Here is a 55682-nt window from a genome sequence, read left to right as displayed (position 1 = left end):
TCCAGATAGACGATCAATATCACTATTATCAATTACGAAGAAGTGATTTTCAGGTACCAATTCTTCAATAGACACAAATTCATATTCAATTTGGGCGGACTCTTTAGGTTTAAACAATGCCATTCACCTCATTAATAATCTATTGTTAATGATATTATATCATATTAACGCGGTGAACTGTTAAAGTAATTAGATGTAATAAGAGGCTGCCGAAGGGTTTTTCGACAGCCTGAGGGCATACTTGATGTATGCCCTTTTTGTGTTGGGAAATTTATAACCAATTCATAATGCTTTTTTGGTTTGTTTCATATACAATTATGATTATGCTTACGTTAGTTTTAAAACTTAACAAGGATGGTTATCAATATGAAAACGGCAATTGTCACGGACAGTACCGCGTACATACCGAAGGAAATAAGGGAGAAATGGAATATTCATATGATCCCGTTACAAGTTATATTTGGAACAGAGGTTTACCGAGAAGAAATTGATATATCAGCAAGTGAATTCTACGAAGAGGTAAAAACGAAAGAGCTGCCAACAACCTCTCAGCCTCCAATCGGTCAGTTTGTTGAATTATTTGAGAGCTTGTCGGAGGAGTATGATGCTGTCATCTGCATTCATTTATCCAGCGGAATCAGCGGGACCTGCCAGGGAGCTATAACAGCAGGCAATATGGTAGACGAGATTGAAGTCTATGCTTTTGATTCGGAAATCAGCTGTATGGTTCAAGGATTTTACGCACTTGAAGCGGCTGAAATGGCTTCAAAGGGTAAAAGTCCTCAAGCGATTTTAGACAGGCTAAGCGAGCTAAAAAAGACTGCCAGTGCGTATTTTATGGTTGATGACCTTTCTCATTTACAGCGGGGTGGAAGGTTGTCAGGTGCACAAGCATTTATTGGCAGCCTGCTTCAAGTCAAGCCATTGCTTTATTTTGAAAATAAGGTAATTGTTCCATTCGAAAAAATCCGTACCCGGAAAAAGGCATTGAAACGAATCAGTGACCTGCTGGGAGAGGATGTGGCTGGCAGCGAAGTCTACCGTGCCGTTATCATTCATGCAAATCGTGAAGGGGAAGCGAACGAGTGGAAAGCTGAATTGGAAACTTTATACCCTAATGTTGAGTTTTCTATTGGCTATTTTGGTGCTGTCATTGGCACTCATTTAGGTGAAGGATCAATGGGAATGGGCTGGATGAAAAAATAACACATCAAAAAAGGACTAGAGATTTTCTCTCTAGTCCTTTTTAATAACTGAAAAACTTGTTTACTAAATAAATATTAATAAACTTTAAAGTACTCATCAATTCCATCAGCAATCGCTTTTGCCAATTTATTTTGATAGGAATCCGTCGCTAATTTTTGGCGCTCACTTGCATTGTTAATAAATCCTAGCTCTAGTAAAGTTGCAGGCATAGCTGCTTCACGTATAACTGCAAATGACTGTCCATCAGTTCCTCGATTATATGCACCTGTATACTCAACCATATTACTTTGGATGATATTTGCAAGTGACATACTTTTGGCAATTCGTTCTGGATTGTTATGCATATCTTGGTTAATTTTTGATTGATAATCCGGATCGTATTTATAAAAGTAAGATTCGATACCAGAAGCAGAGGTAGACACTGACCCTGTTGAGTTATGGTGGATACTTACAAAAATATCCGCAGCAAGATCATTGGCCATTTGAGAACGATCAAGCAATTCGACAAACGTATTATCACTTCTGGACATATAGACCGTGTAGCCGCGTGCCTCTAACAACGCTCGGACTTTCTTGGCAACAGCCAAATTCAAATCAGCTTCTCGGTATCCGCCACCGACTGCACCAGAATCCCATCCACCATGACCTGGATCCAGAAATACTGTTGATTGATTTTGCTTAAAGATGACAGTGGTTGCGGGGATTGTATTAACACGCCCTGTCTTTCCTGTTTCTCTAATGGTAATGGTATGTTTTCCATCGCTATATTTGGCGGTGTCGAGAGTATAGTGGAAACCAGCCTTGCCGTTGCCATACTCAGGAAAAGCCTTTTGGACATCCCGCCTTGCATCTCCGTATATGGCCTTGCCATCTAAGACGCCATCTACCAATACTTCTATCTTTTCTACTTCGAATTCATCAAGCAGCCAACCTGAAAGGCTATAAGTACCTTTAATTTTTGTGCTGGAAGCAGGATTGTCCAGATATCCTTTAAAGTTTGCAATGTTAATCGAAACAGCCAATGTATTTATGCTGCCATTCGTCCCAGTTTCCTTAATAGTTAAGGTATGGTTTCCATCCGTTATGCCTGACGTATCTAGTGTATAATGAAAACCAGCGTTTCCATTACTGTATTCCGGAAAGGCTTTTTTGACATCAAGCCGCTCATCACCATATGTAGCTTCACCTGATATATGCCCGTCCACCATAACCTCTATTTTGGAAACGGAGCTAGGATCTAAGAACCAACCAGAAACGGTCGTTTTACCTTTTACATTAGATCCATGAACAGGATTATCCAGGTATCCTATCGCTTCATTTCTGATGTTCACCTTCACTTCCGGTAATAACGTGGTTCGGCCGTTAGTCGAGGTTTCTTGAATGGCAATTGTATGGGGGCCATTATTGAATTTGGTTGAATCCAAGGAATAATGGAAACCGGCATTCCCATTATTGAACTCCGGAAAGGCCTTTTTGACGTCCTTTCTTTCGTCTCCATAAATGGCTTGACCAACAATTATACCATCCACCAATACATCAAGTTTGGATACCCCACTTGAGTCCAGAAACCAGCCTGAAACATTAGTCTTTCCTTTTAGGTAGTCGCTAGAAATCGGCTGGTCCAAGTATCCCCTTGTGTTTGAAAATGACACTGTAATTGGTGATAACGTCGTTACTTGTCCGTTTGCACCTGTCTCTCTAATAGTAATAGTATGATTACCATCACTGTATTTAGCAGTATCAAGATTGTAGTGATATCCTGAAAATCCATTTTTATATAGAGGATAAGCATTTAAGACATCTAATCTTGCGTCCCCATAAGTTGCGTCTCCAGCTGCGGCTCCATCCACCAATATTTCGATTTTGGTAACTCCACTTTTGTCTAAAAACCATCCAGAAATGTTAGCAGTTCCCGTTAGATTCGTACCTAATGCCGGATTATCCAGGTAACCTTTCACATTTGAAATAATGATAGAACTGTTGGATAATGTAGTGACCCGACCATTCAATCCTGTTTCTTTGATCGTAAAGGTATGGAGTCCGTCACTATATTTGGTAGTATCAAGAGGATAATGAAAACCAGCTTTTCCATTGTTGTACTGCGGATTGGCTTTTTGAACATCAGGTCTTTCATCGCCATAGGTTGCTTCTCCAGCCACAATACCATCTACTAATATTTCAATTTTAGCAACGCCGCTATCATCTAGAGCCCAGCCCGAAATGGTATGAGTCCCAATTAGTGTTGCTCCGGGAAATGGATTGTCCAGATACCCTTTCACATTGGCAATTGTAACAGTATTTCCGGGGATTGTGATATTCCGGCCGTTCAAACCTGTTCCGCGAATTGTAACAGTATGTACCCCATCAGTGAAATTAGTGGTGTCGAGGGTATAATGAAAACCTGAGTTCCCGTTATTGTATTGTGGATAAGCCTTTTGGACATCCGGTCTTTGGTCTCCGTATTCAGCTTGACCAACTACGGTCCCGTCCACTAACACTTCAACCTTTGAAACACCCGTATCATCTAGGTACCAGCCATTCACTGTGGTTTTTCCCTTAACAGTATTACCATTTGCTGGAGAGTCAATATTACCTAGTGCTCCCGTTGTTTGTGCGGAAGCTTGTGATGGAACTCTTGCGAACAATACCAAAACAATTCCTGCTAATAAAATTACTCCAAAATTTTTTAAAACTCTCATTTCTCATCCTTTCGGCTAGGTTATTAACAAATTCAATAATACTATTGTAATAGTTAAAAATATATAAAAACTTACATTTCCTATTTTAATATTTTGCCAAACAACATTTTTAGTTGAAATGAAAAAAAGAAGGAAATGATATACGAAAGGGAGAAATTAATGAAGTAACTTAATAGAAAAGAGGTGGAGATCATGTTATGCGATTTTTAGTAAATAGTAACCACTTACTCCCAGAACGATGTCTTTCAGGTAATTCTTCCCGAATATCGCAAATCCCCATTATACCTCAACCGCTGCTAAACTATAAATTTCCTTTTAATCCTAAACTTCAGTTGCTTCTCGCCGGTAAACAAATCCTCCTTGATGACATTCCTTTCCCATTCGATGAAATTCAATCCCACTATGAGAATGGGTATATCACTTACCGAAAAGGCATTGAGTACCAAGGAAAACTGCCAGTCTGTGTCCGGTGTGGAAACAAAGACCCGCAGCAGTTTGGTTCATTTATGTGCGCGAGGTGTGGGGAGCAGTGCCTTTACTGCCGTCACTGCATCATGATGGGGCGAATCAGTGAATGCACACCGCTCATTGGCTGGAATGGGTCAGAGCCAGTTACTGAGGTCCCAGACAAAATCATGGGCTGGTCAGGAACGCTTTCCAAAGGTCAGCAAGAAGCTTCGGACCTAGTGGTCGAAGCGATTCTCCAAAATAAAGAATGGCTTATATGGGCTGTTTGTGGTGCAGGAAAGACGGAAGTTCTTTTTGCTGGAATAGAGGCCGCACTTTCTGCCAAAAAGAGAATTTGCATTGCAACGCCGAGGACGGATGTTGTCCTTGAACTATTTCCTCGTCTGAAAGCAGCTTTTCCTGCCATAGACATTGCTGCCTTATACGGCGGAAGTGAGGATCGCCATGTATATGCTCCACTTACAATTGCCACTACCCACCAACTGCTCCGCTTTTATCATGCCTTTGATGCCATTATTCTCGATGAAGTCGATGCTTTTCCATATACGGTAGAGGAATCTCTTCAGTATGCTGCCATTCAGGCCCGTAAGCCTGTGTCTGCAATGATTTATTTAACTGCTACTCCAAATCAAAAGTGGCAAAGAGAATGCCGTTCGGGACAAAGGAATTTCACTACCATTCCAGCTCGCTTTCACCGACATTCGCTGCCCGTACCACAGTTCAAGTGGTGTGGGAATTGGCAAAAGCTGCTTTACAAAGATAAGCTTCCTCCTAATGTTATTCAATGGGTCAAAAGCAGGCTGGATTCCGGTAAACAGGCCCTGCTGTTTTTTCCCCATATTCCAATGATGGAAAAAGCCCTTGCGATCCTTCGCCCTCTTACTCCCAATATAGAAGCGGTTCATGCCGAAGACCCTGAGCGGAAAGAGAAGGTCCAAAAAATGCGATCAAAAGAACTTAAACTGTTGCTGACGACTACCATTTTGGAACGGGGGGTTACTTTTCCAAACATTGATGTTGCTGTAATTGGTGCAGAAGATATCATTTTTACCGAGAGCGCCCTTGTCCAAATTGCCGGAAGAGCAGGGCGAAGTAAGGACTATCCGGATGGAGTAGTAACGTTTTTTCATTATGGTAAAACAGAAGAAATGTTGAAAGCTAGAAGACAAATTCTCATGATGAATCGAGAGGGCTTTAAGGTAGGACTGCTTGACCGGGAATCATTTAAAAAGGAGGGGAGGATTTGAATAATTTCCAACAGGAGCGATGCTTGATTTGTGGACAATTCATTACCGCCGTTGTCGGCTGGGGGTGGATTTTTTCAATGGAAACTGAACATGTCATTTGCGAAGCTTGTGAGGGAAAGCTTGAAAGAATTGAAGGGGAAACATGCAAAATCTGCGGGCGCTCATTTGAAGCATTAGCCAATACATTTCGGATTGGAGAAATCTGTAATGACTGCTGTCGCTGGGAAGAAGACCTTCAATGGCAGGGACTGCTTGAAAAGAATTTTTCCCTGTTTCATTATAATGATTTTTTAAAAGAAGTAATCGCAAAGTTCAAATATCGTGGTGATTATATTTTGGCAAAAGTATTTTCTGATGAGATTAAAAGCAGGCTAGGGAACATGGAGGCCGATTTATTTATTCCGATTCCATTAAGTGAGGAACGACTTTATGAGCGAGGATTTAATCAGGCGGAAGCCCTGTTACTTGAAGCGGGATTTGCCCCTGTGAAAATGCTTACTAGAGTCCATTCGGAAAAACAATCAAAAAAGTCCCGGACAGAGCGTATCCACCTTCCACAGGTATTTCAACTCATACCAGCCCCTCAGCTGCAAGGAAGAAAGGTTATTCTCGTGGATGATATCTACACAACAGGATCAACCTTAAGGCACGCTGCTAAGCTATTAAAAGAAGCTGGCGCCTTTAGTGTGAATTCCTTAACTATTGCGAGGTAGACGATACATTAGGACCACTTGTAATAGAGGAAAGGACGGCAGTACTTTGCCGCCCACACGCTTTCCTCATTCCCTCATCTCAAGTGCTTTCTGTGCAAGTTGCATATCGTTTCCTAACAGCCTTCCCAGGTCATAGGCAGGATAGTAGCCATGCTCATGCATATAATTAAACACTCTTTCATGTCCCTGAATGGCACCCGTTAACTGTTTACTAAACGTTCTTCTCAGGGCAGGTGTCGCTGTTTCCGTGATCGCAATCGCTAAATTTCGCACCAGTGTTTTCGATAGGGCAAGTAAGTCAGCGGCGAAAAAGCCCAAATCTTCGCGGACTTCCTCATCTCGAGCCTGATAACCTGCGGCTTGTGGATAAAACTTCAGCAATTCACGAAGGTTGGCTTCAAGGTCGCGGATACATCTCCGATACAGTTCTTTTAATCCCGGGTCGTTCACCTTGTTGATAGACATTTTCAGCTTCATTAGCCCCGTTGATTGGAATGCGACCAATTCGTGCAATTCCAAGGTCTCATGCCAGGCCAAAGTTCTTCTCTCTTCTGTGGTCATCGAGCATCCTCCTTTGATTTCACATCAATTTACCTTATTCCATGGCCTTATTACTGGAAAATTGTCCCTAACAATATTAAAATAAAGATGAATAACCAATCATTTTACCTAAATCTTTTATGAAAGGCAAAGGTGATTACCAACGTTCTCACTATTTTCCCGTTGTTTTTGTCAATAAATCGACAAATTATTTATTTTGAACTAGCAGGATTCTCATAGGGTAAAATAGAAATGTAATAACATAGCCTTAAATAAAGGAGGACTCCACACATGAACTATAACGTACGTGGTGAAAACATTGAGGTAACTCCAGCAATCAGAGATTATTTGGAAAAGAAAATTTCTAAATTGGAGCGTTATTTTACAGAAGCACCAAATGCTAAGGTTAATGTCAATCTTAGATTTAATCCAGATAAAACTTCAAAAGTCGAAGTAACGATACCGCTGCCGAATTTAACTCTTCGTGCAGAAGAAATGAATGCTGATATGTACGCAGGAATTGACTTAATTACTGACAAACTAGAGCGGCAAATTCGTAAGCATAAAACGAAAATCAACCGGAAGTTCCGTGAAAAAGGAAATGTGCCGCCTGCTTTTGCTGCGACCAGCAATTCGGAAGTTCTTGATGAAGACGATGATTTGGAATTAGTCCGCACCAAGCGGTTTGATTTAAAACCAATGGACAGCGAGGAAGCCATCCTGCAAATGAACCTGTTAGGTCACAGCTTCTACGTGTTCACAAATGCCGATACCAACAGGACCAATGTCGTTTACCGCCGCAAAGACGGACGTTATGGTCTGATTGAAGCACAATAATATCTTAAAAACGAAACGCTGCTTGGCTAGTGCTGAGCAGCGTTTTTTGCGTGATTGTGAAACTAAAAATTTCTAATTGTAAAATTATTTAGATATACTAAATTTTGAGACTTCATTATAATAGAAAACAAGAATAAGAGAAAGAGGTGTTAGTCGTGCAGTTTGATTTTCAATATCAACCATATCCATCTCAGCGGACAACGGTATTAGCCAGCCGCGGAATGGTAGCCACCTCCCAGCCGCTCGCTGCACAGGCGGGTCTTGATATTTTAAAAAGAGGCGGTAATGCCATTGATGCGGCGATTGCAACAGCTGCGGCTTTAACGGTGGTCGAGCCGACTTCCAATGGAATCGGCGGCGATGCGTTTGCCCTTGTTTGGACCAAAGGACAGCTTCATGGACTTAACTCAAGTGGCCCGGCACCGCAAAAAATGACTATTGATGCGATAAAAGAAAGAGGCTATGACAAAATCCCATCACATGGACTAATCCCTGTCACAGTACCAGGTGCACCAGCAGCATGGGCTGAATTATCGAGAAAGTTTGGCCGGCTTCCGTTGACAGAAGTGCTAAAACCAGCGATTGAATATGCGGAAAACGGCTATCCATTGTCCCCGACACTGGCAAAATTTTGGGACCGGGCTTTTAAAAACTTTAAACAGAACCTAACTGGGGAAGAGTTCCATACTTGGTTTGAAACATTTGCCCCTAAGGGACGAGCGCCGAAGGCAGGAGAAATCTGGAGTTCGAGGAACCATGCGAAGACGTTACAGGAAATCGCCGATACGGGAGCGGAGAGCTTCTACCGTGGGAAAATTGCAGAACAAATAGCGGACTTTTCCGAGCGCTGCAATGGGTTCATTTCCAAAGAAGATTTAGCAGGCTACCAGGCAGAATGGGTGAAGCCGATTAAGGTTCACTACCGCGGCTATGATGTATGGGAGATTCCGCCAAATGGGCAGGGACTTGTAGCACTTTTGGGATTAAATATTGCAAAAGGCTTTGATTTTGCAGAAAAAGAGACGGTCGACACGTATCATAAGCAAATTGAAGCGATGAAGTTAGCTTATACAGATGGCAAGGCATTTATTACCGATCCTTCCGATATGAAAGTGACGGTTGAGACTTTGTTATCAGAAGAGTATGGCGCGTCCCGTCGAAGTGAAATTGGTGAGGAAGCGATCACGCCGAATCCTTATCAACCGCCTAAAGGTGGTACGGTGTATCTTGCTGCTGCGGACGGGGAAGGTAATATGGTTTCCTTTATTCAGAGCAATTATATGGGGTTTGGGTCTGGAATTGTTGTGCCGGGAACAGGTATTGCCCTGCAAAATCGCGGTTATGATTTTTCATTGGACCCAGTGCATCCAAATGCATTAAGGCCGGGCAAGAAGACGTATCATACGATTATTCCTGGATTCTTAACAAAGGGGGGTCAAGCGGTTGGACCTTTCGGGGTAATGGGTGGCTACATGCAGCCGCAAGGCCATATGCAAGTCATCATGAATACGATTGACTTCGGATTGAACCCACAAGCTGCACTTGACGCGCCAAGATGGCAATGGATTGAGGGGAAAAAAGTTCAAGTTGAGCCCCATTTCCCGAACCACATTGCTCAAGCGCTGGCAAGAAAAGGGCATCAGATTGAGGTGGCTGTTGATTCCGGCGGCTTTGGCCGCGGACAGATTATTTGGCGTGACCCGGAAACGGGTGTATTAATGGGTGGCACCGAACCTCGTACGGATGGGTCGATAGCTTCGTGGTAAAATAACATTAGCTTAGAAAGTTTACCTAGTTCGGCGCTGAAAGACATGAATGCAACAAGGGGCGAATAAGTTGAATGGATAAAGGTTTGTTTAGTTTATTTTGAGAAAGGGGGGACCAACTTTGAAGCAATGGCACATCTTTTTAGCTTTCTTCCGAGTTGGCATCCTTGGATATGGCGGCGGGCCGTCTTCGATACCGCTTGTACATAAGGAAGTAGTGGAACGATATAAGTGGATGGATTCGGATGAATTCGGCGATATATTGGCGCTCGGAAACGCGCTGCCCGGACCGATTAACACCAAGATGGCAGGATATATCGGTTACCGGGTTGGCGGATATTTGGGGATGATTTGTGCAGTGGCTGCAACCATTGTCCCAACGATTATTCTGATGGTTATACTATTGACGTCATTGAATGCGTTTAAGGACAAACCGTGGGTCCAAGGGGCGGTCAAAGGAGTGGTTCCGGTGGTGGCCGTTATGCTGGGAACCTTGACATGGGATTTTGTCAAAAAATCAAAAAAGTCCAACTTGGGCTGGAAATGGACGATTCTTTTAGTCATTGTGAGTCTGATCATCCTCCAGGGGTTCGGTCTCCATCCAGCCATCTTAATTTTTGCGTTATTATTGGGTGCCCTTTTAAAGGGCGGTTCTGGTAAGGCGGCAAAGAAAAAGGAGAAGGAATCAGCATGATTTACTTGCACATCTTTTTAGCGTTGTTTATCCCTGGAATTCTCGGGTATGGCGGCGGGCCGTCTTCGATTCCGTTGATTGAAGCAGAGGTGGTCGACCGCTATCATTGGATGACGGTACAGGAATTTTCCGAGGTGCTGGCCATGGGCAACGCGCTTCCTGGTCCAATTGCCACGAAAATGGCAGGATATATCGGTTACTCCCAAGGTGGAGTGCTGGGTGCAATTGTCGCGGAATTTGCAACGGTAGCCCCGTCGCTGATTTTAATGATTGCTCTTTTGAGTTTGCTAATGAAACATAAAGAATCACCAAGGGTTAAAAATATGACAACCGTTGTTAGACCTGTTATTGCGGTGTTGCTTGGAGTGATGACGTATGATTTCATTTTTCAAGCTTATCACGATTTTGGGATTTGGCAAATGCTGTTTATCGGGGTTGTGAGTTTTATATTAATGGAAAAAGTAAAAGTGCATCCTGCCTATGTGATTGCCGGGGCATTAGTATACGGGGGATTCTTTTTAGCTTAAGTTTGGAGGGGAAACGATGACTTTTTCAATTGTGGGTTATGACCCGGTCGAAAAAGAATGGGGAATTGCCGTTCAGTCGAAGTTTTTGGGAGTAGGAGCAGTTGTTCCTTGGGCCAAAGCGGGAGTGGGGGCTGTAGCAACGCAGTCGTACGCGAACACTGCATACGGTCCAAAAGCTTTAGAAATGATGGCGGAAGGAAAATCGGCTCAGGAAACGCTGGACTTGATTCTGGTGGGTGACCCAGACAAGGAAATGCGGCAGGTCGGATTGATTGATGCTGAAGGAAATGCTGCGATGTTCACAGGTTCTGCCTGCTATGATTGGGCCGGCGGTGTGACGGGTACTCATTTTACTGCGCAAGGGAATATTTTGGTTGACGAAAAAACGGTAGCTGCAATGGCTGAGACTTTCCAGCAAGCTAAAGGCTCGCTTGCTGGACGCTTGTTGGCGGCACTAGACGCGGGCCAGGAAGCGGGCGGCGACAGCCGCGGCAAACAATCAGCTGCTTTATTGGTGGTCAAAGAAAATGGTGGCTACGGCGGATTCAATGACCGTTATATCGATCTTCGAGTAGACGACCATCCGGAGCCTATTAAAGAGCTGATACGAGTTTATCAGCTCCAGCAGCTTTATTTTGCTCCATCGAATCCTGAAAAAGTGAAGGCCGTAGAAGGGGAGGTCAAGGAAGAGGTCATCCGACAGTTAGTGCGGCTTGATTATTTGCCCGGGGACTTTGGGGACGACGAGGCCTTGTACAGAGCGGTGACGACGTACCTTCATACCGAAAACTTTGAGATGCGGGAGCAGAAACCCGGTTGGATTGATTTAGAGGTATTGGAGTTTATGAAACAGCAAGTTTAATTGTTTAAGCCAGGCAGATGCCTGGCTTTTTATGTTTTGCTAAGTTGGGAGTGGGATTCTGCAAAATTCAGAGTGGATTCTACTAAGTTTAAAGTTATTCTGCAAAGACCGGGGATAATTCAACACAAATTGGATATATGTGGAAAATTTATGATGCATTTTGGGGTATTCTACAAAAATCAGAGGGAATTCTACAAAATTTAAAGTTATTCTACAAAAGCCGGGGACAATTCAACACAAATTGGATATACATGGATAACCTATGATGTGTTGTGGGGTATTCTACAAAAATCAGGAGGAATTCTACAAAGTTTAAAGTTATTCAACAAAGATCGAGGGGAATTCAACATAAGGTGGATATAAATGGAAACGAAAGTTTGCTATAACGAGCAAGTCACCGTACAATTACAAGCATCCACAACAAAAAAAGAGAGCCGACTGGCTCTCCCGAAAATGAACTTACATCGCTGCCCCGTGGCAGTTTTTATATTTTTTGCCGCTTCCACAAGGACATGGATCGTTACGGCCGATTTGCTCCTTGTTTACTTTCGGCTTACGTTTAACAGTTTCGCTGTCTTCCTTCGGATTGACCGCCTGTCCTTTCGCGACTTCCTGGCGCTCCAGGTTATTGCGGATCTCCGCTTTCATAATATACATCGCGGTTTCATCTTCAATCGATTGGATCATGGCTTCAAACATCGCAAATCCTTCTTGTTGGTATTCACGAAGCGGGTCAATTTGTCCATAAGCCCGGAGGTGGATACCTTGGCGAAGCTGATCCATTGCATCGATATGGTCGATCCATTTTGAGTCAACTGCACGAAGCGTAACAACTTTTTCAAACTCGCGCATTTGATCTTGAAGTAATTCTTCTTTTTCGTCGTAACGCTGTTTGACTTTTGCAAAAATCAGCTCAACCATTTCATCTGGGTCTTTACCTTTTAATTCTTCCAAGGTAATTTCGCCTTCTGGAAGCAGGTTGGCATGCACGTAGTCGACAAGGCCTTGCAGATTCCATTCTTCCTCATCCTCATGTCGCGGCGTATGGGCTATAACATTGCGCTCAATCGACCTTAGAATCATGCCTTGGACAATTTCTTTCAGATTTTCTGATTCAATGACTTCATCACGCTGTTTGTAAATAATTTCCCTCTGTTGGCGTAGAACATCGTCATATTGAAGGAGCTGTTTACGAGCATCAAAGTTATTACCTTCAACCCGTTTTTGAGCAGATTCCACGGCACGTGTCACCATTTTGCTTTGGATGGCCTGGGAATCGTCCATGCCAAGTCTTTGCATCATGCTCTTCATATTGTCGGAACCAAAACGGCGCATGAGTTCGTCTTCCATTGATAAGTAGAACTGGGTAATACCTGGGTCCCCTTGGCGTCCAGAACGTCCACGCAACTGGTTGTCAATCCGGCGGCTTTCGTGGCGCTCAGTACCGATAACGGCAAGACCGCCTAATTCTTTTACACCTTCACCAAGCTTGATGTCTGTACCACGGCCTGCCATGTTGGTGGCGATGGTAACAGCACCTTTCTGGCCGGCTTCCAGGATGATTTCTGCTTCGCGGGCATGGTTTTTGGCATTCAAGACATTGTGACGGACGCCTTTCTTCAGTAACATCTTCGAAATCAATTCAGAGGTTTCAATGGCTACTGTACCAACTAGTACGGGCTGCCCTGTCATATGTCGTTGGGCAATGTCCTCTACTACTGCTTTGAACTTGCCTTCCATGGTGGCGTATATTAAGTCAGCACGGTCATCACGGACCACCGGACGGTTGGTTGGAATCACGATAACATTCATATTATAGATGTTACGGAATTCTTCTTCTTCCGTTTTGGCAGTACCGGTCATACCCGCTAATTTTTCATACATCCGGAAATAGTTCTGGAACGTAATCGTTGCCATGGTCATGCTTTCATTTTGAATCTCGACGCCTTCTTTTGCTTCAATCGCTTGATGCAAGCCTTCGCTGTAGCGGCGTCCCTTCATCAAACGGCCGGTGAATTGGTCAACGATGACAACTTCCCCATCCTGTACCACATAATCAACATCAAGGTGCATAGTTACGTTAGCTTTTAGAGCTTGGTTGATGTGATGGTTTAGGGTTACATGTGAAATATCAAATAGATTTTCAATTCCAAAGGCTTTTTCCGCTTTGCTGATTCCTTCTTCTGTCAACATAACAGCTTTGATTTTTTCATCATAGGTGTAATCCACGTCTCTGGTTAAAGTTCGGACAAACGCGTTTGCCTGCATGTAAAGAGTAGTGGATTTTTGAGCCTGGCCTGAGATAATTAATGGAGTACGCGCTTCGTCGATTAGGATGGAGTCAACCTCGTCGATCACCGCATAAAAAAGCGGACGCTGAACTTTTTGTTCCTTATAAAGGACCATGTTATCTCTTAGGTAGTCAAAGCCGAACTCGTTGTTGGTTCCGTATGTGATATCAGCAGCATAGGCTGCTTGCTTTTCATCTTTATCCATGCTGTTTAAGTTCAGACCGACTGTTAATCCTAAAAATTGATACAGTTCACCCATTTCGGTGGCGTCACGGCTTGCCAAATATTCGTTGACGGTTACCACGTGTACACCTTTGCCCGATAGAGCATTCAGATATACCGGCATGGTAGCTGTTAAAGTTTTACCTTCACCGGTTTTCATTTCCGATATGTTACCTTCATGGAGAGAAATACCGCCCATGAGCTGTACATGGTACGGATAAAGGCCGAGTACGCGGCGGGCACCTTCCCGGACAACGGCAAACGCTTCAACTAGCAGGTCATCGAGTGATTCTCCTTTTTGATAGCGGGCCTTAAATTCTTCTGTTTTTTCGCGAAGCTGTTCGTCAGTAAGTCCCTCAGTTTCGGAAGCTAGTGCTTCTATTTGGTTAGCGAGCTTGTCTAATCGTTTTAGCTCACGTTTGTTCAAGTCAAAGACTTTATTTAAAATCCCCATATTATGATGAACGCTCCTTTTTGTCTTTACTCAAAAGCCTCTAAATACTATTGATACATAAAGATAATCCTTCCTTCATCTTACCATTTTCAGTGATAGAGTGACAACATGTTAGCGTCTATGCAGATTTTGTCATTCTTTGTTGAGTCTCCATATTCAATCATAAATCCAGAGAAAACGGAATTTAATTTATCTTTTTAAAAATCCCTCATCTAAAATGTTCGGATTTTCGACAAAAATGGCAGCTTTGTGACTTTCTGTAATCTGTCACTATCCTTACGAAAGATAGAAGATTGAAAGTCTAGTGAAGAATGAATAAATGGAAGTAAATATGTATATTTATGAGTTTTGTCTTTGTGTTTACACTGTAGTTACGTTGATAATAGAATCCTTATATATCAACATTTTCATGTTGTTTTTGGGTGGAATTACATGATTCTGCAACATGGTAAAATATTCACAAATTGTACATTGGAATCTACTTTGAGAATGATAGATACTACCTTTAGAGAGGTTAATCTGGAGAATAAATAGATATCCAATTAAATATGGGAAGGGTGAGGAAAGTGGCCTTTTGGGGGAAAAAGAAAAATAAAGAGACCGATCCCGAAACGAGAGAAGAGAAAAAGAAGGGACTCTTTCGCAGACTTTGGCACTGGGTCAAAAATATAGACTGGAAAGACCCGGTCACACGCTGGAAAGTGATGTTTGTTTCACTAATAGGACTCATTGTAATCGGTGGTGGAGGTTATGGCGTCATAGCGTTTACCAACTCTCCGACATTCTGTTCCAGCTGTCATGAAATGGCACCGGAATATTCCACGTATACCGCCAGTGCTCACAATAATATTACTTGTGTCCAGTGTCATATCAAACCAGGCGCAGTCAACATGATTACCCACAAGATGAAATCTTTAAAAGAGGTTTATTATCACGTAACAGGTGTTCCGGAACAAATTGTTCAAACCGAAGAGGAAGCTGTTACAAATCAAAACTGTTTACAATGCCACTCCAAAAACCGTTTGGTAACAGCATCAGGTGATTTAAAGGTAAACCATAAGGGACATATTGACGAAGGAATTCCATGTATCTCCTGCCATGCAGGGGTTGTTCATGCGAAGATAGCCGCACGGGGAATCAATACCGAAGAGGTACGCGGAAACTATGACGAGGCAACTGCACAAAAAATCATGGAAAAGAAATATATGGCGCCAAACATGGGTACCTGTATCGACTGTCATGACAAGGTCAATAGTGGAGAGAAACCGTGGAAGGATGTTGCCTACTTAGTGCCTCCGAATCCGGAGGAAATGGAGAAGAAGATTGAGGAAAATAATAAAGAAAGTGCAGCAGATTCTGGAAAAGAAGCCACATCCGAAGAATCAGCAGAAGGCGCAGCGCACGACGAAAAGACCCAAGATATTATTATTCAGGCAATCGGCAAGCAGACAAAAGATGCGAAGGTTTCAATGGAGTGTAAAACATGCCATAAGTCGACAGACATTCCTAAATCACATACTGCTGTAGATTGGAATCAGAGCCATGGTGGAACTGCAATTGCAGAGTTGGATAAATGTATGAACTGCCACCAGGATTCAAAATGGATCAGGGAGATTCCAAAAGAAGACTTAATGTCGATTCTTAAACTGAAACAGCAAGAAACACCTGGAAGTAAATATACTCCTAACTTGACTGTCGTAAAAGAACAGGCTCGGATTAATAATTTCTGCAGCGCCTGTCACGCAAATCGGCCAGCAAGCCATGATCAGAGCAACTATTGGCTGACCGGACATGCTTATACCGCCCAAACAGCTGAGAAAAAAGCTGAGTGCTTTGTTTGTCACGACCGTGAAAAACCGGTAGAAGGTTCAACTGAAACAAAAGCACCTACCGATGTTTATTGCCAATATTGCCATCGAACAGGGTTTAAATCCGATGTGCAATAACAAGTCATATTAAACTGGAGGGATGCTTTTATGGAAGAGGAAAATCAGAAACGATCAGCCCCTCCGAGGATTCGCTATAAGTTGTTTAAAATTGGAACTTTAACAGTTTTGTTTTTAGCCCTCTTCTTTGCTATTGGAGGATTAGGGCTAAAAGCTACCTCTAGCTCAACGTTTTGCTCATCCTGTCATGAGATGAAACCAGAGTATTATACTTGGAAGGCTTCAACTCATAGTGAGGTTGACTGTGTTAACTGCCATGTTGAAGCAGGGGCAAAGAACGTAGCGAAAAGTAAAGCGGATGGGGCAGTCGGCTTTTATAAGAAAACTACTAACACTTATACGGCACCGATACAAATGCCGAAGGAGATACCTAATTCAGCGTGCGAAGAATGTCACGATATGAAAACGAGGGAGGTAACCGCCTCCGGAGATCTTATCATTCCTCATGATAAGCATTTGGAAAAAGATATTCAGTGTACAAAATGTCATAGTGGTGTTGCCCACGGCAGTATTGCTGAACGTAATGTGACATTTAAATCAGACTACGAAAAATGGGATACATCGCTAGGAAAAACAATGATGAGTGATATCAAGTTTACTAGAACAAAAATGGAAACATGTATGGAATGCCATGAGGCACGTAACGTAACAACTGAATGTGAAGCCTGCCATAAAACAGCCATGTATCCAAAAAGCCATAAAAACGAAGACTTTAAGCTGAAGTCCCATGGCTTACAGGCAAAAGATAATGTAAAGGATTGTAATAACTGCCACCAGTATATGTCAAAAGAAGAGATTACATTATTTAATGGCAAGCCCGCATATACACAATTTTTAAACAGCGGAAAAGTAGAAACAAAACAAATTAACCAGCAGGAATATGCAAAGGAAAATACATTCTGTAAAGCATGTCACCTTCAACGGCCTTCAAGTCATAATAAAGAATTTATTAACAGCCATGGCGTCCTTGCGAAAAAGAACGAGGATTCTTGTTTAACTTGCCATGATTATGAAAAGACGGGGAACAACAAAACATCAAATGTGACTTGCAATAGCTGCCATCCCAGCAGTCATGAGGACAAGGAATGGAGAGAAACACATCCTATTAGACTGCCAAATGATGTTAAGGTATCGGAGACTTGTTACCAATGTCACAATGAGAAAAAATGTTCTTCCTGCCATAAAGAGGATTAGTTATTTCGAATAGTAGGAGGATTCGTATGCAAGCAGAAGAAGCATTTCAGCCAAAAGAGCCTGAAGAGAGAGTAAAAAAAGCCAAAAGGGAACGATTTACTTGGTGGCAATCAACTATATTGCTGGCGGGTACTTTAGTAATTTGTTTACTTGCCGGATATTTTATAAGTGATAAATACCTTTGGATGGATACCAACTCTAAACAAATTGCAGAGCAAATCAAATTTTATAAAGATGAAGTAAAGAAAAATCCAAACAATCCGAAAGACCGGGTGCAATTAGGCTATTCCTATTTTTTAGATGGAAATTACGATGGGGCCATTAAGGAATATAAAACAGCAAAATCTCTTGATAAAAATTACTTTGATGCCTATTTAAACTTAAGTATTGTTTACGATAAACAAAAGAAATATGATGATGCTTTGCAAAATGCTATTAAAGCAACAGAAATTTCTCCCAAAGATTACAAGGGACATCTTTTAAAGGGAAGATCCTATCGCAACTTAAAAATGTATAAGGAAGCCGAAGAAGCATTAACAGAGGCTGACAAATTAAATCAAGGAAATACGGATACGATTTACGAGATAGGATTAGTTGCAGAAAATCAAGGAAAGAAAAAAGAAGCCGAAGCCATTTATAAGGATGCTCTAGCCTATGATCCTCTTTATAAACCGGCATTAAAAGCCCTTGATAGATTGGCATCCAAGAATTAAATCTAGGTATAAAAGGAGTTGGACCCTTTGAAAAGAAAAACCGTGTATATATGGATGGGTTCTATTGTTGGATTATCCGTTATTTTGTTTTCGGCCATCTATTTCTTGAAATTAGGCAGTAATGTTGACAATTTTGCCAATAAAGTGAATGGCGGACAGCCGCAATTCAGTTATTTTATTCAAGGGGAATTCAAGGCACCGCTTGATAAACCAATGGATGTGTCCAAAATTGGGGAATATGTCTATGTAACAGATACAAACCATAAACAGGTCCAGGTTTTTGACACCTCTGGCAACCCAATCTTTAAGTTTGGAAAAGAGGGTACAGGAGAAGGTGAATTTAAATTTCCTTATGGAATTGCTGGAGACAGTAAGGGAAACGTCTATGTGGCTGATTTATACAATGGGAAAATTTCCATTTTCAGTGAAAAGGGGGAGTTTAAAAAATACTTTGAAGAAAAGGATACTTCTACCCCTGCTATTACAAGTCCAAGCGGCCTGAGAATTTTTGATAATAAGCTTTATGTCACGGACATCCAGGGTAAAAAAGTAATGGTCTTTAACCTCGATGGAAAAAAACTTTTGGAAATTACAACAGCAGCTGGACAGGATGATTTTTTAAATTCCCCAAACGCGGTTACTGTTGATCAGAATAAGAATATTTATGTTTCTGATTCAGGTAACCAAAGGGTAGTAGTTTATGATAAAAAAGGAGAATTCAAAAGGACCATTAATGGCAGTAAAGATGCAAAGGGTCAATCGAAATTTGTTAATCCAAGAGGAATAGCCGTAGACTCAAAAGGAACATTGTTTTTGATTGACAATATGACTCACTATGTATACGCATTTGACAATAAAGGTAAGCAAATTTATCAATTTGGCGGATTGGGTGCAGGAAATGACCAATTTTATCTCCCTAATGGCCTATATATCGATGAAAAGAGTGAGTTGTATATAACGGATACCTTTAACCAAAGAGTGGCTGTTTACTTTTAATGTTAAAAGAACTCTTTAAGGTGGTGATGCGTGGAATAGAGAAAATGATAAATTTTTATCCTTTTTTAATTTAGAGAGAAAAAGAGAGAAATAGGGAGGTTTTTGGAATGAGCAAGAAGAAACTCGGCTTCTCACTACTCTTAGCTTTATTATTAGTGGGAATGTTCAGTACTGCCGCATTTGCGAGAAGTCCATTAGGTTTCTCCGCAACACAAAATTCAGACAACACGTTTAAAGTGACATTTAAAGGTCTAGCTACAGATGCAGCGGGTACAGTATTTACCGTTACCGTCAGGGATGCGGCCAATGCGGTTGTAGACACCCGGGATGTAACAACTGATAGCAGTAAAGCCGGCACTTATACAACCCCAGTTTTAACTGTTAATGCAAGATACAACATTGAACTAACTTATAAAGACAAAACCGATATTGTTGCAAGTTCTTCTGTTGTTGTGGCAGATTATAGCAATATTGAAGGTGCGAAAGCCTATGTAGACCATACCACCAATTATCAAAACAGCAACGAAACTGGTTTTGAAGGCTTATCAAAAAATATCGGTAAAACTGATTTGCACGCAAGACAAAATATGCACGGGTCCTATCAAAACAATACAAACTCTTGCGCTAGCTGTCACCAAACCCACACAGGTGAAGATGACATGCTGCTATTCAGAGATGGAGCTTACAGCACTTGTGCTGCCTGCCATGACGGTACAATGGGAGCCAATAATGTATTTGATGCACCTAAAAAGGATTCAGTAGCAGGTACATTTGGCGGAACTCATGACGGTAATATGTCTATTCACTTAACAGATGGAACCGTAGATGTTAAAGCAGCACCAGGTGGAAACCATAGTGAAACTGGGGCCTGGGGAGAAGAATTCAGCTGTGCAAGCTGCCACAATCCACACGGTTCTGACAGCGCAGCTAATTTGAAAACTGACCCAGCCGGCTGGATTACTTTAGAAAATAAAATTACAGATGACAAAACTAATGGCGGTATGAAGTTTGTAGACAGAGCTGTTTATGAAAAAACTGCGTTACCTCCAAAAAATGTTGGTGATTATATCCTAGTTAGAGAAACAGTATTTACTCTTGCTGATGTTAATGCAAATGCATTCTTCAAGAGAAATGGAGTTCCTGCAGGTTCCACTGTTATTTCCACATACAGATGGGATTATAAGGGTGAGAAAGCTAAGTATATCCAAGACTCTTCCTTATGGATTCGCAGTGATGGCAACCATGCAGGCCCAACGAACACTGTTTTGAAGGCAGCAGGTGTTGAAAAGCCTGCAACTGATAACTTTGTTTATGTATGGAAAGACGGTTTTGCATACAGCAAACCAGGTGATACAACTGCAAAAGCTATCGATACGGCTACATTCCTAATTGGTGCATCTGTTGACGAGGTTTCAAATCTTTACGATTACTTTGATAGCAATTCAACTACTTATGTTGTAGACAGTGGCGTTCAAATGAGCAAGTTCTGTGCTTCCTGCCACACTGACTATTTATCGGCTACACGTACAAACGAAACAGGAGTATTCTCAGTAGCTCATCGTCACCAGACAAATACTGACAGATTGACTTGTGTACGCTGCCACTATGCACATGGTACTGATGCTACTATTATGAAAGACTCCTTGGATAAAGACTTGACTGCGTTAACTGCTGCTGGCGGAAAATTCGCTGGGGATAAAGATGCTGCTTTAGATTACTTGAAAGATCCTAACCCATCATCTGCCTTAAAACGTTACACTGGCATGGCTGTATGTTTTGGATGTCATGACGGTTCAATTGCTAATGATGAAACGACTTGGAGTAATTACAGTCCATTACAACCAGGGGTTAAGCAATAAAAAAAGCCAACAAATAGCACCACTACTTGTTAGCTAAAATGAAAAATATTTAATACTGATAGTAAGCAAGGTAGCAATAGTAATATTGTTACCTTGTTTTTATTATCCCACAGATTCACAATTTTGACAAAAAATAGCTTCATTTCTGCCCCAATTTTCCTTTAATGCCACTGTTATAATGTATATAGAAACCCTTTAATTAATTGCCCAAGAGGTTAGAGCTAAATAAATTTACCGAAAATGAGATGATGATCAATGAGAATATTCACCCACTATAAACGGCCTTATCTTATTCTTATAATAGTGTTTCTTTTGATAGGAGTTGCTTTATTTTCGTTTCCCTCAGTAAACGTATTCTCAGCAGGGGAGTCTGTAATAATTAAAACACCATTACCTGGTGACACTGTTACAACAAATGATGTTGAATTTTCGGGTACATATACCTCTGATTCCCCATTAACGCAGTTACATTTTACAGCAACCGATGAAAATGACAACGTTATATCTGAATCCACAACCAACAATTGGTCTATCAATGAGTCTACATGGAAGTTTTCTACCTCTGCGTTAAAATCGGGTGCCCAAACGGTATACATTGAATTAAAGAATGGTGAAGATACAGCAAAAGAATCAGTTACCTTCTCGCTTGTTAAACCTACTATTTCAATTGATTCTCCTGCGCTAGGTCAGACTCTTAATTCTAAAAAAATAGATTTAAATGGGATATTTCAGGTTGATGAATCAAAGACAGATTTACTCTTTACAGCTTTTGATAGTAGTGGGAATGTCATCTCAGATTCAGATGCAAATTCGGCGGACTGGTTAATAGATGAAACCAGTACGCCAAAAACATGGTCTTTTTCAACGCAAAGTTTGGATGAAGGAAGCCAATCGGTTACCGTCAAAGTAAAAAAAGTTTCTACTGAAGCTATTTTAGCAGAGGCTTCAACTAATTTTACTTTGGCTTTATCAAGACCGTATGTAACCAATACCATTATTGACTTTACGAATGGGAAAGAATTTAATGGAGAAGATTTAACCAATGTTCCTTTAAATGCAAAAATCAAGATAACAGTCGCTGATGATATGCTGATGCAAAAACTTAAAACCAAAATTAAAACCGAAAATTATAATCCAATCAAAATCACTTCCGAGAAAGAGTTTTTAAAGTCTAATCCTGCAGATAGGGTTCTACTGCAGGGAGAGGTAACAATCTCCGAGCCAACTGTCATTGATGGTACATACTTTTATAATATTGTGTTTACTCCAACTGGGCTGCAAAATAATCAAACTTATCTAGTTTATTTTGATCCAGAATTTGTTGATGATCTATATAACCCTGTTTTTACAAAAATATTTACATTTACTACTAAGGCAGATGCTGTGTGGAATGATGCGGATCATCCGAACACACATACGTCATCGAACCCGCATGGACATTATATGTCGAATACGAATATGTGTGCTGCGTGTCATACTACTCATGAAAAGGAAAGTCCTTCGCAAGTAGGAGTATCCTATAAAACAATATTTAAGGAGGAGTTAGCTGAAGGGCAATCTGGTGGTGATCCATCACAAAACTATTGTATGGCATGTCATGATGGAACAATGAATGCACCCGCTATAGAAAACAAAAATGCTGCCTACCATCATGGTTATACAGCCAATGAAGTGGGTCAGGCAAAACAGCCGGAAGCTTGTACCAGCTGTCATAATCCTCATTTGGACTGGTCGGAGAAAAACCCCAATTTATTAAAAGACCATTATGTTTATACACATGATAATCTATATGAAGGGTTAAAAACAGTAACCGTTGATAGTTACGATACACCGTGCAAAACATGTCATGATTATATTGATTATCGGTCAATCAGTGCTGAAAAAGGTAAATCTGAACCATTGAAGTACAGTAAAGCATTTAATGTTGGCAATGATAAAAAAGTAGAACCGATTAAAGAATATTCATTATGCTTGAGTTGTCATAATCCAATAAAAAAGGTAATGGATCCTAATATAACTGATATAGAAACAAGCTACTTGGTGGAAGACTCCGGCCACAACTTTAAGTTACCTGCTGGGCAGCCAGCACAAAGAGATGGCAGTAAATTAAATGGACCGATACCTTGCGCGGAGTGCCATGACACTCATGGATCAAATAATTTGTATAATCTAAGAGAAGTATTAGGGAATGCCCCATCCATTCCAGCTGATAAACGCTACACAACAATTGGCGGAAAATGGACTGAAAAAGATGAAATTAATTTCTGTCTAAATTGTCATAATGAAAAAACAGAAATTTATGGGAAACAAGCGAAGCTTGATAAAAAAATTCCAGGACATGAAGGAACGAAAGGATGTTCTAACTGTCACACTGATAAAGGGAAGGAATATCAAACATTTAGTAAAGAAAACTCTATGAGAGCTGTTCATGCACCTATAAAACTTAATTAATAATTCCAAAAAACGAGAAGGGGACTTTCCTTCTCGTGTTTTTACCATCATGACTATTAGTAAAAAGATAAATGAAGAAAGCAATTTCTAATAATTAAGTTGATGATTCTATTTAATATGAACGAAGGATATTATAGATAGATTTTTGTATTTTTTGCTGTTCTCACGATATAATGGACAAGTACAATATGACTGTCTTGGAATAAACTGCACTGTAGTTATTTATTTTTTATAGAGGTGACAAGAATGGAATTAGCAGAGATTCGAAACGAGCTTGAAAAAACAGCTAAAACATTAGCGGACTTTAGGGGGTCTCTTTGACCTCGAAAACAAGGAAGCTCGGATGGCCGAACTAGAAGATGAAATGCTGCACCCTGATTTTTGGAATGATCAAGACAAGGCGCAAAAAGTGATCAGCGAATCCAATGCATTAAAAGATCAGGTAAATGAGTTTTATCAACTTAATGAACTATATGAAAACCTGGAAGTATCCTATGAACTAGTGAAGGAAGAAAGCGACGCCGAACTGCAAGCAGAGATGGAGGAAGAGCTCGGGCAACTGACGGAACGCTTAAATCAATATGAACTTCAGCTTCTCTTAAGTGAGGAGTATGATAAAAATAATGCCATTTTGGAACTTCACCCAGGTGCAGGCGGAACCGAGTCCCAGGACTGGGGTTCGATGCTGCTTCGGATGTATACCCGCTGGGCGGAAAAGAAAGGCTTCAAAGTGGAGACGCTGGATTATCTCCCAGGGGATGAGGCTGGAATCAAAAGCGTCACCCTCGCCATCAAAGGGCATAACGCATACGGCTATTTGAAGGCGGAAAAAGGGGTTCATCGCTTGGTGCGGATTTCCCCGTTTGATGCATCAGGACGACGTCATACTTCGTTCGTTTCCTGTGATGTAATGCCGGAGTTCAACGACGAGATTGAAATTGAAATCCGCACTGAAGACTTAAGGATAGATACTTACCGGGCAAGCGGTGCCGGCGGTCAGCATATCAACAAAACGGAGTCGGCTGTCCGGATTACCCATATTCCTACTGGCATTGTGGTTTCCTGTCAAACCGAACGATCCCAGATTCAAAACCGTGAGCATGCAATGAAGATGCTGAAATCCAAGCTCTACCAAAAGGAAATTGAAGAGAAGGAAAAGGCACTGGCGGAAATTCGCGGGGAACAAAAGGAAATCGGCTGGGGCAGCCAAATCCGTTCCTATGTATTCCATCCTTATTCTATGGTTAAAGATCATCGAACAGGTTCGGAATCTGGTAATGTGCAAGCTGTAATGGACGGGGACATTGATCAATTTATTGATGCCTATTTGCGTTCGAGAATTTTATAATTTATTTGGCGCCACAGTATATATTGCTGAGGCGCTTTTTTGTGATAATAACGGTGACGCTCATAGTCGAGAAAAGTTACTAAAAGCACAAAATTACCCTAATGGAAACCCAACCATTGCAAATACTATCTAGATATTTTACCCCTTTACCACGGCAGTGGAGTCTCATTTACAGTCAATATCGACCGTGTTATACTCACTCTCGGAAAATCATTAATAATGATTGAGGAGAAAACATATATGAATTTTTTGGGGAATTTGCGGGAATCGAATCCAAAAATGCAAGTCGCTATGGATTATATATTTGTCATTATTGGGGCGGCAATCATTGCCGTTTCGTTTAACGTTTTCTTGCTTCCAAACCAGGTTGCCTCTGGCGGTGTCAGCGGCATCAGTACCATTTTGAAATCAGTGTTAGGCTGGGAACCAGCCTATGTCCAGTGGGCGTTTAACATCCCCTTATTTATCGCCGGAGTTGTTCTCTTAGGCAAGCAATTTGGGGCGAAAACATTGGTCGGGACCATCTTTTTACCTTTTGTTGTCTTTTTAACTAAAGATGTTGAGCCCTGGACTAATGATGCTTTGCTTGGCTCGTTGTTTGGAGGGATTGGTGTCGGGTTGGGTCTGGGGATTGTTTTTCGTGGCAATGCTTCCACTGGCGGCACAGATTTAGCAGCTCAAATTATCAACAAATATACCGGATTTACCTTAGGAAGATGCGTCGTCATGATTGACGGACTGATTGTATTGGCGGCTGCCATTGTGTTTGATATTGAAAGAGCTTTGTATGCTTTAATTGGTCTTTATGTTACAAGTAAAACGATCGATTTGATCCAAATTGGCTTTGGACGATCGAAAATGGCGATGATTATAACCGAGAAGCAAGAAGAAGTGCGTTATGGAATATTGCATAAAATTGACCGTGGAGTGACAAAACTATCTGCATATGGTGGTTTTACTGAACACGAACGTCCGGTCTTGATGTGTGTCGTCGACCAATCGGAGTTCACGAAATTGAAACAATTGGTCAAAACCATTGATCCATCAGCTTTTGTTGTAGTTATGGATGCCGCTGAGGTGCTGGGAGAAGGTTTCAAACGCGCATAATGCTGGTATACTTATACAATGATGGGAATCATTACTTAAGGGGGGATTTGCTTGAAGAAAAAACTGTTAACAATTTTAATCGGTTCAGCATTTGTGATGGGACTTGCTGCTTGCGGGGGCGGGGATGATAAAGGCGGCGGAGATACTGCCTCAGACGCAGCAGAAATTTTCGACCAAAATTGCTCAAGCTGTCACGGTGGAAACCTTCAAGGAGGCATGGGACCTAACTTAACCAAAGTCGGCTCCCGTTACTCACAAGATGAAATCCGTAACATCATTAAAAATGGTAAAGGCGCCATGCCAAAAAATGTCATAGAAGGCGATGACGCAGACGAAGTAGCGAAATGGCTAGCTGCCAAAAAATAATATTTGCAACACAAACGCTCTGTAACCAACAACAGAGCGTTTATTATTTTAAATGAAATATCCTACACTAACGCGGTAATTAGTTGGGGGACAGGCCCCCGGTACGTTAATGCGTTACTTTGGTGGGGGATTTTCCCTTTCTACAAATATTGACAGGTGTAGCACTAAGTTATATGGTTGTACAAGTAATAAAATTCGACAAAGAGAACGCGAAATCTACATTTATATTGGTATTGCTGTTATTTTCGTCGGGATTATTATTCTTTGAAAAGAAACTGTAATACAATTACCACTTTTTTTAGCGAATTATGATGTTATAATAAAAATATGCAATTTTTAAGAGAAGTTTTTTGGTATTTTGGGTCTTTATGTGAATTGATAGAGAATATTGTCGAATTTTTTCTATACGAAAATGAAACTATAGGTGATCTGAATGATAGAAATGCATGAAGTATATAAGAAGTATCCTAATGGTGTTTCGGCCATTAATGGAATTGAGGTCCGGATCAACCAGGGCGAGTTTGTATATGTTGTCGGGCCAAGTGGCGCCGGTAAATCTACTTTTATTAAAATGATGTACCGCGAGGAAGTACCGACTACTGGAACGATTACTTTAAATGGGGTAAATGTCGCAAAGCTTAAGAATAACAAGGTTCCGCAGTTTCGGCGTCAGTTAGGTGTCGTGTTCCAAGACTTTAAACTGCTTCCGACTCTTACAGTCTATGAAAATGTTGCTTTTGCTTTAGAGGTTATTGAAGCACAACCAAAATATATAAAAAAACGTGTCATGGAAGTGCTAGATTTAGTTAACTTAAAGCACAAAGCAAGAATGCTGCCTACAGAACTTTCAGGTGGCGAACAGCAGCGTGTTTCCATTGCACGTTCGATTGTCAACTCTCCAAAAGTTGTCATCGCCGACGAGCCTACCGGTAACTTGGACCCGGACACGTCATGGGAAATTATGAAAATTTTTGAAGAGATTAATAATCGTGGGACCACTGTGGTAATGGCAACCCACAACAAAGAAATTGTTAATACATTAAAACATCGCGTCATCGCCATTGAAGGCGGAAAGATTGCCCGTGATGAACAAAGAGGTGACTACGGTTATGAAAGTTAGAACACTTGGCCGTCACGCCCGCGAAAGTTTTAAGAGCATCAGCAGAAATGGCTGGATGACATTTGCCTCCGTCAGTGCTGTTACAATCACCCTGATCTTGGTGGGTGTTTTTGTAGTCATTATGATGAACCTTAATCGTGTGGCAGAGACCATAGAAGAAGACGTGCAAATCCGCGTTCACATCGATGTGGCAGCAACCGAACAGGATCAAAATGCATTAAAAGCAACGATTGAAAAAATGCCTGAGGTTGGCTCAGTCAAGTTTTCTTCAAAAGAAGATGAATTAAATAATTTAGTCAAAAGTATGGGTGAAGAAGGTAAAGCCTTTAAACTATTTGAACAAGATAATCCGTTAAATGACGTTTTTATTGTGAAAACCAAAAATCCGACCGATACCATGAAAGCTGCGGACCAAATAAAAAAGCTTAATTTTGTTTCCAAAGTTAACTATGGTGAAGGCAAGGTTGAAAAGCTATTTAAATTTATCAAAGCAAGTAGAAATGTGGGGATTGTGTTAATTGTCGGCCTGTTCTTTACAGCTATTTTCTTAATCTCCAATACCATTAAAATTACAATTATTGCTAGACGCCGAGAAATTAAGATTATGAGATTAGTAGGGGCCACCAACGGCTTTATTCGCTGGCCATTCCTGTTAGAAGGACTCTGGCTGGGGGTACTGGGTTCGTTACTGCCAATCATTCTGCTCTCTATCGCTTATTACCGCGCGTATGACTATATTGGTCCAAAACTTCAGGGAACCTTTATCAGAGTACTGCCATTTGACCCATTTATGTATCAGGTATCTGGAATTCTCTTGCTAATGGGAGCCTTAATAGGGGTATGGGGCAGTGTTATGTCGGTACGTAAATTTTTAAAAGTGTAATTAAAAGCCAGAAAGGTGTTTTACTCGCCTTTCTGTTTTCGCTGTCTTAAGCATTTGCAACAGATAAACATGACTTACTGTTCAGATAGAGAGAAATGGGAAGGGAGAAATCGAATGCGACAATCAGTAAAAATGCTCACCATCGCCGCTGCTGTTGGGATGGGGACTATTTTGGGAGGACATCCTTTAAAAACAAATGCAGAATCGGTTCCTAGTTTGAAGGAAAAACAAAGCAACATCCAAGAGCAGCGTTCGGGTGTCAATTCGAATATCAATGATGCTCAAGGACAAATCAATGAGTTGCAGAATCAGCAGGCAAATGCCAAGAGCGAGATGCAGCAGATTGATTTGGCGATAGCAACCACGACCAAGGAAATTGAAGCGAAAACTGCAAAATTAAACGAAACAAAAGCTGAAATTGCTAAGCTCCAGGACGAAATAAAGGTCATTGCCGACCGTATTGAAAAACGCAATTTATTATTAAAAGACCGTATCCGCAGCTACCAGGAGACGGGCGGAGTGGTCAATTACCTGGATGTTCTTATGGGAGCAACAAGTTTCAGTGATTTTGTCGACCGGGCCAATGCGGTAGCCACGATTATGCAGGCTGACCAAGAGATATTAAAACAACAGGAAACGGATAAACAGGCATTGCAAGACAAAGAAAATCAGGTTGAAAAAGACCTTGCTAATATTGAAAAAATGGTAGCTGATTTACAAAAAATGAATCAACAGTTAAGTGCCCAACGCGCGGAAAAGGACAAGCTTTTAGCTCAGCTTGCCCAGCAGGAGGGAGAAGTTAAGGAATACATGATGGACCTGCAGGAACAGGAGCAAATTCTTGCGGCTCAGGAAAATGCCATTCAAAAGGCCATTCAATTAGAGCAGGAACGCCAGGCGGCAGCAGCTAAAGCAGCAGCGGAGGCAGCAGCAGCAGCTAAAGCAGCAGCAGCATCTAGCGGCGGCAGCAGTGTGAGTGCAGCACCGGCTCCGGCTGTTTCCAGCGGCAGCTTTACAAGGCCGGCAGCGGGCAGTATCACTTCCACATATGGTGTCCGCGGCGGAACGATGCACTGGGGTGTTGACATCGCGCAAGCCGGTACAGTTCCAGTTGTAGCGGCAGCAGATGGAGTTGTTTATGTATCACATTATTCTTCCAGCTATGGGAACGTAGTTTACATTCTGCATAACATCAATGGGCAAATGTACACAACTGTTTACGCGCATATGCGGTCAGCAGGAGTTCCAGAGGGAACAGTTGTTAAAAAAGGTCAGCAAATTGGAATTATGGGAAATACCGGTGATTCCAGAGGACAGCATCTACACTTTGAACTATACCGCGGAAAATGGGCTTTCCATACAGCCATTAATCCTATGGGGATTGTTCCTCTATAAATTGAAATGGATGAAGCACAGCTTCATCCATTTTTTTGCATCTTGATATATTCATAACTCGTCCACTCCTAACATATATGTTAATAATCGGGCCGGATTTGCTGCCCTTATAAAGAGAAAATTACAGACTTTAGCAGATTCATTTTCCCTGGGAAATCATGTGTAGGTTTCAAGCTGCTGCTGATTGGCAATTTTCTTTTTTTATATTAACTAGCTGTTATGGAGGAGGTTTTGGATGAATCGGAAATGGGTTGCCTTACTAATGACAGGTTCCCTGCTGACAGGGGCAGGGGGCGCTTTTGCAGGGTTGAAGCTAATAGATAAGCAGGATGAAACCTCGCAAATGGAGCAGGCTGTCACTCCAAAGAATGTATCGGTTACGACTAATGGACAAACTACTGATTTAGAAAAGGTTGAGCAGGCCTATGAATTGATTTTAAGCCGTTATGTTGAAAAAGTTGACGGAAACAAACTGGTGGAGGGTGCGATTTCCGGGATGCTCTCCGTTTTGGAGGATCCCTATTCTGTCTATATGGACAAAGAAACGGCACAGCAATTTACCCAAACCCTAGAATCTTCGTTTGAAGGAATCGGTGCTGAAGTCGGTAACGTTGATGGAAAAATCGTGATTATCTCGCCTTTCAAAAATTCCCCTGCAGAAAAAGCAGGCATCAAGCCTAATGACCAAATCATAAAAGTAGATGGAAAAAGTGTTGAGGGCCTGAACCTTCAGGAAGCGACGTTACAAATTCGCGGCAAAAGGGGCACATTTGTTACGTTAGAAATTGCCCGCGAAGGATTGAAAAAACCTCTCACAATAAAAGTGAAGCGCGATGAGATTCCACTTGAGACAGTCCATTCCGACGTCAAAAAGCAGGACGGGAAAAAAGTGGGCTACATTGAAATTACCTCCTTTTCAGAGAACACTGCACAAGATTTCAAAAAGCAATTAGAAGGGTTAGAGAAGGACGATATCAAAGGGCTTGTAATCGACGTACGCGGTAATCCGGGAGGACTGTTATCGAGCGTCGAGGAAATAGTGAAAGAGTTTGTCCCGAAAGATAAGCCATATGTACAAATTCAACAACGTAATGGAGAAAAACAGCGTTATTTTTCATCAATGACCAAGAAGAAAGACTACCCAGTTGTGGTGCTGGTGAATAAAGGAAGTGCCTCCGCCTCTGAAATTTTAGCAGGTGCTTTAAAGGAAGGGGCAAATTATCAGTTGATTGGTGAAAAGACATTTGGTAAGGGGACTGTCCAGCAGGCAGTGCCGATGGGCGACGGCAGCAATATCAAGCTCACCTTATTTAAGTGGCTGACGCCAGATGGCAATTGGATTCATAAAAAAGGGATCAAACCTGATGTGCCGGTTGCGCAGCCAGCCATATTTGCGACACATCCAGTACAAGTGGAAGAGCCGCTCGTGGAGGACATGAACAATGAGCAGGTGCAAAATGCTCAGGAAATTCTTTCCGGGTTAGGCTATGCGCCAGGACGGAAGGATGGGTATTTTAATAAGCAAACCACAATTGCTGTAAAAGGCTTTCAGCAGGAAAATGGCTTGCCCGTTACTGGGAAAATTGATGCCAAGACTGCTTCTAAATTAGAAGAAGCTGCTATTCAAGAAATGAGAAAAGAGAAAAATGACCTTCAACTGCAGACAGCACTAAGACTGGTTTTGAAATAAATTTAAGCAGTAAACCCACTGAACAAAGGGTTTACTGCTTTTTTTTCGAGATTTTTGTGATAATTTTAGTTTTTCTCGAATCTACCAATATTTTTTATACCTACTATTTGGTAAAATAAACTTTAAGAGACTTTTTAATTAAGATTTAGAAATATTTATAGAGGCAGGTGACAGGAAGTGGTACAAATATGGCTTGTGGAGTTTCTGAAAGGGACAGGCAAGTTATTTCTTCAACCTGTTTTTTACTATCTCGTTTTCCTGGCCGGCATTTTAGGCGTTAGGAGGGTCAAACGCGAAAGGAAGAATTTCCATATCCGTGCAGAAGATGCGTATTTTGAGTTAAGGCAGCTGTTTCCAAAGGGGATATTGATCGGATTGGTATTATCGGTGATCACAATCGCTGCGGGAATAGCGATTCCTTTCGCCGCGCTTGTGTTAATTGCGGTGTTTACCTTTGTATGGTCACTTACCACAAATGTACGCTGGGTATCTCCAGCATATACCGTTAGTGCAGCGTTTTTTGCCATAATTGTGATCGCTGAAAATGGCTGGAAGATTCCGCTTTTTTCAGAAGCCTTCCAATCGATTGGCGACAAAGTCTATCCCTCCATTGTGGTGGTACTGGGCTTGCTTTTAATAGCGGAAGGGATTTTAATTGCTAAAAATGGACCTAAAGGGACATCTCCTAAACTGGCCAAAAGTAAACGGGGTCAAACCATTGGGATGCATGAAGTCAAACGAGTTTGGATGGTGCCGCTGTTTTTGCTTGTTCCCGGGAATGCACTTCATCTACCATTTGACTGGTGGCCGGTATTTCATCTTGGAGCGAAAGAATACTCCCTCATTTTTGTTCCGTTTGCGATTGGCTCCTATCAGCAAATAAAGGGTATGCTTCCAAGTGTAGCCGTTAAGCTTTTAGGCCGGCAGGTTATCGGGCTAGGGGGGCTCATTACTGTACTCGCTAGTGTTGGTTATTGGTATCCGCTGCTGTCGATTATCGTTGCTGCGCTTGCCGTTATTGGCCGTGAATTGATTTCTTTATTTGGGCTGCTTAAAGACGAAGGTAAACCGGTTTATTTTTCAAGAAAAAATCAAGGCTTGATGATTATAGGGGTCATTCCCGAATCACCGGCCAGTAAGATGGGGCTTCAAGTCGGGGAAATTATTACAAAGGCCAATGGCGTTTTGGTCCGTGATGAATCATTGTTTTATGAAGCTTTACAAAAAAATCGGGCTCACTGCAAGTTAGAAGTTCTTGATACTAACGGAGAAATCCGCTTTGTCCAACGTGCCCTATTCGAAGGAGATCATCATGAATTAGGCATCCTTTTTGTACAGGAAGGCCAAAAGTATGACAAGAAGACAGGATAAATAAGTAGAAAAAAGGAAGCTCGACGTATCGTCGAGCTTCCTTTTATAGAATAACAAAGACTGTAAATAAAATCGCTAGTACAATTCTGTATCCAGCAAAAAGGTTCAGGCCAATTTTTTCAATTAATTTAAGAAAGCCAACTGCTACTAACATAGCGACAACAAATGCAGTCACGAACCCGATGGAAAACATTGGAATATCGCTTGAATGTAAGAAATCCAGACTCTTTATAAAGTCTAAACCAGTTGCCCCGACCATAATCGGAAGTGCAACCAAAAAGGAGAACTCAGCCGCGGTCTTATGATTTGCCCCAGCTATTAACCCTCCAGAAATCGTGGATCCCGCACGAGAAAACCCAGGAATAACGGCCAAACATTGAAATAGGCCGATTGTTAGTGCTTGCTTGTAACTTAATTCATCTACGGTTCCAGCAGAGAATTTTGGATGTAGTTTTTCCGCAACAATCATTAAAATGGCTCCTGCTACTAGACTGACTACGACTACCTTTGGTGAGAATAGTTGTGTTTTAATAAAGTCATGCAGCACTAACCCTACTATAGCAGCAGGTAACACCCCTAGTATAATATGGATCACATCTAGTCTTTTTTCAGGTTTACCTATCGTACTAAAATTTAAAAGAGAAAGGTATCTTTTCCAAAATAGTACTAAGATGGCCAGCATGGACCCTAATTGGATGATAACTTCGAAGGTGTTAGCCTTTTGACCATGAAATCCTAACAAGCTACCCACTAATATCAAGTGGCCAGTAGACGATACAGGCAAGAATTCTGTTAAACCTTCTACGATTCCTAATATTAAAGCAATGATATTTTCGGACATTTATTCCTTTCCTCCGTTGTTACTATTTTTCTCATAAGTAATTTAGCTACCCTTAAGATAGTAACATAAAAAGACGTATAAGTAACGAGGAAAGGGAATTGTAACAATTATCGCCTGATAATATGTTTGCTTGCTAGTGTAAATTGCCCTTGTAAATACCCAGAAAATCACTATCCTATTACTTTTTTAACCCTCGATATTGTGCCTTTGTCAATTCTAGTATATATTCCTCAAGTTCAGGCATATTCACATCTCTTGCCAGCTTAATGGATAAATCAATATCATACGGTACGCGGACAAGTTGTATCGAGATAACCCCATTTTCAAGTTGGTTATATGCTCCTTCAAGAATGACATAGGAAGCTTGTGTGAGATCGAGAGGATTTCCTACGCTGCCTACATTACATAAGGTTTTCCCTTTCATGTTTTGCAGATAGGCATTATGAATATCTCCATAACAAACGACATCAGGCTCACGTTCGCCAGCTATATTTTCTGTGAAATTTGTATTCTCAAACATGCTTAAGCGCCGGTCAATAGAATCCCAAGGCTGTATTCTTTCATATACACTTCTTGGTGAAGCATGAAACATTCTGACTAGTTTTCCGCTCAACATAAACTCGATTGAGAATGGCAAATCTTTTAAATAATCCATTTGGTCCTTCGTAATTTGGTTTTGGTGCCACTTTATGGTGGAAGATTCTTGTGGCTTAGGAAAAAAATCATCCCAGTTGCCTTTAACCACCCTATCACAATGCTTTTCAATCATTTGTATGGCTATGCTTGATTGCGGGCCTTTTCCCACTAAATCACCTAGGCAAATAATCCTCTCAATGTTTCTGGATTCTATATCCCTTAGCACGGATTCCAGTGCAGGGATATTACCATGAATGTCCGAAATAACTGCGATTTTTTCCATATTTACTAAACTCCTATCGTTTATGTAAAAAATAGTTCTCTATTTGTCGCTTCAATTCCTTTTTATTTTCCCGAAATTGTCTGTGCCGATGACCATTGCTCCCAGAAGGATGAGGGAATCCTTTCAGTATGGGGTTATTTTTATAAGAATAATCCAGAACCTTGCTTACATTGACTCCCAAAGGTATAATCAAAGGATTTTCAAGTCTTGAGATATCATTCAAAAAGTATGTTTTTACATACGAATATAGCATTTCAGTTTTTAAAATATTAGGCCGGGATCCGTTGAAATTTTGATGATTAAAGAATACAGCATATGGAAGGAGAGAGGTATTATACACAAGGTGACTGGCTGCATCAAAAAGCTCACTTGTAGACGCAATACCCAAATACCTCGGAAGTTCAAGTTCATCTAGCATTGTGATCAGATTTTGCCTCATCGTTCCCTCAAAGCTTGCGCTCTTTTTTACCTGATGAAGGACTTCCTCATCGCTTAAATGTTTATTTTCAATGGCTGCTGTAAAAGCCTTTTTCATCTGATTGAGTCCGGGAGTAATACCTAAAATGACCACGATGGCTTTTTCATTTATGTAATCAAAGGGAGTGTAATAAACTTCGAGTTTTTTCTTTTCATCCTTTTGCAATAAAAAGTTTGAATTTAGAAGGTCCTCATCAGTTAAAGGCAATGGTAGAGAAAATATCTTGTCTTTATATAAGTGGAATCTTGCTTCAGTAACAATTCCCATACTGTCCCCCAATACAAGAGTTGATTTAGTTTTATGATTCCAGATTTTAGCATAGTTTAATTTAAAACTTAAACTTTGTATCATTAAGTTCGGGCTTTATGCACAATTTGTCGAAATTTGACGATAAACAATAGAAGCCTGAATCCGTTTTCTACTGTTATTATTACTCTATTGTAACTATTATAAATATTTTCTCTGTTAGGACTAATTTGAATAAGGGGTATATTTCAAGAACTGAACAGGGGGTATAATGATGGACCAAGGATGGAATAAGGAAAATAAAGAGAAGAAAGGAGATTTAAAAACTGTACGTTTAAGCATTGAAATTCCAGAACATATAAGAGATGAGTTTCGGGATGCTGTGGAGAAAAATGGGAAATGCATGAAAGATGTGCTTAGACAATATATGCAAAAATACATATGGAAACAAAGTGAACTACAAAGAAATAGACAAAAGCGCCGGCAAAACATAGGCTGAACTAAATAACATTACAGGTTAAAAGCGGCTTCCAATGGGGAAAGCCGCTGTTTTTTAGTTGTGAAGTTAAGAAAGTTTCTGGTAAGAAGTGTTTTAAGATGGACAAACCAAAAATTACCACTAATAATAAAAAAGAAGGAACTTCAATTGAATAGTAAGTAATGTGTAAAGCTTTGTCCTGAAGTGAAATTCTTTATTTTAAGGCTCTGTTCAATTAGGCTGTTGATTTCCGCTCCAGCCGCTCAGCGAACCCGCGGGCGTGCGAGGAGGCTCCCCAGCCCCGTTACTCCCGCAGGACACAGAAATTCATCCTTGAATCCGCACACGCACGAAGAAATGCGATAGTGTTTTCGAGGAGTCGAGCGCCTTCCGCTCCAATCGACTGGTTTACAAAAGTCAAAATCGACTTTTAACAGCCATTTTAAAAAAATTATGAGGAGATGTTCATTTTGCTGAATTGGAGGAGACTTTCTCTCGCTTGTTTTGTACTCGTGGCTCTTAATGCTTGTTCACCGTCGCAGCCGACTCCCCCAAAAAAAATAGAAAATACCTCTAATCCCAAGGTGCCATTTGAAGGGAAGTTACCAAAAGTTGACCACATTGTCATTGTCGTAGAGGAAAATCATGGTCAGGAACAAATCATCGGAAACTCCTCAGCTCCCTATATGAATTTCCTAATGTCCCAGGGTGCAAATTTAACCAATTACCATGCCATTGAACATCCAAGCCAGCCGAATTATTTGGACTTGTTCTCGGGATCAAACCAAAATGTGACGGATGATGAAGTTCCAAAAGGAAAATTTTTAGAGGAAAATTTAGCTAGTGAATTGATTGAAAAAAATCTAACCTTTGCTGGGTATTCTGAGGATCTTCCAAAAGTTGGGTTTGACGGGCCTTATCATGAAAATTATGCACGTAAACATGCTCCTTGGACAAATTTTACAAATGTCCCCAAAGACGCCAATCAGCCGCTAAAAAACTTTCCGACAGATTATTCCCAACTGCCAACCGTTTCTTTTGTTATCCCTAACGTACAAAATGACATGCATGATGGATCTATCAAAAAAGCGGATCAATGGCTAGAGCAACATCTTGATCCCTACGTTCAATGGGCAAAAGAGAATAACAGTTTATTAATTGTTACTTGGGATGAGGATGATGATGAGCATAATAACAAAATCCCAACTTTCCTTGTTGGTCCTATGGTGAATACCGGCGAATATAACGAAAAGTTAAACCACTTTAACCTTTTAAGGACGCTTGAGGAACTGTATGGATTAAACCATGCGGGGAAAAGTGAATCAGTTGAACCAATAACAAGCATATGGAAATCATCATGATTGGGGAGGAATTGTCTACTATTCCCCCCCAGACGTTTCACCTTTTGTGACACTATAAAGTTCGATACTTCTTCAGAGCAAAAATATTTAATGTGATAAACAACGCTGCGAAAACGACAAGGGCAAGCAGATCTCCGGTAATATCTCCTAAACTGGCTCCCTTATACATGACAGCCTTTAGTGCATCACCTGCGTAGTACATCGGAAACACTTTCGCAATCGCCTGAAGCCAATCTGCCATCCCTTCGAGCGGGAAAATTCCAGCAAAGAATACTTGCGGAACGACGGCAATCGGAATAAACTGTAGCATTTGAAATTCCGAAGCCGCAAACGATGATAACAAGGTACCTAAAGAAAGTGCCACTAGAGCCAATAACAAATTAATCAAAATGACATGGAATATCGATCCTACGAGCACAATATCTAAAACATGAATGGAATACAGTACCACAATAATCGTTTGAATGACTGCAAAGATTCCGTAGCCAGCCAAATAAGCAAAAACCACTTCTGTTCTACGAATCGGTGTCGACATCAGCCGTTCCAGAGTGCCTGTTGTCCGTTCGCGCAACAGCCCAATCCCAGATATGATAAACACGAAGAAAAACACGAAGAACCCAACCAAAATCGGACTTAACACATCAAAAAAGACAGTATCTTTATTTCCGTAAACATAGGTCGTGTCCATACTTTTTTGTGTCATGTTCCCTGCAAGTGCAGGGTTTTGCTTGATTAATTTAACCTGGAAGACAGCCGCTGCTGTTTGGTTTACCTTCAATTGCAGCGCCCTAGCCACAGTCGGGTCATCATTCTGGAGGATTAATGACAAGTCTCCATTATTCTCCCGCATCAGTCCATCCAGATTATCCTCAGTAATCGTATCGACTGATGCCGTGTCATATTGTTTAACCACAATGTCAGCTTTTTGAAGTGCCTTAATCAGACTTTTATCCATTCCCACTACACCTAATTTGGGGTCAATGGTATTTCCATTAAATAAGAAATACATCAGGGTCAAAATCAATAGAGGAGCAACAAACATTAATGCCAATGTCCGTTTATCGCGCAGCATTTGCCGGAAGATTCTCTTAATCAGCGCCCAAACTCTCATGATTGTTTCCCTCCCGCCTGCAAAAATACCTCATCGAACCGCTCTACCCCGTACATTGCCTTTAGCTCCTGAGGCGAGCCACTGGTAATGATTCGTCCATCGCGCACCATGGCGACAAAGTCGCATCTCTCCGCTTCGTCCATCACGTGAGTTGTAACAATGATGGTCTTACCGTCCTCGTTTTTCAATCGCAACAGTTCATTCCAGATCGACAATTTTAACTCTGGGTCAATTCCTACGGTCGGTTCATCTAATATTAAAATCTTGGGGTCCTGTATGAGGGCAATTGCCAATGATAGCCGTCGCTTCATTCCCCCAGAGTAAGCGGCCACCCGTTTTTTTAAATCTCCGGTCAAATTGACCAAGCTAGCCGCGTAAGCAATTCGCTGTTTTTGTACATCCTTTTTTAACTTATAAAGGGAGGCGAAAAATTTAAGATTTTCCTCACCTGTTAATTCTGTATATAAAGCATCGGACTGTGCCATGTAGCCAATGTTTTGCAGCATCGCTAAATTGGGCATTTTCTCATCCAAGACCATTACTGTGCCGCCATCGGTTTTCTCCATGCCAACAATCATTTTGACCAGCGTCGTTTTTCCTGCACCGGATGGCCCAATCAGCCCATATAATTGGCCTGTTTCAATCGTTAAATCGATATCCCTTAATACAGGCTTCTTGTTAAAGCTTTTACTGACTTGTTCGACCCGAATGGCTGGATCCATCACCAATCACCTCTTCATGGTTGTTATGCTTTTATTTTACTGCTTTATTGGAAATAAACAATCATCAAAAAGAGACATTGTGTTGATTAACTTTCTAAAAAGAGCCTAAAATTTTTTAAAAAAGAGATTGATTTTTCAGATAAACCATATTATTATAAATAAAAAGTAATCCTATCAATTTAATAGGAATTTAAAAACAGTGGCTGATCAGACATACTGAAGGGCACTTATCTTAGTTTATAAGATAAGTGCCCTTTTACCTATTCACAGCATATATTGTTTACCAGATTACAGCCATATAAAAAAGTTGTCCAGGAGATGACGGCGCACATTTACCACCAAATCTTGACTGAATTACTCAACATTAAATTAGGAGGATGAGCCATGAAAGTATCAAGTAAAGGGGAATATGCATTAAGGGCATTGCTGCTATTGGGCAATCACCCAGGCAAAGTGCTGGGGATTCAGGAGATTTCGGATAAAACCATGGTTAGCGTCCATTATCTTGAACAACTGCTGCTTCAGTTAAAAAAATTGGGTTATGTCACTAGCAAACGGGGAGCGAAGGGAGGTTACATGCTGCATAAGGGGCCTGAGGGAATAAATATTGGAGAGGTCATCCGAGACTTGGAAGGGCCGCTGTCGCCAATGGGGTGTGCATCGATAACCCAATATGAACCATGTCCTATGGAGGCTGGGTGCCAGTTAAAACCGTTATGGTCCTTGGTGAGAGACACGATTGCCTTCGTTCTTGAACGTACAACGCTTGAAGATTTACTGCAAAATCGCATTAACAAGTTAGAGGGGGAGGATTTTGTTGTCATTAAAAGGCCGTCTTGATGCGCAAATCATTGAAAAAATTACCAGTTTACTAGAAGGCTTGGAGTTTGGGACTGTGCAAATTACTGTACATGATTCCCAGGTAACACAAATAGACCGACTGGAAAAATACCGGTTTCCACTTCAAGCAAAGGCCAAGTTGCCAAAACCACCAAAAAGCAGGTACTAAAATATGAACAATATGCCGATCGGACAGCCGAAGGCCCATTAGTTTAAGGTACATGATCATGTACAAAAAACTATTGGGCTTTTTTTGTACAAAAAAAAGCCCATTATCCGGGCAATTAGCCCTATTAAATGAAAAGGGAGTCTACCAAAATGATGAAGAAAGTCTGGATTGCATTATTTTCATTAACATTTCTATTATGGGCTGCGGGATGCTCCAATCAATCGGCTAGTACCGAAAGCAACACAGGAAAAAAGGCAAGTGACTCAGCAAAGGAAGTAAAGCCGCCAGTTGAACTATTGAATGTTTCCTATGACCCGACAAGAGAACTTTATGAGGAATATAACAAAAGCTTTACCGCTTACTGGGAAAAGAAGACAGGGCAAAAGGTTACTATTAATCAATCACATGGTGGTTCAGGCAGCCAATCTAGGGCTGTTATTGATGGCCTTGAGGCAGATGTCGTGACACTCGCCCTTGCGTACGATATTGATGCCATCGCCCAAACAGGCAAGATTGCAGAAGACTGGCAGAAGAAATTGGATGACAATAGTTCACCATATACTTCGACCATCGTCTTCTTGGTTCGGAAAGGAAATCCAAAGGGCATCAAGGATTGGGATGATCTCATTAAAAAAGGCGTTTCCGTCATCACTCCTAACCCGAAAACTTCCGGTGGAGCGAGATGGAACTATTTAGCAGCATGGGGGTATGCACTGGAACACAATAACGGGGACCAAGATAAGGCAAAAGATTTTGTCGCCAAATTGTACAAAAACGTGCCGGTATTAGACTCAGGCGCACGCGGTTCCACGACCACATTTGTAGAAAGGGGCATCGGGGATGTGCTGATTGCTTGGGAAAATGAGGCCTATCTAGCAATAAATGAACTTGGTAAAGATAAGTTTGAAATTGTCAACCCATCCGTAAGCATTTTGGCTGAGCCTCCAGTTACCGTAGTGGATGAAACAGCCAAGAAACATGGGACAGAAGAGGTCGCCAAAGCTTACCTTGAGTATTTATATACTTCGGAAGGACAGGAAATCGCTGCGAAAAATTATTACCGCCCGCGCAATCAAGAAGTGGCCGAAAAATATGCTGATCAATTCCCAGATATCAAACTATTTACGATTGATGAGAAATTTGGCGGCTGGAAACAGGCTCAAAAAACCCACTTTGATGACGGGGGCATCTTTGACCAAATCTATCAACCATAAGGGAGTGCACCAAATTGGCAGCAAAGCAAAAGAGCCGCCGGGTTCTGCCCGGGTTCGGCCTGTCCATGGGATATACCGTTGTTTATCTTAGTTTAATCATCTTGATTCCGCTGGCAGCCCTGCTGCTAAAGGCCACAACATTAAATTTTGGACAAACTTGGAATACCGTGACGGAACCGAGAGTCGTAGCTTCCTATAAACTGACTTTGTTTACTTCGTTGGTCGCTGCCATCGTCAATGCGGTGTTCGGGACGCTGATCGCCTGGGTCTTGGTCCGGTACCAGTTTTGGGGCAAGCGGGTAATTGACGCTCTAGTCGATTTGCCATTTGCCCTGCCAACGGCGGTTGCCGGGATTGCCCTAACGACCATCTATGCCCCAAATGGCTGGATTGGCCAATATTTTGAAGCAATGGGCGTAAAGGTAGCCTACACACAATATGGCATCATAATTGCCCTGACGTTTATTGGACTGCCGTTCGTTGTCCGGTCTGTCCAGCCGGTGCTGCAGGATTTGGATCAGCAGTATGAGGAAGCGGCTTCCACCCTGGGCGCCGGTTCCGGACAGATCTTTTTTAAAGTCATCTTTCCAGCCATTTTCCCGGCTGTCCTGACAGGCTTCGCTCTTGCGTTTGCGAGGGCTTTAGGTGAATACGGATCGGTTGTGTTTATATCTGGCAATATGCCGATGAAGACAGAGATTGTCCCATTACTGATCATTACGAAATTGGAACAATACAACTATGGCGGAGCCGCTGCCATTGCCGTCGTCATGTTGGGATTTTCCTTCATTCTATTATTCTTGATTAATTTCTGGCAGTGGAGAACAGCGAAAAAACATCAAGTGACCTAGAGGAGTTTTGAAAATGGTTAGTAGAGAGGTAACTTTACATTTTGATACCAGTGCGGTAAAAGTGGCAAGCCGATTTGACTCGATTCGAAAGTGGCTGTTAATCGGTGTTGCCCTCCTGTTTTTGGGCCTGTTTATCCTTGTCCCCTTACTGGCTGTTTTTTCGGAGGCGTTAAAAAAAGGGGTCCAGCTCTACTTTGCGGCGCTGATAGAACCAAATGCCTGGGCAGCCATAAAATTGACTTTAGTAACCGCAGCGGTTGCCGTACCAATTAACACGATTTTTGGGGTGATTGCCGCATGGGCCATCGCTAAATTTAACTTTGAGGGAAAAAATTTCATGCTTACCCTAATTGATATTCCCTTTGCGGTTTCACCCGTTATTGCCGGCCTTGTGTTTGTCCTGCTGTTCGGATCACAAGGGATGTTGGGACCATTCTTGGCTGAACACAATATAAAAATTATCTTTGCTGTACCTGGCATTGTGCTGGCGACCATATTTGTAACGTTTCCTTTTGTCGTGCGGGAGTTAATTCCCATCATGCAGGATCAGGGGACAGATGAGGAGCAGGCTGCGATTACGCTTGGTGCCAACGGCTGGCAGACGTTTTTTCGTGTCACTCTTCCCAATATCAAATGGGGATTATTGTATGGGGTGATTCTCTGTAATGCCCGGGCGATGGGCGAATTTGGTGCGGTTTCGGTTGTTTCTGGGCATATCAGAGGTCTGACCAATACGATTCCGCTTCATGTCGAGATCTTGTATAACGAATACAACTTTACCGCCGCCTTTGCAGTGGCGTCGTTATTGGCACTGCTTGCTTTGGCGACCTTGGTGATAAAAAGCATGGTCGAGTGGAAAACACAAAAACACTAGGGCCGCAGGAAATGAGATGGGGGATAGATGAAATGGGAATCAGCATTTGTGATGTTTCAAAGGCATTCAGCAGCTTTCCTGCCGTTAAAAATGTGGAGCTGGAAATACCGACAGGGGATTTTGTTGCCCTACTCGGGCCGTCGGGATCCGGGAAAACGACATTGTTACGGATGATTGCCGGTTTGGAAAGTCTGGATTCAGGAAAAATCTTGTTCAATGGCCTTGATTATACAAATAAAACAGTAAAAGAACGAAAAGTCGGGTTTGTTTTCCAGCATTATGCGCTGTTTCGCCATATGACGATTTTTGAAAATGTTGCTTTTGGTTTGAAGGTAAGGCCACGCCGGAATCGTCCCTCGAAAAGAGAAATAAAGGAAAAAGTCCATGAATTATTGAGGCTGGTCCAGCTGGAGCACTTGGTGGATCGCTACCCTTCCCAGCTTTCTGGAGGACAGCGCCAGCGGATTGCACTGGCACGGGCGCTGGCGGTTGAACCGGAAGTACTCCTTTTAGATGAACCGTTTGGCGCACTCGATGCCAAGGTGCGCCAGGAGCTGCGCCATTGGCTGCGGGAAATTCACCAGAAATTGAACATCACGACGGTGTTCGTAACCCACGACCAGGAAGAAGCACTAGAAATGGCTGATACGATTGTCGTCATGAACAAAGGGATGGTCGAGCAGATTGGATCTCCGGAAGAGGTTTATCACCATCCTGCCAATGCGTTTGTCTATAGCTTTCTAGGAAGAGTGAACGAAATAACAGGAAAAGCTTTGTCGGAAACGACTCTCAGGGTAACGGATTTGGAAAAGGGGACGGTAGGCTATATCAGGCCGCATGAGATTGTCCTGAAGAAGACTTCAGAAGGATTGGGGATGTTGGTTGAAGTGGTTCATATTCACTCCGTTGGGTCAACCGTGAGAATGCAATTAAAACGGAGGGATACTGACGACTTGTATGAGGCCGAACTGACCATAGAAACATACAAAGAATTAGGAGCCGTTTCAAAAGGAGACCTGCTACACGCCGAGTTTAACAATATAGTTGTTTTTGAAAATGAGCCTGGTACATCACATTCCTTGCAGGAACAAACAAAATTTACAGCCGCCTTTAACTAAGAGGCCAAGAGGGATTGCCCATACGGGAGCAGTCCCTCCTCTTATTTTAATAGACCTGTTGCATGCCCAGGTCCCAATAGAGTCATTTTTGCTAAAATGAGTGTCATTTCTTCTGAAGATTTTTGCATGCCGGTTTCTAGCCAATATTGGACGACGCCAACATGGGCAGAGCTGATATAGGATAGAAGGAACTCTTCAGGAACAAGCAAATCCTCTTGATTTACCTGGGATAAAAGGACCTGCCGCATCAGTGTCTTAATCATTTCTTTCAGTTTTACTTGGAATTTGGGGTCTCCCTTCGGTCCTAGCAGAGCTTTTAGAAAAGGGGCGGTTTCTTGGAAATAGTCAAAAAGTTTTACAATCACAGGAAACGGCTCATTTTGACTGGTAAGGGAGATGGCTACTTGCGGGTTTAGGTCTCGAACGATCTGCTCCAGGCTTGAAAAAAATTCCGCTTCACTTTTTTCCAATAAATCATATTTGTCCTGATAGTGCAGATAAAACGTTCCGCGATTGATCATCGCTTTATCAGTTATATCTTTTACAGTAATGGCATCAAAGCCTTTTTGTTCCATTAATTCCGTCAGTGTATCGCGAATGAGCCGCTTAGTGCGCATGACTCGTTTGTCATTTAGTTTTTTGGTCATGTTCCCCCTCCTTTATGCCCCATTATATTCGATAGGGCAGAGGATAATCAACGTTGTGTTGAGTATTGTTTTTTCCCCTGTTTGATTTGGAATATTTATCATATTTTTCGTCAATCATATTATCGTTGATTTTTGAACGATGAGAGGTGTTTAGCCTTTATGAACAATATCCAATTTATTGATATTTTTCATATCGAAGGGGTAGCGGCTATTCTGTTTTATTTTATGGTCTATTCGTTCTTTGGCTGGATGCTGGAAAACAGCTTTAACTTGGTAACAAAGGGAAAGTTTTTGAAAGACAATTTTTTATACGGTCCGTTTAAACCGATGTATGGGATTGCCCCATTACTATTGGTACTGCTTATCCGGCCGGGGCTCCACTGGGGGCTTGCTGTGCTGCTCTGCCTTGTCATCCCGACTGTAGTTGAATATATCAGCGGCACCCTGCTTGGGAAGTTGTTTAATCGACAATGGTGGGATTATTCAGATATGCCTCTGCAGCTGCATGGCCATATTTGTTTGCCGTACTCTGTTTGTTGGACATTGCTTTCCTTGCTGTTTGTAAAATGGATCCATCCGGCTGTTGCCTCCTTTTATTTGTCAGTTCACCCTTTTTGGACTTGGGTTTGGTCTGCAGTTGGTCTATATTTTCTTGCTGATCTGGCCTTAACGGTCAGAAGGCATGCTTCAACCATTCTAGTTGCTGAAGAAATTCAGCCAGATTAAGATGAAAAGCCGGAAAACTCCTTCAGAGAAAAAGAAGGAGTTTTATTTTTGGCAAAGAAATACTCTTTAGTATAGGTGAGCAGGGGAGGTCGTTTAATGAAATTGGTAGGTACCGGCATATATTTACGGTATTTAGAAGAGAAGGACGCAGAGGCTATTAGGGGTTTGTATTTAAGAAATCGGGACTTTTTCCAAAAATATTCCCCAAAAAGGCAGGAAGAGTATTATACTTTAGAACGCCGTTTAAGAGCAATCCAGTCTTCCATTGAAGGCAGAAAAGAGGATAAGGAGTATGCGTTTGGCATCTTTTTAAAGGAAACAGATGAATTAATTGGGGATATAGATATTACGGGGATAAGCAGAGATGTCCTGCAGAGCGGCTATATCGGCTATAGCCTTGACCAAAGGCATAATGGCAGGGGATATACAACCGAGGCTGTTATATTGTTAGTTCATTATGGGTTTAATCAGTTAAAATTACATCGTCTCATGGCTGGTGTCATGCCGGCCAATATTGGCTCGCAAAGGGTCTTGGAAAAAGCCGGTTTTCAAAAAGAAGGCATTGCCAGAAAAAATGTCAAAATCAATGGGACATGGGAAGACCATATTCAATTTTCCATTTTAGAGGAGGATATCTAGAACCTGTCATGAGCGGCAAATGGGGGAGTGTTGATACGGATACAGCAAAAAGACTAAACAAGATTACGACCTGCCGACTAATTTTAGCATCAGAATATAGGCTTGTTTGACGCTGGCATAGTGCACGCGAGCCGACTCATCAGGTGAGTCCAAGTAAGCAAAATTTAGCTTTTGGATGGTTGCCAGGGCATTCTTTACCTCCCACCGATTATGGCGGATTTCTCCACGAAACAGCAGATTCCCCATTGACGTAAACTAGTGATGGTTCAAGCAGCCAGTAATTCAACTCTCCAGGCTTAAGGCTAACTGGCAAAGTCATGATAGGCTGAACGGTTCCAGAGAATTTGCCGCTTCCTTACACTTGCTTACTATGAAAGGAAATCCCATCATGCCTCCGTGTCATCTCCATTTTTGCCAGTCGGTACGGAAGCGATATTGCCTTCGCTCCCAATACGGAAGGCAGATGGTTTGCATCGAATTCAAAAAAATACACCCCGCTTACTTCTCCATACTTTACATATGTTCAAACGTTTAATTGCAAATAGGAATTTAGCTGAGGAATCTCTGGAAGACAGTGAAAACGCTGATGCTGGCTGTACTCTAGAGGGCAGAACAGTGATCCACGCTCTTCCATTAAACAAATCCAATTTAAGACAGCGCGGCAGCAAGGGCTTAACCCTTTCAGGTCAACTTCCCAATAGCAAAACAAATAAATCTTCCCACGTTTTGTGTCATAATTCACTGCCGTTTTTTGTAAATTTCTTTCAAAATGATTGACAGTCAAACCACTGTTTGAATATTATATAATCAAACGAACATTTGAATGAAATGGGTGACCATATGAGCGAACGGGATGTATGCGAGGTAATTTGCGACAGCAGAGAGAAAACGGCCATTCTTAAGCAGCAGATTGACCAAAGCAAGAATATAGTGGAAGTAACCAAGCTTTTTAAGGCATTATCGGATGAAACGAGAATGAAGGTTGCCTATGCACTTACCCTTGAAAAAGAACTCTGTGTATGTGATGTGGCTGAAATTGTTGGGGCGTCAACAGCAACGACCTCGCACCATCTGCGGCATTTAAAAAGCCTTGGTCTCGCTAAATATAGAAAAGAAGGTAAACTTGTTTATTATTCCCTTGATGATGACCATGTAAAACAATTAATCCGCATTGCTTTTGCCCATCAAGAGGAATTGGTCAGCCGTGGCTGAAGGTTAACGGCAACTTAGAAAAAGGACCATTGACGGGTTCTCTTAGAAATACTTCTGATTATGGGGAAGGATATTCTTATAAAAAGATAAATAGCAGTTCAATAAACTGTCAGGCTCTTGGGGGGATAAAATTGGGACACCATCACCATCATGGCCATTCTCATGGCCATTCGCATAGTCATTCTCATACGGGGAATAAAAAAGCATTATTCAGCGCCTTCTTATTAATCGCAGCGTTTATGATAGTGGAAGTCATCGGGGGGCTGTTAACCAACAGCTTGGCCTTGCTTTCGGATGCCGGCCATATGCTCAGTGATGCCGTTGCACTTGGATTAAGCTTTTTTGCCATTAAGCTGGGCGAAAAAAAAGGCACCCAGGATAAAACGTACGGCTATAAGCGGTTTGAAATTATTGCTGCGGCACTAAATGGTCTAACACTAATTATTATTTCAATTTATATTTTTTATGAAGCTTTTCAGCGGTTTTTTGCTCCGCCGGAAATTCAAAGCACAGGGATGCTGTTGATTTCAATCACCGGGTTGATTGTGAATATAGTTGCCGCTTGGATTTTAATGCAGGGTGACAAAGAAGAAAATTTAAATGTCAGAAGTGCGTTTTTGCATGTGCTTGGCGATATGTTAGGGTCAGTCGGTGCGATTATCGCTGCGTTACTGATCATGTTTTTCGGCTGGGGGATTGCGGACCCGCTTGCCAGTATTATTGTGGCGGCCTTGATATTATTCAGCGGATTCCGTGTCACGAAAGACTCATTCCATATTTTAATGGAAGGCGCCCCGACCCAGATTGATGGCCACCAGGTCAAATTGGCGCTGGCCAAGATTCCCTTTGTGAAAGAAGTGCATGACCTGCACATCTGGACAATTACATCTGGATATCCGGTGTTGAGCTGTCATATCACGATATTGGATAATGGTGTCCATGATGAAATCCTTGCACAATCACAAAGAATTCTTCATGATGAGTTCGACATTGAACACAGCACCATTCAGGTTGAAAAAGAGGAAAATGGCTGTCCGAGTCCGCATGGGACGTGTAATTAAATAGTTTTAACAGGAGTGCATCGGGTTTAACTCGGTGCACTCCTGTTGTTTTGTCACTATGTTCAAATTTTTGCCACATGATTTTTAACATTATGTGAACATATTCACATAATCACCATTTCAACCGTAAAATGAGTTATATTCTATATGTGAAATCATTCAATAATTATTTTTGAAAGGGAGCGACCTTCAATGGTTAAATGGTTAAGAGAAAGTAAAGTTTCTTCAGTTATTTTATTAGTTTTTCGTTTAGTCTTGGGTTACACATTTATTTCAGCTGGTTATGGAAAGTTAACAGGCGGCGGCTTTGATGCATCAGGCTTCTTAAAAGGTGCAATCGCCAATCCGGTAAAAGGCCCTGAAGGGGATGTTTTATACGGATGGTATGTGACATTCTTAAAAGGTTTTGCGTTGCCGAATGTTGATATATTTAATACAATCGTCCCTATTGGCGAGTTTTTAATTGGACTTGGATTAATTCTTGGCTGCTTAACGACTGCAGCAGCATTCTTCGGACTAATGATGAACTTTGCCTTCTTCTTGGCAGGAACTGTTTCATCTAACCCGCAAGACATTTTCTTAGGCTTCTTCATCGTATTCAGCGGCTTTAATGCGGGTAAATACGGCTTAGACCGCTGGGTAATTCCTTTCATCCGCAAAACGGTGTTTAAGCAAAAAGCGAGTCCGGGTCAAACGGTTTAAATACTGAACACAACAAAGGGTGTCCCTTCTATGGTGGGGACACCCTTTTTAATTACTATTTAAAAATTAGTACTTTCCCAACCGTTCCATCGGCGCTTTCACCGACAACACGGAATTTTAATCCGAACTTCGGAACGTTGCGTCCCGCATCAATCAACCCCGGATTGCTGTAGTCAGTACTGTCATCAAACAGCGGGTTGCGCTGTGTAAAATTATCCTTCATCGTATATAGTCCAGGATAATCAAGGAACATCTTGTCTGTTTTGCTTAAACCAAAGGCAGCATCATGCAATTGATATCGTGATGAGCCAGTCGTTTTATCGCTCCAAGACAGCGCATGCTGGTCGGCATCAACGACTCCAAGAAATCCTTCACCAGGGTGGATGCCTGTCCAGTTATCATCGTAGGATTCATCGACATACCAGACGACTAAGCCTTTGTCATAGCTCATTAAACTGGCGCCGCGGCGGATGTGGGCCAATCCGGCATCGACACCGTTGTGGGATCTCCATTCTAATAAGTAATAACGTTGAGAATAGTACTTTCCAGTATCTTTCTTGAATCCGTCAAAAGTAAAGGCGGATGCACCTTCTGCATCATCACTTAGTACAGTTTTACCATCTGCAGTTAAAGCTATATCATCTACATAGAAACCAGGATAAGAGGCAGCTACGTCTGTCCAGTAGTTAAATCTTAAATCAATTTTTTGACCTGCATAAGCTGATAAATCAAAAGCTGCATCGACCCAGCCTTTGGAGTTACCAGTAATACCATTGCCAGGGTTTTGCTTATTAGGATCAGTTGTGGTAGTGATATTCCCAGGAATGGACTTCCAGTCTTCACCTTCTGTTTTGACTTGAACTGATGCATAATCCCAATCTTGTTCAATATCATACCAGGTTTTGAATTTAAATTCGGCAGTATGGACATTTGTAAGGTCTACCGTAGCGGTCATTGAATTATTCAGTTCATCGCCTTTGCCGCTAAAATATTCATAGGTGCCGCTTGAAGGGACATTGATGTTATTTTCTTTATCTGGTAAATCAACTCGAACTGCATCATTGTTAGTGCCCTTTGTGGCACCTTCATCAAGTAGAACCGTAGTACCTTGTTTGTTGATGTCACTGGCATTTAATGAAGAGCCTGTCAGCCAGTTTCCGCCATGTAAGCTTTGCAGCATTTGTCTAGCATATGGGCTAAACCCAGTTGGTTCGGTTCCAGGGACATCCCCAGCCCAGCTGCCGCTTGACATGATGGACCAGTACTCGATGGCTTCACCGGCACCGGTATATTGTGTGTCGTATTCATCTGGCAGACCCAAGTCATGGCCATATTCATGGGCAAATACGCCGGCTGCACCGTCTTCCGGTTCAATGGTGTAATCCCATGCACCTAACAGGCCGCCCCAACGGTCGCTGTTAGATGTAGCACCTGGTACTGCGACAGGTCCAGTAGATAGCTTGGAACGGTGCGACCAAATGGCATCGCCGCCAAGGGCACCTCCGCCTGCTTCTTCACCAACACCGGCATGGAGGACCATTAAATGGTCAATCAGGCCGTCTGGTTCGGCATAAACACCATCACCATCGTAGTCATCGCGATCCCAAACATCATACTCGCTTAAATCTACATTTGGATCTTGTGCAGCCTTTTTGAGGGCTTCGTATACTAGCGCTCGGGGTGCGATATCATTTCCATCTGGTGCAGGATCATTTGCCCCATAATAAGCCGCTTCATGGTCTGCTGTGTACCAGCCAGCAACTGTTCCCTCAACTGTATAGCTGCCTCCGGATTGCTGCTCATAGTATTGTTTCATAGAGACAAGATTTTCGCCGTTTGGACCTTTATATCCATTTTTTCCAAAAATCATATCCTGGAAATGATCATGAGTGTAATCCTCATACCACATGTCGGTTTCATCTTTAGTGATTGAGCTTTTTGGATAGTCAGGAAAATCAATTGCTAGAACAAGGACCTTATCGGTACGAACATCACCTTTATATGTCTCTTTACTTACAGAATCAACCGTATCTTTCTTGGCTTGTCCCAATTTATTACCGCTGCCATTCTTAAGCCCGTTAGAAATAGCTTTTCCATTACTGCTATCAATTTTTAACGAGGATGGGATTTGATCTTTTGTTTTAGTAGATTTTGCTTTCGCATTTAAATAATTTTTCAATGCCTTCTCAGCTTCTGCCGGGCTCGCATTTTTTGCTAGTTTTCCTTCACGCTTCAGCATGTCTATTAATCTTTCATCATTAGCGATGCCTAAATCAGCAGTCACACCATATTTGATTGTAGGCGCAGCTGCTTTCACGTTAGGTGCCGCTGCTGCCACATTGAACAATCCGACCCCTAACGATAAGGTTAATGCACCAGAAAGAATCTTCCTTTTCCTCATAAAGCTCCCCCTTGTCAATTAAATAACTCAGTATGAAAAAAAGCTTTTTTTCGCCTCCTTGGAAATTAGTATAGAGAGGATGCTAGGTTGACTAGAATATTTAGCATCCCTAAATGTTTAATCTAATGATATAGCCATATTTGAAAATTGTAAATATTACAAATTCTTTTCAACAAAAATAGTAAAATAGTAACAAAATTCTTGGAAATCTTCGTATTTTCAACAGAAAATGTGCACAATTCGATCGAAACAATAATTGTAACGATGTTTCAAGAATAATGGTTATACGATGAAACATTGCTAAATATACTCGAAATAGGACTATTAGGGGACAGTCCCTCACCCTATTAACGCTTTAACAAGCTGAGGGACAGTCCCCCACTGTTGTAACGTATTAACGTGTTGGGGGACAGTCCCTAAAATTTTTAAGGAGGCCCACGATTTTATGGGAAAAATGGGGAAGGCGTGGTTGGTAGGGGTTTTTGTGTTTATTTTAATGTTTGCGGCGGCCTGTTCTAAAGATACGGACAAGACGGACATGTCAGATAGTGGATCGAAGGGGAACGATAAGACGGAGGGAACAGTCAGTTTAACGATTGGAAGTTGGAGAACCGAGGATACGGCGAATTATGAGAAGGTTACTGCTGCTTTTAATAAGAAGTATCCAAATATCAAAGTTGAATTTAAGCCATCGAAAAATACAGAATACAATACCATTCTTAACACTGCCCTGCAAAGCGGTGAAGGCCCAGATATTATCCACTTACGGCCATATGCACCCGGAATTGCGCTGGCAGATGCCGGTTACCTTGAGCCACTAGATGATGTAAAAGGCCTAGATGTCTTCCCGGATGCTGCCCTTCAGGCTTCAAAAGGCTCTGATGGCAAACAATATGGCGTGCCGGTTAATATGAGCACCACCCAGATGTTTTATAACAAGAAAATTTTTAAAGATTTGAACCTAAAGGAACCAAAAACATGGGATGAATTTATTGCATTAAATGAAACTATCAAAAAGAAAGGCATTATTCCAATTGCTATAGGAACGAAAGAAGGCTGGTTATTATCCGCCGCTCATGGAATCATTGGGCCAGCCCACTATGGAGCGAATGATTTTGTCGATAAAATTACCAAAGGGCAAACCAATTTTACCAGCGAAGAATTTGTGAATTCCATTAAGGCTATGGAGCAATTAAAGAAATACTTCCCAGACAATTCCGAGGGGCTTGGCATGGATGATATCAGGACTTTATTTGCCACAGGCCAGGCAGCGATGTTTCCGATGGGAAGCTGGGAAATTGAAGTGGTTCGCGGGTTGAATCCGGATATTGAGATCGGTTACTTCCCAATGCCTTCCGCTATAGGTAAAGAACCAACTATCACGGCATGGGTAGACGGATCGTTCGCGGTGAATGCGAAATCCAAGCATAAAGAAGAAGCGAAAAAGTTCATGGAGTTTTTAACCACCAAAGAGTTCGGCGAGCTGTTTACCAACGAATTTAAAATGATCAGTGCAATGCCTGGCGTGAAGTCAAAAGACGAATTAGTCACAAGCTTAAGTGAAGCGGTGGAAAAAATCTCTACTCCCTATATGATGGTGGTTTACTTCGCCGGCGGAAACCCGACAACCAAAGTAACATTAGAAACAGAACTTCAAGGAATGTACTTAGGAAAACAAACCCCTGAAGGTGTCGCCAAAAAAGTACAGGAAAGCGCAGATACTTGGTTTAAGCCTGTACAATAAATTTTTAAAAAGAAGTAGGTGGCGGAGAATATGCAGACGATGCTACAACCTAATACTACCAAGCAGAAAAGGTTAAAAAAACGGAAGAGGTGGGGAATTCACCTCTTCCCGATTCCCGCCCTTGCCATCTATGGACTATTCATTGTTTACCCGCAATTGGCAGCACTCACCTATAGTTTCTATGATTGGAAGGGGATTAAGAGGGGTGTCTTTATCGGTCTGGATAACTATAAAAACCTGTTTACCCAGGAGCCATTTAGCGGCTATTTTTGGAATTCCTTTGGCCATAATGTTTTGTATTTTGCCGTGCAGATGATAGTGCAAAATGGGTTGGCCTTTCTGTTGGCCTTTATCATTTACCAAAAAATTCGCGGCGCTGAGTTTTTTAAAATTGCTTATTTTCTACCCAGACTCTTGTCAGTTATCGTGGTGGGGTTTTTATGGAAGCTGATTTTAAACCCTAATTATGGGGCTTTAAATGTAATCTTCGGTGCATTTGGCTTGGAAAACCTCAAAAAAGCCTGGTTGGGAGACCCAGATACAGCGTTGATGGCAATCATTCTAGTAAACTGCTGGTTTGGGTTAGGTTTTGCCGTGTTAATCTTTTTGGCAGGGTTTCAAGCGATTCCGAGAGATTTGCTGGAAGCAGCCACATTAGACGGAGCGAAGGGCTTGATGATGCTTAGAAGAATCATGCTGCCGCTCATGATGCCCTCAATTATGATTATGACGGTGCTGACGTTTATTCAGTCTTTCGAGGCTTTTGAACTGGTCTATGCGATGCAAGGTTCACAAGGTGAGCCTTATCACGCGACTGATACACTGGCTGTGTTCTTCTATCGCTTGGCGTTTGGCGGAGGTACGGGTGATTCAACGGCAATTGGCCTTGGATCAGCGCTTGCGGTCCTGCTATTCTTGTTTATCTCGGTCATTACAGCATTTTATTTAAGATATATGCAGAAAAAACAAGTAGACATGTAGGGGGGATGAAAGTGAAAACGACTATCTGGATGAAGCCATTCTATTATGTTATTGCTTTCGTATTTGCCTCTATTAGTCTATATCCAATTGTTTTAATGATTTTGTCTTCTTTTAAACCGAGTATGGAAATTTTTATGCACCCGCTCGCACTTCCAAAGGAATTTAGTATGGAAACGTTTAAGAAGCTGTTAGAGCAAGTTCCGTTTATGACCTATTTTTCTAACAGCGTGTTTGTCAGTGTAGTTTCTGTATTGCTAACTTTAATCACGACTTCTTTGGCTGCTTTCTATATTGCCAGATATACCTTTTGGTGGAATCATATCATGTTTTTTATCTTTTTAATGGGGATGATGATCCCTATTAAGCTCGGAATTGTTCCTCTCTTTATTTTAATGAAAAATCTAGGGTTAACCAATTCGTTGTGGTCGCTGATTTTGATGTACACGGCAACAGGGATTCCGTTATCGATATTAATTTTAACAGGATTTTTCCGAACGATTCCTAGGGAACTTGAAGAAGCCGCCCGGATGGATGGGGCCGGTGATTTGCGAATTTTATGGAATGTTGTGTTGCCATTAATGCGTCCTGCTCTGGGAACAGTAATGATCATTAATTTTATTCAATCCTGGAATGATTTCTTCTTTCCATTAATCTTTATTACCGATGAATTGAAAAAAACGATTCCAGTGGGCATGATGTCATTGTTCGGTGAGTATTCGGCTGATTGGGGCGCATTGTTTGCCGGATTGACCTTGTCGTCACTGCCAATGATTGTATTGTTTTTTATCGCCTCCAAACAATTTATGGAAGGGCTGACGGCTGGCGCTGTTAAATAATCCTTCATCCCGTGAGCTTGGGCTTGCGGTCTTTTTATGTTTATCAAAATTTGAATGGAGCGATTAGACTTTTTTGTTGCAATTTTGTGTATATCTTTCTAGAATTAATTAACGAAAAGTTATAAAAATGAGGTGTACCATTTGGATATGGTAATCAAATATTTATCAGCGTTGATTTTACCAGGCATATTGGTTATGCTGTTTGCCCGCGTAACCTATAACCGCTTGATTGGACTCGTCTTAACGGTTGCCCTGATTGCGGCTTCTGTATATAAAGGATACACGAATGCATTTCCTCTAATTGTAGTTGATGCTTTTTCATTAACAGCCGGTTTCTGGCTGGCTGCCAAAATGAAACCAAAACCCGTTAGCAACAAATAACTTCTAAAACAGTCTGTCTACTTAGCACAGGCTGTTTGTTTTTTTTAGGACACAATTGGCTTCCGGTGAATTGGAGAGAAATCGTTACAGCATTAATGCCCGAGCAGGAGAAAAAGGAGGGTGAGTGGTCACTAAGAAGTGATCTAAATGCCCGAGCAGGAGAAA

At 41.7% G+C, this 55682-nt stretch carries 51 protein-coding genes; 40 read left to right on the top strand and 11 right to left on the bottom strand.

The window, feature by feature from the left end; all coding sequences use genetic code 11:
- Window positions 1-366 precede the first annotated feature (366 nt).
- Window positions 367-1206, top strand: a complete 840-nt coding sequence (locus BN2425_RS19630; protein WP_042463075.1) for a DegV family protein — start codon at window positions 367-369, stop codon at window positions 1204-1206.
- A 74-nt stretch (window positions 1207-1280) separates the two neighbouring features.
- On the opposite strand, the gene BN2425_RS19625 is transcribed toward BN2425_RS19630, so the two are convergent.
- Window positions 1281-3905 carry an N-acetylmuramoyl-L-alanine amidase gene (locus BN2425_RS19625; RefSeq protein WP_052352972.1) on the bottom strand — a complete coding sequence of 875 codons (2625 nt, stop codon included), beginning with the start codon at window positions 3903-3905 and terminating at the stop codon, window positions 1281-1283.
- 197 nt (window positions 3906-4102) lie between these two features.
- On the opposite strand from BN2425_RS19625, the gene BN2425_RS19620 reads away from it, so the two are divergent.
- Window positions 4103-5620 carry a DEAD/DEAH box helicase gene (locus tag BN2425_RS19620; RefSeq protein ID WP_042463073.1) on the top strand — a complete coding sequence of 506 codons (1518 nt, stop codon included), beginning with the start codon at window positions 4103-4105 and terminating at the stop codon, window positions 5618-5620.
- Window positions 5617-6333 (top strand): ComF family protein, encoded by a 717-nt coding sequence (locus tag BN2425_RS19615; RefSeq protein WP_042463070.1) that lies wholly within the window; start codon window positions 5617-5619, stop codon window positions 6331-6333. The genes BN2425_RS19620 and BN2425_RS19615 overlap by 4 nt, the downstream gene beginning before the upstream one ends.
- A 66-nt stretch (window positions 6334-6399) precedes the next feature.
- On the opposite strand, the gene BN2425_RS19610 is transcribed toward BN2425_RS19615, so the two are convergent.
- Window positions 6400-6894, bottom strand: a complete 495-nt coding sequence (locus BN2425_RS19610) for a spore coat protein (protein WP_042463067.1) — start codon at window positions 6892-6894, stop codon at window positions 6400-6402.
- Window positions 6895-7164: 270 nt separating this feature from the next.
- Between BN2425_RS19610 and hpf the strand changes: the two genes are divergently transcribed.
- The 5 genes from hpf (at window position 7165) to BN2425_RS19585 (ending at window position 11559) form a co-directional block, all read left to right on the top strand.
- Window positions 7165-7710, top strand: coding sequence for a ribosome hibernation-promoting factor, HPF/YfiA family (gene hpf, locus BN2425_RS19605; RefSeq protein ID WP_042463065.1), 546 nt, complete (start codon window positions 7165-7167; stop codon window positions 7708-7710).
- Window positions 7711-7931: 221 nt separating this feature from the next.
- On the top strand, window positions 7932-9476 hold the full coding sequence (gene ggt / locus BN2425_RS19600) for a gamma-glutamyltransferase (protein ID WP_042463098.1): 1545 nt from the start codon (window positions 7932-7934) through the stop codon (window positions 9474-9476).
- Window positions 9477-9597: 121 nt separating this feature from the next.
- Window positions 9598-10170 carry a chromate transporter gene (locus BN2425_RS19595; RefSeq protein WP_042463063.1) on the top strand — a complete coding sequence of 191 codons (573 nt, stop codon included), beginning with the start codon at window positions 9598-9600 and terminating at the stop codon, window positions 10168-10170.
- Window positions 10167-10697: a chromate transporter gene (locus tag BN2425_RS19590; RefSeq protein ID WP_042463061.1), complete on the top strand. Its 531-nt coding sequence runs from the start codon at window positions 10167-10169 to the stop codon at window positions 10695-10697. The genes BN2425_RS19595 and BN2425_RS19590 overlap by 4 nt, the downstream gene beginning before the upstream one ends.
- A 16-nt stretch (window positions 10698-10713) precedes the next feature.
- Entirely contained in the window at window positions 10714-11559 is an 846-nt protein-coding gene (locus tag BN2425_RS19585; RefSeq protein WP_042463059.1) for a DUF1028 domain-containing protein, read from the top strand.
- Window positions 11560-12018: 459 nt separating this feature from the next.
- On the opposite strand, the gene secA is transcribed toward BN2425_RS19585, so the two are convergent.
- A complete protein-coding gene (gene secA, locus BN2425_RS19575) occupies window positions 12019-14526 on the bottom strand; it encodes a preprotein translocase subunit SecA (protein ID WP_042463055.1) in 2508 nt (835 codons plus the stop codon).
- A gap of 566 nt (window positions 14527-15092) precedes the next feature.
- On the opposite strand from secA, the gene BN2425_RS19570 reads away from it, so the two are divergent.
- The 14 genes from BN2425_RS19570 (at window position 15093) to BN2425_RS19500 (ending at window position 32965) form a co-directional block, all read left to right on the top strand.
- Window positions 15093-16472: a NapC/NirT family cytochrome c gene (locus BN2425_RS19570; RefSeq protein WP_042463052.1), complete on the top strand. Its 1380-nt coding sequence runs from the start codon at window positions 15093-15095 to the stop codon at window positions 16470-16472.
- Window positions 16473-16502: 30 nt separating this feature from the next.
- On the top strand, window positions 16503-17666 hold the full coding sequence (locus BN2425_RS19565) for a NapC/NirT family cytochrome c (protein ID WP_042463050.1): 1164 nt from the start codon (window positions 16503-16505) through the stop codon (window positions 17664-17666).
- Between the two features lie 26 nt (window positions 17667-17692).
- Window positions 17693-18379 (top strand): tetratricopeptide repeat protein, encoded by a 687-nt coding sequence (locus BN2425_RS19560; protein WP_042463046.1) that lies wholly within the window; start codon window positions 17693-17695, stop codon window positions 18377-18379.
- Window positions 18380-18406: 27 nt separating this feature from the next.
- Window positions 18407-19375, top strand: a complete 969-nt coding sequence (locus BN2425_RS19555) for a 6-bladed beta-propeller (protein ID WP_042463043.1) — start codon at window positions 18407-18409, stop codon at window positions 19373-19375.
- Between the two features lie 107 nt (window positions 19376-19482).
- A complete protein-coding gene (locus BN2425_RS19550; protein WP_042463037.1) occupies window positions 19483-21234 on the top strand; it encodes a cytochrome c3 family protein in 1752 nt (583 codons plus the stop codon).
- 255 nt (window positions 21235-21489) lie between these two features.
- On the top strand, window positions 21490-23685 hold the full coding sequence (locus BN2425_RS19545) for a cytochrome c3 family protein (RefSeq protein WP_042463035.1): 2196 nt from the start codon (window positions 21490-21492) through the stop codon (window positions 23683-23685).
- 246 nt (window positions 23686-23931) lie between these two features.
- Window positions 23932-25033 (top strand): peptide chain release factor 2 gene (gene prfB / locus BN2425_RS19535; RefSeq protein WP_154663564.1). Its coding sequence is split into 2 segments (ribosomal slippage): window positions 23932-24003 and window positions 24005-25033, totalling 1101 coding nucleotides; the frame shifts between segments, so codons are not numbered across the junction.
- Between the two features lie 279 nt (window positions 25034-25312).
- Entirely contained in the window at window positions 25313-26140 is an 828-nt protein-coding gene (locus BN2425_RS19530) for a YitT family protein (protein ID WP_406603209.1), read from the top strand.
- Between the two features lie 51 nt (window positions 26141-26191).
- Complete coding sequence (gene cccB, locus BN2425_RS19525; protein WP_042463030.1) at window positions 26192-26506, top strand: cytochrome c551; 315 nt, start codon at window positions 26192-26194, stop codon at window positions 26504-26506.
- Window positions 26507-26939: 433 nt separating this feature from the next.
- The gene (gene ftsE, locus BN2425_RS19520; RefSeq protein WP_042463028.1) at window positions 26940-27626 is read left to right on the top strand and encodes a cell division ATP-binding protein FtsE; all 687 of its coding nucleotides are present in this window, start codon (window positions 26940-26942) and stop codon (window positions 27624-27626) included.
- Window positions 27616-28509, top strand: coding sequence for a permease-like cell division protein FtsX (gene ftsX / locus BN2425_RS19515; protein ID WP_042463025.1), 894 nt, complete (start codon window positions 27616-27618; stop codon window positions 28507-28509). The genes ftsE and ftsX overlap by 11 nt, the downstream gene beginning before the upstream one ends.
- A 114-nt stretch (window positions 28510-28623) precedes the next feature.
- On the top strand, window positions 28624-29904 hold the full coding sequence (locus BN2425_RS19510; RefSeq protein ID WP_042463023.1) for a murein hydrolase activator EnvC family protein: 1281 nt from the start codon (window positions 28624-28626) through the stop codon (window positions 29902-29904).
- Between the two features lie 235 nt (window positions 29905-30139).
- Window positions 30140-31594 (top strand): S41 family peptidase, encoded by a 1455-nt coding sequence (locus BN2425_RS19505; RefSeq protein ID WP_042463020.1) that lies wholly within the window; start codon window positions 30140-30142, stop codon window positions 31592-31594.
- Window positions 31595-31771: 177 nt separating this feature from the next.
- Window positions 31772-32965: a PDZ domain-containing protein gene (locus tag BN2425_RS19500; RefSeq protein ID WP_042463018.1), complete on the top strand. Its 1194-nt coding sequence runs from the start codon at window positions 31772-31774 to the stop codon at window positions 32963-32965.
- Window positions 32966-33008: 43 nt separating this feature from the next.
- On the opposite strand, the gene bacA is transcribed toward BN2425_RS19500, so the two are convergent.
- The 3 genes from bacA to BN2425_RS19485 form a co-directional block, all read right to left on the bottom strand.
- Window positions 33009-33806 carry an undecaprenyl-diphosphate phosphatase gene (gene bacA / locus BN2425_RS19495; RefSeq protein ID WP_042463016.1) on the bottom strand — a complete coding sequence of 266 codons (798 nt, stop codon included), beginning with the start codon at window positions 33804-33806 and terminating at the stop codon, window positions 33009-33011.
- Window positions 33807-33984: 178 nt separating this feature from the next.
- Window positions 33985-34725, bottom strand: coding sequence for a metallophosphoesterase family protein (locus tag BN2425_RS19490; protein ID WP_042463012.1), 741 nt, complete (start codon window positions 34723-34725; stop codon window positions 33985-33987).
- A 13-nt stretch (window positions 34726-34738) separates the two neighbouring features.
- On the bottom strand, window positions 34739-35554 hold the full coding sequence (locus tag BN2425_RS19485) for a hypothetical protein (RefSeq protein WP_235714696.1): 816 nt from the start codon (window positions 35552-35554) through the stop codon (window positions 34739-34741).
- A gap of 169 nt (window positions 35555-35723) precedes the next feature.
- On the opposite strand from BN2425_RS19485, the gene BN2425_RS19480 reads away from it, so the two are divergent.
- Complete coding sequence (locus tag BN2425_RS19480) at window positions 35724-35948, top strand: hypothetical protein (protein WP_042463007.1); 225 nt, start codon at window positions 35724-35726, stop codon at window positions 35946-35948.
- Window positions 35949-36397: 449 nt separating this feature from the next.
- Window positions 36398-37288 carry an alkaline phosphatase family protein gene (locus BN2425_RS19475; protein ID WP_235714695.1) on the top strand — a complete coding sequence of 297 codons (891 nt, stop codon included), beginning with the start codon at window positions 36398-36400 and terminating at the stop codon, window positions 37286-37288.
- Between the two features lie 52 nt (window positions 37289-37340).
- Here BN2425_RS19475 and BN2425_RS19470 read toward each other — a convergent pair whose 3' ends face one another.
- Complete coding sequence (locus BN2425_RS19470; RefSeq protein ID WP_042463003.1) at window positions 37341-38399, bottom strand: ABC transporter permease; 1059 nt, start codon at window positions 38397-38399, stop codon at window positions 37341-37343.
- Window positions 38396-39121, bottom strand: coding sequence for an ABC transporter ATP-binding protein (locus BN2425_RS19465; RefSeq protein WP_042463002.1), 726 nt, complete (start codon window positions 39119-39121; stop codon window positions 38396-38398). The genes BN2425_RS19470 and BN2425_RS19465 overlap by 4 nt, the downstream gene beginning before the upstream one ends.
- A 384-nt stretch (window positions 39122-39505) precedes the next feature.
- Here BN2425_RS19465 and BN2425_RS19460 point away from each other — a divergent pair, with 384 nt between their 5' ends.
- The 6 genes from BN2425_RS19460 (at window position 39506) to BN2425_RS19435 (ending at window position 44187) form a co-directional block, all read left to right on the top strand.
- Window positions 39506-39961 carry an RrF2 family transcriptional regulator gene (locus BN2425_RS19460; RefSeq protein WP_042462999.1) on the top strand — a complete coding sequence of 152 codons (456 nt, stop codon included), beginning with the start codon at window positions 39506-39508 and terminating at the stop codon, window positions 39959-39961.
- On the top strand, window positions 39939-40130 hold the full coding sequence (locus tag BN2425_RS19455) for a YezD family protein (RefSeq protein WP_042462997.1): 192 nt from the start codon (window positions 39939-39941) through the stop codon (window positions 40128-40130). Before BN2425_RS19460 ends, BN2425_RS19455 begins: the two co-directional genes overlap by 23 nt.
- A gap of 149 nt (window positions 40131-40279) precedes the next feature.
- Window positions 40280-41344 (top strand): sulfate ABC transporter substrate-binding protein, encoded by a 1065-nt coding sequence (locus BN2425_RS19450; protein ID WP_154663563.1) that lies wholly within the window; start codon window positions 40280-40282, stop codon window positions 41342-41344.
- A 14-nt stretch (window positions 41345-41358) separates the two neighbouring features.
- Window positions 41359-42195 (top strand): sulfate ABC transporter permease subunit CysT, encoded by an 837-nt coding sequence (gene cysT / locus BN2425_RS19445; RefSeq protein ID WP_042462995.1) that lies wholly within the window; start codon window positions 41359-41361, stop codon window positions 42193-42195.
- A gap of 13 nt (window positions 42196-42208) precedes the next feature.
- Window positions 42209-43069 carry a sulfate ABC transporter permease subunit CysW gene (gene cysW, locus BN2425_RS19440; protein WP_081798143.1) on the top strand — a complete coding sequence of 287 codons (861 nt, stop codon included), beginning with the start codon at window positions 42209-42211 and terminating at the stop codon, window positions 43067-43069.
- A gap of 32 nt (window positions 43070-43101) precedes the next feature.
- Window positions 43102-44187 carry a sulfate/molybdate ABC transporter ATP-binding protein gene (locus tag BN2425_RS19435; protein ID WP_042462993.1) on the top strand — a complete coding sequence of 362 codons (1086 nt, stop codon included), beginning with the start codon at window positions 43102-43104 and terminating at the stop codon, window positions 44185-44187.
- 41 nt (window positions 44188-44228) lie between these two features.
- On the opposite strand, the gene BN2425_RS19430 is transcribed toward BN2425_RS19435, so the two are convergent.
- A complete protein-coding gene (locus BN2425_RS19430) occupies window positions 44229-44834 on the bottom strand; it encodes a TetR/AcrR family transcriptional regulator (RefSeq protein WP_042462991.1) in 606 nt (201 codons plus the stop codon).
- Window positions 44835-44993: 159 nt separating this feature from the next.
- On the opposite strand from BN2425_RS19430, the gene BN2425_RS19425 reads away from it, so the two are divergent.
- Together BN2425_RS19425 and BN2425_RS19420 are read left to right on the top strand one after the other, a co-directional pair.
- Window positions 44994-45560 carry a putative ABC transporter permease gene (locus BN2425_RS19425; protein WP_042462988.1) on the top strand — a complete coding sequence of 189 codons (567 nt, stop codon included), beginning with the start codon at window positions 44994-44996 and terminating at the stop codon, window positions 45558-45560.
- Between the two features lie 96 nt (window positions 45561-45656).
- Entirely contained in the window at window positions 45657-46199 is a 543-nt protein-coding gene (locus BN2425_RS19420; RefSeq protein ID WP_042462986.1) for a GNAT family N-acetyltransferase, read from the top strand.
- Between the two features lie 355 nt (window positions 46200-46554).
- Here BN2425_RS19420 and BN2425_RS23600 read toward each other — a convergent pair whose 3' ends face one another.
- Entirely contained in the window at window positions 46555-46692 is a 138-nt protein-coding gene (locus BN2425_RS23600) for a DUF2071 domain-containing protein (RefSeq protein WP_081798142.1), read from the bottom strand.
- Here BN2425_RS23600 and BN2425_RS23630 point away from each other — a divergent pair.
- From BN2425_RS23630 to BN2425_RS19395, 4 genes are all read left to right on the top strand, one after another.
- Window positions 46668-46976 (top strand): hypothetical protein, encoded by a 309-nt coding sequence (locus BN2425_RS23630; RefSeq protein ID WP_235714693.1) that lies wholly within the window; start codon window positions 46668-46670, stop codon window positions 46974-46976. The genes BN2425_RS23600 and BN2425_RS23630 overlap by 25 nt on opposite strands.
- Before the next feature lie 63 nt (window positions 46977-47039).
- Entirely contained in the window at window positions 47040-47411 is a 372-nt protein-coding gene (locus BN2425_RS19405) for an ArsR/SmtB family transcription factor (RefSeq protein ID WP_042462984.1), read from the top strand.
- A 131-nt stretch (window positions 47412-47542) separates the two neighbouring features.
- Entirely contained in the window at window positions 47543-48472 is a 930-nt protein-coding gene (locus BN2425_RS19400) for a cation diffusion facilitator family transporter (protein ID WP_042462982.1), read from the top strand.
- 192 nt (window positions 48473-48664) lie between these two features.
- Entirely contained in the window at window positions 48665-49174 is a 510-nt protein-coding gene (locus BN2425_RS19395; protein ID WP_042462980.1) for a DoxX family protein, read from the top strand.
- A gap of 55 nt (window positions 49175-49229) precedes the next feature.
- Here the strand turns inward: BN2425_RS19395 and BN2425_RS19390 are convergent, their stop codons facing one another.
- Window positions 49230-51575, bottom strand: coding sequence for an immune inhibitor A domain-containing protein (locus BN2425_RS19390; RefSeq protein WP_042462977.1), 2346 nt, complete (start codon window positions 51573-51575; stop codon window positions 49230-49232).
- Window positions 51576-52020: 445 nt separating this feature from the next.
- Here BN2425_RS19390 and BN2425_RS19385 point away from each other — a divergent pair, with 445 nt between their 5' ends.
- From BN2425_RS19385 to BN2425_RS19370, 4 genes are all read left to right on the top strand, one after another.
- Window positions 52021-53319 (top strand): ABC transporter substrate-binding protein, encoded by a 1299-nt coding sequence (locus BN2425_RS19385; protein WP_042462975.1) that lies wholly within the window; start codon window positions 52021-52023, stop codon window positions 53317-53319.
- A 30-nt stretch (window positions 53320-53349) separates the two neighbouring features.
- Window positions 53350-54300: a carbohydrate ABC transporter permease gene (locus BN2425_RS19380; RefSeq protein WP_235714692.1), complete on the top strand. Its 951-nt coding sequence runs from the start codon at window positions 53350-53352 to the stop codon at window positions 54298-54300.
- An 11-nt stretch (window positions 54301-54311) separates the two neighbouring features.
- Window positions 54312-55136 carry a carbohydrate ABC transporter permease gene (locus BN2425_RS19375; RefSeq protein WP_042462972.1) on the top strand — a complete coding sequence of 275 codons (825 nt, stop codon included), beginning with the start codon at window positions 54312-54314 and terminating at the stop codon, window positions 55134-55136.
- 147 nt (window positions 55137-55283) lie between these two features.
- Window positions 55284-55517, top strand: a complete 234-nt coding sequence (locus BN2425_RS19370) for a CsbA family protein (RefSeq protein WP_042463082.1) — start codon at window positions 55284-55286, stop codon at window positions 55515-55517.
- The last annotated feature ends 165 nt before the right edge of the window (window positions 55518-55682 follow it).

The organism is Neobacillus dielmonensis, assembly GCF_000612665.1.
In the GTDB taxonomy this organism is placed as follows: domain Bacteria; phylum Bacillota; class Bacilli; order Bacillales; family Cytobacillaceae; genus Neobacillus; species Neobacillus dielmonensis.
Note: the sequence above shows the minus strand (reverse complement) of the source record. Positions and strands in the feature narration are given on the sequence as shown.

Excerpts from the sequence above, each read along its gene's own strand:
- BN2425_RS19630 (WP_042463075.1), top strand. The coding sequence starts at position 367 with ATGAAAACGGCAATTGTCACGGACAGTACCGCGTACATACCGAAGGAA.
- BN2425_RS19625 (WP_052352972.1), bottom strand. The coding sequence starts at position 3,905 with ATGAGAGTTTTAAAAAATTTTGGAGTAATTTTATTAGCAGGAATTGTT.
- BN2425_RS19620 (WP_042463073.1), top strand. The coding sequence starts at position 4,103 with ATGCGATTTTTAGTAAATAGTAACCACTTACTCCCAGAACGATGTCTT.
- BN2425_RS19610 (WP_042463067.1), bottom strand. The coding sequence starts at position 6,894 with ATGACCACAGAAGAGAGAAGAACTTTGGCCTGGCATGAGACCTTGGAA.
- hpf (WP_042463065.1), top strand. The coding sequence starts at position 7,165 with ATGAACTATAACGTACGTGGTGAAAACATTGAGGTAACTCCAGCAATC.
- ggt (WP_042463098.1), top strand. The coding sequence starts at position 7,932 with ATGGTAGCCACCTCCCAGCCGCTCGCTGCACAGGCGGGTCTTGATATT.
- BN2425_RS19590 (WP_042463061.1), top strand. The coding sequence starts at position 10,167 with ATGATTTACTTGCACATCTTTTTAGCGTTGTTTATCCCTGGAATTCTC.
- BN2425_RS19585 (WP_042463059.1), top strand. The coding sequence starts at position 10,714 with ATGACTTTTTCAATTGTGGGTTATGACCCGGTCGAAAAAGAATGGGGA.
- secA (WP_042463055.1), bottom strand. The coding sequence starts at position 14,526 with ATGGGGATTTTAAATAAAGTCTTTGACTTGAACAAACGTGAGCTAAAA.
- BN2425_RS19565 (WP_042463050.1), top strand. The coding sequence starts at position 16,503 with ATGGAAGAGGAAAATCAGAAACGATCAGCCCCTCCGAGGATTCGCTAT.
- BN2425_RS19560 (WP_042463046.1), top strand. The coding sequence starts at position 17,693 with ATGCAAGCAGAAGAAGCATTTCAGCCAAAAGAGCCTGAAGAGAGAGTA.
- BN2425_RS19550 (WP_042463037.1), top strand. The coding sequence starts at position 19,483 with ATGAGCAAGAAGAAACTCGGCTTCTCACTACTCTTAGCTTTATTATTA.
- BN2425_RS19545 (WP_042463035.1), top strand. The coding sequence starts at position 21,490 with ATGAGAATATTCACCCACTATAAACGGCCTTATCTTATTCTTATAATA.
- BN2425_RS19530 (WP_406603209.1), top strand. The coding sequence starts at position 25,313 with ATGCAAGTCGCTATGGATTATATATTTGTCATTATTGGGGCGGCAATC.
- ftsE (WP_042463028.1), top strand. The coding sequence starts at position 26,940 with ATGATAGAAATGCATGAAGTATATAAGAAGTATCCTAATGGTGTTTCG.
- ftsX (WP_042463025.1), top strand. The coding sequence starts at position 27,616 with ATGAAAGTTAGAACACTTGGCCGTCACGCCCGCGAAAGTTTTAAGAGC.
- BN2425_RS19510 (WP_042463023.1), top strand. The coding sequence starts at position 28,624 with ATGCGACAATCAGTAAAAATGCTCACCATCGCCGCTGCTGTTGGGATG.
- BN2425_RS19505 (WP_042463020.1), top strand. The coding sequence starts at position 30,140 with ATGAATCGGAAATGGGTTGCCTTACTAATGACAGGTTCCCTGCTGACA.
- bacA (WP_042463016.1), bottom strand. The coding sequence starts at position 33,806 with ATGTCCGAAAATATCATTGCTTTAATATTAGGAATCGTAGAAGGTTTA.
- BN2425_RS19490 (WP_042463012.1), bottom strand. The coding sequence starts at position 34,725 with ATGGAAAAAATCGCAGTTATTTCGGACATTCATGGTAATATCCCTGCA.
- BN2425_RS19485 (WP_235714696.1), bottom strand. The coding sequence starts at position 35,554 with ATGATACAAAGTTTAAGTTTTAAATTAAACTATGCTAAAATCTGGAAT.
- BN2425_RS19480 (WP_042463007.1), top strand. The coding sequence starts at position 35,724 with ATGGACCAAGGATGGAATAAGGAAAATAAAGAGAAGAAAGGAGATTTA.
- BN2425_RS19470 (WP_042463003.1), bottom strand. The coding sequence starts at position 38,399 with ATGAGAGTTTGGGCGCTGATTAAGAGAATCTTCCGGCAAATGCTGCGC.
- BN2425_RS19465 (WP_042463002.1), bottom strand. The coding sequence starts at position 39,121 with ATGGATCCAGCCATTCGGGTCGAACAAGTCAGTAAAAGCTTTAACAAG.
- BN2425_RS19460 (WP_042462999.1), top strand. The coding sequence starts at position 39,506 with ATGAAAGTATCAAGTAAAGGGGAATATGCATTAAGGGCATTGCTGCTA.
- BN2425_RS19450 (WP_154663563.1), top strand. The coding sequence starts at position 40,280 with ATGATGAAGAAAGTCTGGATTGCATTATTTTCATTAACATTTCTATTA.
- cysW (WP_081798143.1), top strand. The coding sequence starts at position 42,209 with ATGGTTAGTAGAGAGGTAACTTTACATTTTGATACCAGTGCGGTAAAA.
- BN2425_RS19435 (WP_042462993.1), top strand. The coding sequence starts at position 43,102 with ATGGGAATCAGCATTTGTGATGTTTCAAAGGCATTCAGCAGCTTTCCT.
- BN2425_RS19430 (WP_042462991.1), bottom strand. The coding sequence starts at position 44,834 with ATGACCAAAAAACTAAATGACAAACGAGTCATGCGCACTAAGCGGCTC.
- BN2425_RS19425 (WP_042462988.1), top strand. The coding sequence starts at position 44,994 with ATGAACAATATCCAATTTATTGATATTTTTCATATCGAAGGGGTAGCG.
- BN2425_RS19420 (WP_042462986.1), top strand. The coding sequence starts at position 45,657 with ATGAAATTGGTAGGTACCGGCATATATTTACGGTATTTAGAAGAGAAG.
- BN2425_RS19405 (WP_042462984.1), top strand. The coding sequence starts at position 47,040 with ATGAGCGAACGGGATGTATGCGAGGTAATTTGCGACAGCAGAGAGAAA.
- BN2425_RS19395 (WP_042462980.1), top strand. The coding sequence starts at position 48,665 with ATGGTTAAATGGTTAAGAGAAAGTAAAGTTTCTTCAGTTATTTTATTA.
- BN2425_RS19390 (WP_042462977.1), bottom strand. The coding sequence starts at position 51,575 with ATGAGGAAAAGGAAGATTCTTTCTGGTGCATTAACCTTATCGTTAGGG.
- BN2425_RS19385 (WP_042462975.1), top strand. The coding sequence starts at position 52,021 with ATGGGAAAAATGGGGAAGGCGTGGTTGGTAGGGGTTTTTGTGTTTATT.
- BN2425_RS19380 (WP_235714692.1), top strand. The coding sequence starts at position 53,350 with ATGCAGACGATGCTACAACCTAATACTACCAAGCAGAAAAGGTTAAAA.
- BN2425_RS19370 (WP_042463082.1), top strand. The coding sequence starts at position 55,284 with ATGGTAATCAAATATTTATCAGCGTTGATTTTACCAGGCATATTGGTT.